This is a genomic window from Streptomyces sp. ICN903 (genome assembly GCF_022015835.1).
Classification (GTDB): domain Bacteria; phylum Actinomycetota; class Actinomycetes; order Streptomycetales; family Streptomycetaceae; genus Streptomyces; species Streptomyces fenghuangensis.
The window spans coordinates 1-43,683 of the sequence record NZ_JAKMAY010000007.1; the positions used below are offsets into that span (position 1 = coordinate 1).

43 protein-coding genes, 2 pseudogenes and 1 riboswitch are annotated in these 43,683 nt (G+C 70.6%); of the genes and pseudogenes, 13 read left to right on the plus strand and 32 right to left on the minus strand.

All coding sequences use genetic code 11. From position 1 onward, the window contains the following. Positions 1 to 231 precede the first annotated feature (231 nt). Together gabT and L7D48_RS01515 are read left to right on the plus strand one after the other, a co-directional pair. Positions 232 to 1,584: a 4-aminobutyrate--2-oxoglutarate transaminase gene (gene gabT / locus L7D48_RS01510; RefSeq protein WP_237876507.1), complete on the plus strand. Its 1,353-nt coding sequence runs from the start codon at positions 232 to 234 to the stop codon at positions 1,582 to 1,584. 332 nt (positions 1,585 to 1,916) lie between these two features. Next, complete coding sequence (locus tag L7D48_RS01515; RefSeq protein WP_237876522.1) at positions 1,917 to 2,576, plus strand: phosphatase PAP2 family protein; 660 nt, start codon at positions 1,917 to 1,919, stop codon at positions 2,574 to 2,576. On the opposite strand, the gene L7D48_RS01520 is transcribed toward L7D48_RS01515, so the two are convergent. Then, positions 2,573 to 3,226 carry a DUF4190 domain-containing protein gene (locus tag L7D48_RS01520; RefSeq protein WP_237876527.1) on the minus strand — a complete coding sequence of 218 codons (654 nt, stop codon included), beginning with the start codon at positions 3,224 to 3,226 and terminating at the stop codon, positions 2,573 to 2,575. The two genes, L7D48_RS01515 and L7D48_RS01520, sit on opposite strands and share 4 nt — an antisense overlap. Positions 3,227 to 3,323: 97 nt before the next feature. Here L7D48_RS01520 and L7D48_RS01525 point away from each other — a divergent pair, with 97 nt between their 5' ends. Then, on the plus strand, positions 3,324 to 4,361 hold the full coding sequence (locus tag L7D48_RS01525; RefSeq protein ID WP_237876533.1) for an adenosine deaminase: 1,038 nt from the start codon (positions 3,324 to 3,326) through the stop codon (positions 4,359 to 4,361). A 58-nt stretch (positions 4,362 to 4,419) separates the two neighbouring features. On the opposite strand, the gene L7D48_RS01530 is transcribed toward L7D48_RS01525, so the two are convergent. Both L7D48_RS01530 and L7D48_RS01535 read right to left on the minus strand, forming a co-directional pair. Beyond that, a complete protein-coding gene (locus tag L7D48_RS01530) occupies positions 4,420 to 4,806 on the minus strand; it encodes a hypothetical protein (RefSeq protein ID WP_237876538.1) in 387 nt (128 codons plus the stop codon). 111 nt (positions 4,807 to 4,917) lie between these two features. Further along, positions 4,918 to 6,366, minus strand: coding sequence for a gamma-aminobutyraldehyde dehydrogenase (locus L7D48_RS01535; RefSeq protein WP_237876543.1), 1,449 nt, complete (start codon positions 6,364 to 6,366; stop codon positions 4,918 to 4,920). A 298-nt stretch (positions 6,367 to 6,664) separates the two neighbouring features. Between L7D48_RS01535 and L7D48_RS01540 the strand changes: the two genes are divergently transcribed. Further along, positions 6,665 to 7,414: an ABC transporter ATP-binding protein gene (locus tag L7D48_RS01540; protein ID WP_237876549.1), complete on the plus strand. Its 750-nt coding sequence runs from the start codon at positions 6,665 to 6,667 to the stop codon at positions 7,412 to 7,414. Next, positions 7,396 to 8,628: a hypothetical protein gene (locus tag L7D48_RS01545; RefSeq protein WP_237876554.1), complete on the plus strand. Its 1,233-nt coding sequence runs from the start codon at positions 7,396 to 7,398 to the stop codon at positions 8,626 to 8,628. Before L7D48_RS01540 ends, L7D48_RS01545 begins: the two co-directional genes overlap by 19 nt. A 63-nt stretch (positions 8,629 to 8,691) precedes the next feature. Here L7D48_RS01545 and L7D48_RS01550 read toward each other — a convergent pair whose 3' ends face one another. The 9 genes from L7D48_RS01550 to rpsB form a co-directional block, all read right to left on the minus strand. Next, positions 8,692 to 9,729: an ABC transporter ATP-binding protein gene (locus tag L7D48_RS01550; protein WP_237876558.1), complete on the minus strand. Its 1,038-nt coding sequence runs from the start codon at positions 9,727 to 9,729 to the stop codon at positions 8,692 to 8,694. Positions 9,730 to 9,731: 2 nt separating this feature from the next. Next, positions 9,732 to 11,405 carry an iron ABC transporter permease gene (locus L7D48_RS01555; protein ID WP_237876563.1) on the minus strand — a complete coding sequence of 558 codons (1,674 nt, stop codon included), beginning with the start codon at positions 11,403 to 11,405 and terminating at the stop codon, positions 9,732 to 9,734. After that, complete coding sequence (locus L7D48_RS01560) at positions 11,402 to 12,496, minus strand: thiamine ABC transporter substrate binding subunit (RefSeq protein ID WP_237876568.1); 1,095 nt, start codon at positions 12,494 to 12,496, stop codon at positions 11,402 to 11,404. Before L7D48_RS01560 ends, L7D48_RS01555 begins: the two co-directional genes overlap by 4 nt. Beyond that, a riboswitch (TPP riboswitch) is annotated at positions 12,488 to 12,623 on the minus strand. Its footprint overlaps the gene before it by 9 nt. An 84-nt stretch (positions 12,624 to 12,707) precedes the next feature. Then, positions 12,708 to 13,814 (minus strand): 23S rRNA (adenine(2503)-C(2))-methyltransferase RlmN, encoded by a 1,107-nt coding sequence (gene rlmN, locus L7D48_RS01565; protein WP_237876578.1) that lies wholly within the window; start codon positions 13,812 to 13,814, stop codon positions 12,708 to 12,710. Between the two features lie 150 nt (positions 13,815 to 13,964). Further along, positions 13,965 to 15,137 (minus strand): phosphatidate cytidylyltransferase, encoded by a 1,173-nt coding sequence (locus L7D48_RS01570; protein WP_237876583.1) that lies wholly within the window; start codon positions 15,135 to 15,137, stop codon positions 13,965 to 13,967. 21 nt (positions 15,138 to 15,158) lie between these two features. Then, complete coding sequence (gene frr / locus L7D48_RS01575) at positions 15,159 to 15,716, minus strand: ribosome recycling factor (RefSeq protein ID WP_237876588.1); 558 nt, start codon at positions 15,714 to 15,716, stop codon at positions 15,159 to 15,161. Between the two features lie 172 nt (positions 15,717 to 15,888). Beyond that, complete coding sequence (pyrH, locus tag L7D48_RS01580; RefSeq protein WP_093850753.1) at positions 15,889 to 16,659, minus strand: UMP kinase; 771 nt, start codon at positions 16,657 to 16,659, stop codon at positions 15,889 to 15,891. A 181-nt stretch (positions 16,660 to 16,840) separates the two neighbouring features. After that, entirely contained in the window at positions 16,841 to 17,677 is an 837-nt protein-coding gene (gene tsf, locus L7D48_RS01585) for a translation elongation factor Ts (RefSeq protein WP_237876593.1), read from the minus strand. Between the two features lie 115 nt (positions 17,678 to 17,792). Continuing rightward, the gene (gene rpsB / locus L7D48_RS01590; RefSeq protein WP_237876599.1) at positions 17,793 to 18,677 is read right to left on the minus strand and encodes a 30S ribosomal protein S2; all 885 of its coding nucleotides are present in this window, start codon (positions 18,675 to 18,677) and stop codon (positions 17,793 to 17,795) included. A 352-nt stretch (positions 18,678 to 19,029) separates the two neighbouring features. Between rpsB and L7D48_RS29515 the strand changes: the two genes are divergently transcribed. Continuing rightward, positions 19,030 to 19,863 carry a murein hydrolase activator EnvC gene (locus L7D48_RS29515; RefSeq protein WP_374490611.1) on the plus strand — a complete coding sequence of 278 codons (834 nt, stop codon included), beginning with the start codon at positions 19,030 to 19,032 and terminating at the stop codon, positions 19,861 to 19,863. On the opposite strand, the gene L7D48_RS01600 is transcribed toward L7D48_RS29515, so the two are convergent. The 4 genes and pseudogenes from L7D48_RS01600 to L7D48_RS01615 form a co-directional block, all read right to left on the minus strand. Then, entirely contained in the window at positions 19,817 to 20,374 is a 558-nt protein-coding gene (locus L7D48_RS01600) for a TetR/AcrR family transcriptional regulator (RefSeq protein WP_237876667.1), read from the minus strand. The genes L7D48_RS29515 and L7D48_RS01600 overlap by 47 nt on opposite strands. Positions 20,375 to 20,428: 54 nt before the next feature. Then, positions 20,429 to 21,271: an RNA polymerase sigma factor WhiG gene (gene whiG / locus L7D48_RS01605; RefSeq protein WP_237876604.1), complete on the minus strand. Its 843-nt coding sequence runs from the start codon at positions 21,269 to 21,271 to the stop codon at positions 20,429 to 20,431. Positions 21,272 to 21,540: 269 nt separating this feature from the next. Further along, positions 21,541 to 22,671: a DNA-processing protein DprA gene (dprA, locus tag L7D48_RS01610; RefSeq protein ID WP_237876610.1), complete on the minus strand. Its 1,131-nt coding sequence runs from the start codon at positions 22,669 to 22,671 to the stop codon at positions 21,541 to 21,543. Beyond that, positions 22,668 to 23,309: pseudogene (locus L7D48_RS01615) on the minus strand (ATP-binding protein); the annotation flags it as partial. The pseudogene L7D48_RS01615 and the gene dprA, both read right to left, overlap by 4 nt. A gap of 60 nt (positions 23,310 to 23,369) precedes the next feature. On the opposite strand from L7D48_RS01615, the gene L7D48_RS01620 reads away from it, so the two are divergent. Next, positions 23,370 to 25,007 carry a recombinase family protein gene (locus L7D48_RS01620; RefSeq protein WP_237876614.1) on the plus strand — a complete coding sequence of 546 codons (1,638 nt, stop codon included), beginning with the start codon at positions 23,370 to 23,372 and terminating at the stop codon, positions 25,005 to 25,007. A gap of 22 nt (positions 25,008 to 25,029) precedes the next feature. Here L7D48_RS01620 and L7D48_RS01625 read toward each other — a convergent pair whose 3' ends face one another. Then, positions 25,030 to 25,272: a winged helix-turn-helix domain-containing protein gene (locus L7D48_RS01625; protein WP_237876619.1), complete on the minus strand. Its 243-nt coding sequence runs from the start codon at positions 25,270 to 25,272 to the stop codon at positions 25,030 to 25,032. A 1,367-nt stretch (positions 25,273 to 26,639) separates the two neighbouring features. On the opposite strand from L7D48_RS01625, the gene L7D48_RS01630 reads away from it, so the two are divergent. Next, positions 26,640 to 26,822, plus strand: a complete 183-nt coding sequence (locus L7D48_RS01630; RefSeq protein WP_237876624.1) for an AlpA family transcriptional regulator — start codon at positions 26,640 to 26,642, stop codon at positions 26,820 to 26,822. A 183-nt stretch (positions 26,823 to 27,005) separates the two neighbouring features. Then, positions 27,006 to 28,151: a hypothetical protein gene (locus tag L7D48_RS01635; protein ID WP_237876629.1), complete on the plus strand. Its 1,146-nt coding sequence runs from the start codon at positions 27,006 to 27,008 to the stop codon at positions 28,149 to 28,151. A 577-nt stretch (positions 28,152 to 28,728) separates the two neighbouring features. On the opposite strand, the gene L7D48_RS01640 is transcribed toward L7D48_RS01635, so the two are convergent. After that, the gene (locus L7D48_RS01640; RefSeq protein ID WP_237876633.1) at positions 28,729 to 28,935 is read right to left on the minus strand and encodes a hypothetical protein; all 207 of its coding nucleotides are present in this window, start codon (positions 28,933 to 28,935) and stop codon (positions 28,729 to 28,731) included. A gap of 332 nt (positions 28,936 to 29,267) precedes the next feature. On the opposite strand from L7D48_RS01640, the gene L7D48_RS01645 reads away from it, so the two are divergent. The 4 genes from L7D48_RS01645 (at position 29,268) to L7D48_RS01660 (ending at position 31,822) form a co-directional block, all read left to right on the plus strand. Then, positions 29,268 to 29,492 carry a hypothetical protein gene (locus L7D48_RS01645; RefSeq protein WP_237876639.1) on the plus strand — a complete coding sequence of 75 codons (225 nt, stop codon included), beginning with the start codon at positions 29,268 to 29,270 and terminating at the stop codon, positions 29,490 to 29,492. Further along, positions 29,489 to 29,944 carry a hypothetical protein gene (locus L7D48_RS01650; protein ID WP_237876644.1) on the plus strand — a complete coding sequence of 152 codons (456 nt, stop codon included), beginning with the start codon at positions 29,489 to 29,491 and terminating at the stop codon, positions 29,942 to 29,944. Before L7D48_RS01645 ends, L7D48_RS01650 begins: the two co-directional genes overlap by 4 nt. 542 nt (positions 29,945 to 30,486) lie before the next feature. Then, positions 30,487 to 30,963 (plus strand): hypothetical protein, encoded by a 477-nt coding sequence (locus L7D48_RS01655; protein WP_237876648.1) that lies wholly within the window; start codon positions 30,487 to 30,489, stop codon positions 30,961 to 30,963. A 154-nt stretch (positions 30,964 to 31,117) separates the two neighbouring features. Continuing rightward, on the plus strand, positions 31,118 to 31,822 hold the full coding sequence (locus L7D48_RS01660) for a hypothetical protein (protein ID WP_237876651.1): 705 nt from the start codon (positions 31,118 to 31,120) through the stop codon (positions 31,820 to 31,822). A gap of 57 nt (positions 31,823 to 31,879) precedes the next feature. On the opposite strand, the gene L7D48_RS01665 is transcribed toward L7D48_RS01660, so the two are convergent. From L7D48_RS01665 to rpsP, 14 genes and pseudogenes are all read right to left on the minus strand, one after another. Further along, positions 31,880 to 32,557 carry an excalibur calcium-binding domain-containing protein gene (locus tag L7D48_RS01665; protein ID WP_237876652.1) on the minus strand — a complete coding sequence of 226 codons (678 nt, stop codon included), beginning with the start codon at positions 32,555 to 32,557 and terminating at the stop codon, positions 31,880 to 31,882. 562 nt (positions 32,558 to 33,119) lie between these two features. After that, positions 33,120 to 34,913 (minus strand): pentapeptide repeat-containing protein, encoded by a 1,794-nt coding sequence (locus tag L7D48_RS01670; RefSeq protein WP_237876654.1) that lies wholly within the window; start codon positions 34,911 to 34,913, stop codon positions 33,120 to 33,122. Between the two features lie 470 nt (positions 34,914 to 35,383). Beyond that, positions 35,384 to 36,370: pseudogene (locus L7D48_RS01675) on the minus strand (YifB family Mg chelatase-like AAA ATPase); the annotation flags it as partial. Position 36,371: 1 nt separating this feature from the next. After that, complete coding sequence (locus L7D48_RS01680; RefSeq protein WP_237876656.1) at positions 36,372 to 36,746, minus strand: YraN family protein; 375 nt, start codon at positions 36,744 to 36,746, stop codon at positions 36,372 to 36,374. A gap of 192 nt (positions 36,747 to 36,938) precedes the next feature. Beyond that, complete coding sequence (locus L7D48_RS01685) at positions 36,939 to 37,262, minus strand: DUF2469 domain-containing protein (RefSeq protein ID WP_237876658.1); 324 nt, start codon at positions 37,260 to 37,262, stop codon at positions 36,939 to 36,941. Positions 37,263 to 37,275: 13 nt separating this feature from the next. Further along, on the minus strand, positions 37,276 to 38,025 hold the full coding sequence (lepB, locus tag L7D48_RS01690; RefSeq protein ID WP_374490619.1) for a signal peptidase I: 750 nt from the start codon (positions 38,023 to 38,025) through the stop codon (positions 37,276 to 37,278). A gap of 71 nt (positions 38,026 to 38,096) precedes the next feature. Continuing rightward, positions 38,097 to 38,975 (minus strand): signal peptidase I, encoded by an 879-nt coding sequence (gene lepB, locus L7D48_RS01695; RefSeq protein WP_374490624.1) that lies wholly within the window; start codon positions 38,973 to 38,975, stop codon positions 38,097 to 38,099. After that, positions 38,962 to 40,029: a signal peptidase I gene (lepB, locus tag L7D48_RS01700; RefSeq protein ID WP_237876659.1), complete on the minus strand. Its 1,068-nt coding sequence runs from the start codon at positions 40,027 to 40,029 to the stop codon at positions 38,962 to 38,964. The genes lepB (L7D48_RS01695) and lepB (L7D48_RS01700) overlap by 14 nt, the downstream gene beginning before the upstream one ends. Beyond that, a complete protein-coding gene (lepB, locus tag L7D48_RS01705; RefSeq protein WP_237876661.1) occupies positions 40,022 to 40,663 on the minus strand; it encodes a signal peptidase I in 642 nt (213 codons plus the stop codon). Before lepB (L7D48_RS01705) ends, lepB (L7D48_RS01700) begins: the two co-directional genes overlap by 8 nt. A 125-nt stretch (positions 40,664 to 40,788) precedes the next feature. Continuing rightward, on the minus strand, positions 40,789 to 41,136 hold the full coding sequence (gene rplS, locus L7D48_RS01710; RefSeq protein ID WP_093850660.1) for a 50S ribosomal protein L19: 348 nt from the start codon (positions 41,134 to 41,136) through the stop codon (positions 40,789 to 40,791). Between the two features lie 129 nt (positions 41,137 to 41,265). Then, positions 41,266 to 42,087 carry a tRNA (guanosine(37)-N1)-methyltransferase TrmD gene (gene trmD, locus L7D48_RS01715; protein ID WP_237876663.1) on the minus strand — a complete coding sequence of 274 codons (822 nt, stop codon included), beginning with the start codon at positions 42,085 to 42,087 and terminating at the stop codon, positions 41,266 to 41,268. After that, positions 42,087 to 42,692: a ribosome maturation factor RimM gene (rimM, locus tag L7D48_RS01720; protein WP_237876665.1), complete on the minus strand. Its 606-nt coding sequence runs from the start codon at positions 42,690 to 42,692 to the stop codon at positions 42,087 to 42,089. Before rimM ends, trmD begins: the two co-directional genes overlap by 1 nt. A gap of 115 nt (positions 42,693 to 42,807) precedes the next feature. Beyond that, positions 42,808 to 43,047 (minus strand): RNA-binding protein, encoded by a 240-nt coding sequence (locus L7D48_RS01725; protein ID WP_093850657.1) that lies wholly within the window; start codon positions 43,045 to 43,047, stop codon positions 42,808 to 42,810. A gap of 2 nt (positions 43,048 to 43,049) precedes the next feature. After that, positions 43,050 to 43,484: a 30S ribosomal protein S16 gene (gene rpsP / locus L7D48_RS01730; protein WP_093662131.1), complete on the minus strand. Its 435-nt coding sequence runs from the start codon at positions 43,482 to 43,484 to the stop codon at positions 43,050 to 43,052. Positions 43,485 to 43,683: the final 199 nt, after the last annotated feature.

The following is a 43,683-nucleotide window of genomic DNA, read 5'->3' on the forward strand; positions in this document are numbered from 1 at the left end:
CCATGCCCCGCCCAGCTCCTCGTCCGGCATGCCCTCGCCCGTCCACCGTCCCAATCTAGTCCCCGGCGAACGCAGTTGGCCGTCGTACGCAACCGGCCATGTCCACCGCGGCCAACACGACACGGACACTTCTCCGCGGCGGTGCATGTCGACGGCCCCTCCCCCGCCCTAGCCTGCGAGAAACCACACCCATGAACACCCCTTCGCACCGATGAGCCCGAGGAGTCTGCCATGACCGAACTGTCCAAAGGTCCCGCTCTCCCCCAGGAGCGCCGCGTCGTCACCGCGATCCCCGGACCGAAGTCGCAGGAGCTGGCGGCCCGCAAGCAGGCGGCCGTGGCGGCGGGCGTGGGGGCGGTCATGCCCGTGTTCGCCGCCCGCGCCGGGGGCGGTGTCCTGGAGGACGTCGACGGCAACTCCTTCATCGACCTGGGCTCCGGCATCGCCGTGACCTCGGTCGGCAACAGCGCCGAGGCCGTGGTGCGCCGCGCCGCCGCCCAGCTGGAGCTGTTCACGCACACCTGCGTGATGGTGACCCCCTACGAGGGCTACGTGGAGGTCTGCGAGGAGCTGGCGAAGCTCACCCCCGGCGACCACGCCAAGCGGTCGGCGCTGTTCAACTCCGGCGCCGAGGCGGTCGAGAACGCCGTGAAGATCGCCCGCTCGTACACCGGGCGCCAGGCCGTCGTCGTCTTCGACCACGGCTACCACGGCCGCACCAACCTCACCATGGCGCTGACCGCGAAGAACATGCCCTACAAGCAGGGCTTCGGCCCGTTCGCGCCCGAGGTCTACCGGGTGCCGGTCGCCTACCCCTTCCGCTGGCCCACCGGCCCGGACAACTGCGCCGAGGAGGCCGCGGCCCAGGCGATCGACCAGATCTCCAAGCAGGTCGGGGCGCAGAACGTGGCCGCGATCGTCATCGAGCCGCTGCTGGGCGAGGGCGGGTTCATCGAGCCCGCCAAGGGCTTCCTGCCGCGCATCGCCGAGTTCGCCCGCGACAACGGCATCGTCTTCGTCGCGGACGAGATCCAGTCCGGCTTCTGCCGCACCGGCCAGTGGTTCGCCTGCGAGGACGAGGGGATCGTCCCGGACCTGATCACCACCGCCAAGGGCATCGCAGGCGGCCTGCCGCTGGCCGCCGTCACCGGCCGTGCCGAGATCATGGACGCCGTGCACTCCGGCGGCCTCGGCGGCACCTACGGCGGCAACCCGGTGGCCTGCGCCGCAGCCCTGGGCGCGATCGAGACGATGCGCGAGCTGGACCTGAACGCGAAGGCCCGCCGCATCGAGGAGATCATGAAGCCCCGGCTGGAGAAGATGGCCCAGCAGCACGGCGTGATCGGCGAGGTCCGCGGCCGGGGTGCGATGATCGCCGTCGAACTGGTGAAGCCCGGCACCAAGGAGCCCGACCCCGAGGCCACCGCCGCCGTGGCCAGGCACTGCCATCAGGCGGGCGTGCTGGTGCTGACCACCGGCACCTACGGCAACGTGGTCCGCTTCCTGCCTCCGCTGGTCATCGGGGAGGATCTGCTGAACGAGGGCCTGGACGTCGTCGAGGAGGCCCTGGCGAGCCTGGGATGACCCCCGGGGCGATCGTCCCGGAATGAGGAGCTGCGTGAAGAACGTGTGCGAGGGCCATGGCCTTGCGGTGACACGCCTGTCCGCCGCCCGCCGCCTGCCGTACGGTCTTCCTCGGAAGAACGCGGTGTCCCGCCTGCGGGCCTCCGCGGACGGTACCGAGCCGGTGATTCCCCTCATCCGGCCCGGCTGTGCCCTCGCGCACACTCCTCACCGATCGGACGGCCGCCCGCCCCACACCCCCCGGGGCGAGCGGTGACCGGTCGCCACGGCGGCCCCGGAACCCTCCCCCCTGTTCCGGGGCCGCCGTTCCCCGGCCGCGTCCGCTCCCGGCCGTGCTCCTGACGGTGCTTTCGGCGGTGGTCCTCCCCCTGCTGCTCTTCGCCGCGGTCACCTGGCAGGTGACCGCCGACGGGCCGCTGGCGGAGGAGGACGAGCGGCTGGCGCGCCGGATGCGCGAGGACGCCCCGCCGGCCGCTCTCGCCGAGTTCCTCGCCGACCTGGGCAACATCGAGGTCGCGCTGCCCGTCCTGGCCGCCGCGCTGGCGTACGTGTGGACGCGCGGGCGCCGGCGCCGCCCGCCGCCGGCGGTCCTGGCGGCCGCCGCGGCGATGGCCGCCGTACCGGCTCTGGTGGCGCCGCTGAAGGCGCTGACCGGCCGGCCCGGCCCGCTCGGCGGCACCGGCTACTTCCCCTCCGGCCACGCGGCGACGGCCGTGGTCGCCTACGGCGCCGCCGCACTGCTGCTGGCCAGCGTCCGCGCGCGGCCGCGGTGGGCCCGGTCGGTCCGGTGGGCGCTGCCCGCGGCGGCCGCGCTGTTGTGCGCCGCCGTGGGCGCGGGGCTGGTGTGGCGCGGGTACCACTGGCCGCTGGACGTGCTGGGCAGCTGGTGTCTGGGCGTGCCGCTGCTGGCGGCCGTCCTCGCCGCCTCCGGCGGGTCCGGGCGGTCCGGGAGGCCCGGACAGGGCCGCCCGGACCCGCCGGGTGGCTGCTAGACCGCCCCGGCCGGCGGGCCGTACCCGCCGGAGGCGGGCGCCCGGTCCACCACCTGGGTGTGGTTGGTGTCCTCGTGCCACTCCTCCTCCGCCGGTTCGAACCGGTCGATGTTGAGGATGAACCAGGCTCCCAGCGCGATGATCGCGGCCGAGGCCGCGAAGGAGACCGCCCCGAGAACGAGCCCGGCCGTCGCCTGTCCGCTGCCGTACGCCTGGCCCCGCTTGACCCTGCGGCGCGCCGCGACGCCCAGGCCGATGGCGACAGGGGCGGTGACGACGGCCAGGACCGCGCCGTAGAAAGTCGTCACCAGCACCATGCTGACGATGCCGAGGACCATCGCCGCGGTGCAGATGCCGCTGGTCTGCGGTGGCGGCGGGGGCGGCACCCAGCCGGGCACCGGGCCCGCCGGCCCGTACCCGTGGCCGGGCTGGGGCGCGGCCCCCGGCCACGGACCGCCGTACGCGTGCCCCTGCCCGGGCCACTGCCCGTACCCCTGTCCGGGCGGCTGCGGCGGCTGCGGCTGCTGCGGCTGTCCGGTCGGCGGCACGAACGCCGTCACGGTCGGCTGGCCGGACGGCGGCGCGCCGGCCTCCTGTCCGCCGGCCTTGCCCAGCGGTACGCCCTCCCCCGGGCCCGGGTTCTCCGGCATGTCCCCTCCTCGTCGGGTGTCGGGCCATCGTAGGCGTGTGTGCGCCGTGCCCGGCTCCCGCCTACCATGGCCGCGCTCTCGTCCATCTGGAGGAATCTTGTCCAGCCCCGGCAGCGGCGGTCTGTCCGCGTTCATCGCAGGCCTTCCCAAGGCCGAACTCCACGTCCACCACGTCGGATCGGCCTCCCCCCGCATCGTGGCCGAGCTGGCCGCCCGGCACCCGAACTCCGCCGTCCCGGCCGACGAGGACGCGCTCGCGGAGTTCTTCACCTTCAGTGACTTCGCCCACTTCATCGAGGTCTACCTGTCCGTGGTGGACCTGGTCCGCGACGCCGAGGACGTCCGGCTGCTGACCTACGAGGTCGCCCGGGACATGTCCCGCCAGAACATCCGTTACGCCGAGCTGACCGTCACCCCCTACAGCTCGACGCGGCGCGGCATACCCGAGCGCGCCTTCATGGAGGCCATCGAGGACGCCCGCCGGGCCGCGGCCGCCGAGCTGGGCGTCACCCTGCGGTGGTGCTTCGACATCCCCGGCGAGGCGGGTCTGGAGGCGGCCGAGGAGACCGCCCGGCTGGCCTGCGAGCTGCGCCCCGAGGGCCTGGTCTCCTTCGGGCTGGGCGGTCCGGAGGTGGGGGTGCCGCGCCCGCAGTTCAAGCCGTACTTCGACCGCGCGATCGCCGAGGGGCTGCACAGCGTCCCGCACGCGGGCGAGACCACCGGGCCGCGGACCGTCTGGGACGCCCTGGACTCCCTGCGCGCCGAGCGCATCGGGCACGGCACCAGCTCCGTGCGCGACCCGGAACTGCTGGCCCACCTGGCCGAGCACCGCATCCCGCTGGAGGTCTGCCCGACCTCCAACATCGCCACCCGCGCCGTGGCGTCGCTGGACGAGCATCCGATCGCGGAGATGGTCAAGGCGGGGGTGCTGGTCACCGTCAACAGCGACGACCCGCCGATGTTCGGCACCGACCTGTGCACCGAGTACGAGATCGCCGCCCGGCTGCTGGGGCTGGACGCGGCCGGGGTGGCCGAGCTGGCGAAGAACGCCGTGGCGGCCTCGTTCGCGCCCGCGCAGGTCAAGTCGTCCCTGTCCGCCGAGATCGACGCGTACCTGGCCTCCTGGCGGGGCTGACCGGCGCCCGGCCCGGACGGGCCCGGCGGCGGCTGCGTCCGGCCGCCGGGCCCGCGCCTCAGCCGATCGGCTCGCGCGCCTCGTCGCGGATGGCGCCGACCCGCTCGGCGAAGGCGTCGAGGTCCACGTCCCCGGGGTCCGTGCCGACGGTGCCGAAACCGCTGTCCACGACGGTGCCCACCGTGCCGCGGTTGCCCCGGGCGCAGGCCGGGAGGGCGGTCCGCGCGCCCTTCCCGGTCTCGGCCGACACCTCGCACATCAGCGGCTCGTCCGAGCCGGCCGGGGTGATCTCCCGGCGCGGCACGGCGAGTTCGGTGGAGGGGTCCTCCTCCACGCCGTCGAGCAGACCGTTCCTCGCCCGCGCTGCCCCGCCGCGGCGGCGGCCCCGCCAGGAGGCCGGACCGCGCGGCCGCACCGTGCCCGCTCCCCCGTTCGGTCGCCCCACGTAACCAGCCGGCTACGCGCGTCCTCCGTGCGGACGAACGCACCGGCCCCCACGCCCGGGAGAGGGCGTGGGGGCCGGGCGGCGTGCTGTGGGGCCGGGCGCGCGGGCGCCTCAGAGGGCCGTCATCACGTGCTTGACGCGGGTGTAGTCCTCCAGGCCGTACGCGGAGAGGTCCTTGCCGTAGCCGGACTTCTTGAAGCCGCCGTGCGGCATCTCGGCGACCAGCGGGATGTGGGTGTTGATCCACACGCAGCCGAAGTCCAGCGCCCTGGACATCCGCATCGCACGGGCGTGGTCCTTGGTCCACACCGAGGACGCCAGGGCGTACTCGACGTCGTTGGCGTGGCGCACGGCCTCGGCCTCGTCGGCGAACTTCTGGACGGTGATGACCGGGCCGAAGACCTCGTTCTGGACGATCTCGTCGTCCTGCCGCAGGCCGGAGACCACCGTCGGGGCGAAGAAGTAGCCCTTGTCGCCGACGCGGTGGCCGCCGGTCTCGACCTTGGCGTGGTCGGGCAGGCGCTCGATGAAGCCGGTGACCTTCTCCAGGTGGGTGGGGTTGTTCAGGGGGCCGTAGAAGCAGTCCTCGTCGCCGAGGTCGCCGGTCCTGACCTCGGCGGCGGCCTTGGTGAGGGCCGCGACGAACTCGTCGTGGACCGACTCGTGGACCAGTACGCGGGTGGCCGCGGTGCAGTCCTGTCCGGCGTTGAAGAAGCCGCCGTCGCGGATGCCCTCGACGGCGGCCGGGATGTCGGCGTCCTCGAAGACCACGCAGGGGGCCTTGCCGCCCAGCTCCAGGTGGACCCGCTTGACGTCCCTGGCCGCGCTGCCGGCCACCTCCATGCCCGCGCGGACCGAGCCGGTGATGGAGGCCATCGCCGGGACGCGGTGCTCGACCATCAGCCGGCCGGTGTCGCGGTCGCCGCAGACGACGTTGAAGATCCCGGCGGGCAGGTCCAGCTCCTTCAGCACCCCGCCGATGATCTCGGCGAGCAGGACGGTGGAGGCCGGGGTGGTGTCCGAGGGCTTGAGGACGACGGTGTTGCCCGCGGCCAGCGCCGGAGCGAACTTCCACACGGCCATCATCATCGGGTAGTTCCACGGCGCGACCTGGGCGCAGACGCCGACCGGCTCGCGCCGCACGAAGGAGGTCATGCCCTCCATGTACTCGCCGGCGGACTTGCCCTCCAGCAGACGGGCGGCCCCGGCGAAGAAGCGGATCTGGTCGAGCATCATCGGCAGTTCCTCCTGCCGGGTCAGCTCCAGCGGCTTGCCGGTGTTCTCGCACTCGGCCGCCAGCAGTTCGTCGGCGCGCCGCTCGATCGCGTCGGCGATCTTGAGTACGGCGGTCTGGCGGGTGCCGGGGGTGGCGTCGCGCCAGGCGGGGAAGGCGGCCTCGGCCGCTGCCATGGCGGCGTCGACGTCGGCGGCGGCGGACAGCGGCGCCGTCGCGTACACCTCACCGGTCGCCGGGTTGACGACCTCGGTGGTGCGCCCGTCGGCGGCGTCCCGGAACTCCCCGTCGATGTGGTTGCGCAGCCGACGCAGTTCGGTGCCCATCTTCGCGCACTCCTGCTCTGTTGTCCGATGAGTAGGACACCCACCCTAACCATCGAAGAACGTGTTGGACACACCCACCTGCCCGGGATTTCTTCCGCTCCGGACACCCGAATGGCGGAAATACTGGAGGAGGGCTTCTCGAAGGACCATTCGGAGGAAACTGGACGGTTCCCGCGCCCGCCGCCGTCCCGGCCGCGGCCGCGGTCCGTACCGTGCCAGTGACCGATCCCCCCTGGCGCTCGTTGTACCCCGTCAGGGAGGAGGCACGACCCGAAGGCGAGGAGCGGAGGCGCCCGTCATGGTGGCTGCACCCGAGGACCTGCTCTGGGCACGTGGGCTGCACCACGAGCACGAGGGCTCGCCCGCGTTGCTGGACGTGTGCGTCGGGGTCCGCGAGGGCGAGGTCCTGTCCGTCACCGGACCGCGCGGCTGCGGCAAGTCCACACTGCTGGGCTGCCTGTCGGGACGGCTGGTGCCGGCGCGGGGCGAGGTGTGGTTCGACGACGTCCCCCTGCACACCCTTCCCGCACCCGCCCGCGAGCGGCTGCGCCGTGACCGCTTCGGCTGGGTCGGCAGCGAACCGCACCTTTTGCCGGAGCTGACGGTGTGGGAGAACGCCGCGCTGCCGCTGCTGCTGTCGGGCGCCGGGCGGCGCCGGGCCCGCCGCACGGCGTGCGAGTGGCTGGAGCGGCTGGACGTCGGGTACTGCGCCCGCAGCCGGCCGGGCGCGCTGATGCAGGCACAGCGGCAGCGGGTGGCCATCGCCCGCGCGCTGGCACACTCCCCCGCGGTGGTCTTCGCCGACGAGCCGACCGCACCGCTGCACCAGGCGGACCGCGCCCAGGTGCTGCGCACCCTGACCACCGCGGCCCGCTCGCACGGGATCACGGTGGTGCTGGCCAGCCACGACGCCAGAGTGGCGGGCGTGGCGGACCGCGCGGTCACACTCGTGGACGGCCGCCGGGTCGGCGCCGACGCCCCGCCGCCCACGGACGCACCCGTGCGGCCCGGTCCGGAGGGCAGGGCAGCGTGCTCGCTCTCCGCCTAGTACGTACCTCCCACCCCTCGGCGCTGGTACGGCGGGCGCTGGTCGCCTGCACCGCCGGAGCCGTGGGGTTCCTGCTGCTGAGCGCGCTGGGCCACGCCGTCGCCCACCCCGAGCGGCCCGGCGCTGCGGCGGCCCGGCTGCTGTGGTGCGCGGTGCCGCTGGCCGCCTGTACGCATCTGGCCGTCACCGCCGTCCGCAGCGACCCGGGCGTACGTCCCCGGGCCGGACTGGACGTGGTCGGGGTGGGGTCCGCGCGGCTGCCGCTGCTGGCGGCGCTCACCACGGGCCTGTACTGCGCGCTGGGGTGCGCGCTGGCCCTGCCGGTCTTCCTCCATCTGCGCGGCGGGCTCGCCGGTGTGCTCGGCGGCACGTCCGGCGGGGCGCTCGAAGGGATGCCGCTGGCCGGGTCGGCGGGCGAACTGCTGGGCGCCGGGCATCCGCTGCCGCGTGCCGCGGCGCTGACCCTGCTGGCCGTGCCGCCGCTGGCCGCCGCCGGGGCGAGCGCGGCGGCCGCGCGGATGCGGGTGGCGCCCCGCGACCACCTGGCGGAGCCACTCGCCGTCCTCCCCCACCGGCCGCCACCGGTCCCCGCCGGGCTGCCCTGGGGCGTGGCGGTCACCGCGGCCGGCCTGGCCCTGGAGGCCTACGCCGCCGAGCGGTTCATCGCCTCCGCCGGCCCCCGGGCACCGCTGCCGGGCCAGCCGGACGCTCTGGGGCCGGGGATCGTGGCCGGCTGGCTGCTGATCGCCGCGGGGCTGGTGCTGGCCGGTCCGGGCCTGGTCCATCTGTGCGGGCTGCTGCTGGCGGTCGGCCGGCCGGGAGTGCTGCGGCTGCTGGCGGGCCGGGTGCTGCGTGAGGAGGCGCCGCGCGTGGGCCACCCGGCGGGGGTGCTGTGCGCTGTGACGGCGGGGGTGCTGACGGCGGTCCGGCTGCACGGGCCGGGTGCGGTCCTCGGCGGCGGGGCGCCGGCCGTGGGGCCGCTGGCCGCGCTGGGCGCGGTGGTGGTCGTGGTGTGCGCGGTGGCGGGCGCGCTGAGCGCGGCGTCGGAGTTCCGTACGGCCCGCGCTCCCGCCAACGACGGGCTGCGGCGGCTGGGCGTGCCGCACCGGCTGCTGCGCGCCGCCGCCGCGCTGCGGGTGGCGGCCCTGCTGGGCGTGCTGGGGTCGGCTGCCTGGCTGGTGGCGGAGCTGGCCTCGATGCCGCTGGTGCGGTGAGGGCGGGCCTCCCGTACCGCACCGTCCGTTCCTCTTCCCCGAACCTCCGTTCCCCGCTCGCGCTCACCGCGCGGGCAGGACGACCACCTCGGCCGCGTCGAAGACGGCGTACACGGCGGTACCCGGGTCGGGCGCCGTGTGCAGTGGGCAGGACGCCTCCAGCGCGGGGCCGTGCTCGGGTGCGAGCAGCAGGGAGATCTCCGAGGAACCGCCGCCGCGCAGGGTGCGGGCGGTGACGGTGCACGGCAGTCCCTCACCGGGGTCAGCGAGCCGTACTCCGGCGGGGCGCACCAGCACGGTGCACGGCCCCTCCGGCGCGCCGGGCGGTACGGGCACCGCGCCCCAGGGGGTGTCCGCGCTCCGCCCCCGCACGACCGCGGCGGCGAGGTTGGTGAAGCCCAGGAATCGGGCGACGGACTCCGAGGCGGGGCGGAGCCACACGTCCACCGGGCTGCCGGTCTGGGCGATCCTCCCGGCCTCCATCACCACCACCCGGTCGGCGAGCGCGAACGCCTCGCCCTGGTCGTGGGTGACGGCCAGCACGGTGGTGCCCAGGCGGCGGAAGAGCTGCCGCAGCTCCACCACGAGCCGCTCGCGCAGGGAACGGTCGAGCTGGCCCAGCGGCTCGTCCAGCATCAGCAGGCCGGGGCGGGGCGCGAGCGCGCGGGCGAGCGCGACGCGCTGCTGCTCGCCGCCGGAGAGGGCGGACACGGGCCGCTCCTGCGCCCCGGGCAGGCCGACCATTTGCAGCAGTTCGGCCACCCGCCCCTGGATCTCTCCGCGCGGTTCGCCGCGCATGCGCGGGCCGAAGGCGACGTTGCCGCCGACATCACGGGTGGGGAAGAGCTGGTGGTCCTGGAACATCAGGCCCACCCCGCGCCGGTGCGGGGCCGTGCCCCGCTGGTCGCGGCCGGCGAGCAGCACCCGTCCGGAGTCCGGCTCCGTCAGTCCGGCGACGGTCCGCAGCAGGGTGGACTTGCCGCTGCCGGAGGGGCCGAGCACGCAGACGATCTCGTGCTCGGCGACGTCGAGGTCGACGGCGTCCAGGGCGGTGCGCTCACCGAAGCGCACGGTGACGCCGTCCAGTCGCAGCGAGGCCATCCCTACAGCTCCCCCGATCGGTCGGTGCGGACGCCCTCCAGCGCCAGCAGGGTCGCCGCGCACAGCAGCATCAGGATCGTGCTGAGCGCCATGGCCTGGCCGTAGCTGGCCTCTCCGGCCCGGCCCAACAGGCGGGCGACGGCGACGGGCAGGGTGGGGGCGTCGGCGCGGGCGATGAAGACGGTGGCGCCGAACTCGCCCAGGGAGACGGCGAAGGCGAAGCCCGCGGCGACCAGCAGCGCCCGCCGCACCAGCGGCAGGTCGACCTCGCGCCACACGCGCGGCGGCGAGGCGCCCAGCACCGCGGCGGCCTCGCGCAGCCGGGTGTCCACGGCCCGCAGGACCGGCAGCAGGGTGCGCACCACGAACGGGATGCCGACCAGGGCCTGGGCGAGCGGGACCAGGATCCACGACGAGCGCAGGTCCAGCGGAGGGGCGTCCAGGGCGATGAGGAACCCGAAGCCGACGGTGACCGCCGAGGTGCCCAGCGGGAGCATCAGCAGCGCGTCCAGGCCGCGCAGCAGCCGCCCGGCCCGGCCTCCCGGGCCGCGCAGGGTGAGGGCTACCGCGGCCGGGACGCCGACGGCCAGGGCGACGGCGGTTGCGGTGGCCGCGTAGGCCAGGGAGTTGCCGACCGCCTCCAGCGGGGCGACGGTGAAGGTGCCGCCGGCCGCTTCGGCCGACCCCAGGGCGCGGTAGTGGTGCAGCCCGTAGCCGTCGGGGCCGCTCAGGGAGCGTTCGGCGAGCACGGCGAGCGGGGCCAGGAGCAGGACGGCGATCTGGATCAGTACCCCGGCCAGCAGCGCCCGCTGTCCGGCCCCGCGGGGGCGGCGGGCGGTGCGGGCGGCGTCGACCAGGCCCAGCGCCGTCCTGCGGCGGCGGACGGTGCGCGAGTGGAAGGCCATCAGGGCGGCGACCGCGGCGAACTGCAGCAGCGTCAGGACCGCTGCGGTGGGCAGGTCCAGCAGCTGGGCGGTCTGCCGGTAGATCTCCACCTCCAGGGTGGCGTAGCGGGGGCCGCCGAGGATCTGGACGACTCCGAAGGAGGTGAAGGTGAACAGGAAGACCATCAGCGCGGCCGCGGCCACCGACGGGACGAGCGCGGGGAGGGTCACGGTGCGCCAGGCGGTCCACCGGCTCGCGCCGAGCACCCGCGCGGCCTCCTCCTGCCGGGGGTCGAGCTGCGCCCACAGACCGCCGACGATCCGCACGACCACCGCGTAGTTGAAGAAGACGTGGGCCAGCAGGATGGCGGTGACGCCGGTGTCCAGCCGCACCCCCCACCACTGGTCCAGCAGTCCGCCCCGGCCGAGCAGGGCCAGGAAGGCGGAACCGACGACGACGGTGGGCAGCACGAACGGCACGGTGACCGCCGCCCGCAGCATCCGCCTGCCGGGGAAGTCCAGGCGCGCGAGCACGTACGCGCCGGGCAGCGCCAGCAGCAGGGTGAGCACGGTGGAGGCCGCCGCCTGCCACAGCGTGAACCACACCACGCCGGTGATGTCGGGGTCGGTGAGGACGGCGGCGATCCGGTCCGGGCGCCACCGCCCGCCGTCGTACAGCCCGCGGGCGGTGATGGCGGCGACGGGGTAGGCGAAGAACAGTGCGAGGAAGACGGCCGGCACCGCCGCCAGCGCGAGGCGCGCCGCCGTCCCCGCGTGTGTGCCCGTCCTCACCTCACGACGGCCGAGGTCCACGCCTTGACCCACGCCTCGCGGTTCTCGGCGATCTTCTCGGGTGCCATGGTGCGGGGTTCGTCGATCGTCTCGCCGTAGCGGGTGAAGACCTCGGGCAGTTCGGCGTCCTCGCGCACGGGGTTGACGAACATCTGCAGCGGCAGGTCCTCCTGGAAGGACCGGCCGGTCATGAAGTCCAGCAGCGCCTTGCCGCCGGCGGGGTTGTCCGCGCCCTTCAGCAGTCCGGCGAACTCGATCTGGCGGAAGCAGGTGCCGGTGGCCACCCCGGTGGGGGCCTGCTCGGGCGCGGGGTCGGCGCCCAGGACCTCGGCGGGCGGGCTGGAGGCGTAGGAGACGACCAGCGGCCGGTCGCCCTTGCCCTTGCCGCCGGAGGAGCCGGAGAAGCGGTCGTAGTACGCCTGCTCCCAGCCGTCGACGACCTCGACGCCGTTGGCCTTCAGCTTCTTCCAGTACTCCTGCCACCCCTCGCCGTACTCGGCGACGGTGGCCAGCAGGAAGCCCAGGCCGGGCGAGGAGGTGGCGGCGTTCTCGGTGACCAGCAGGTCCTTGTAGGCGGGCTCGGCGAGGTCGTCGAGGGTGTTGGGCGGGGCGATGCCGCGCTCCTCGAAGTAGGCGCGGTCGTAGTTGACGCAGACGTCGCCGGAGTCGACGGGGGTGACGCGGTGCTCCTGTGCGTCGAGCTGGTACCGCGCGGGTATCTTCGCCAGGCCCTCCGCCTCGTACGGCGTGAACAGGCCGTTGTCCAGGGCGCGGGAGAGCAGGGTGTTGTCCACGCCGAAGAGGACGTCGCCCTGCGGGTTGTCCTTGGACAGGATCGCCTGGTTGAGGGAGGAGCCGGCGTCGCCGCCGCGCAGCACCTCCACCTCGTAGCCGGTCTTCTCGGTGAACTCCTCCAGCACGGCGTCGGAGGCCGCGAAGGAGTCGTGGGCGACCAGGGTGACCGTCCTGCCGCCCTTCCCCTCCTCCCCGCCGTCCCCGGAGGGCTGCGAGCCGCCGCACGCGGCGAGGGCGGAGAGGGTGAGTGTGCCGAGGACGGCGCCGCCCAGGGCGCGCCGGAGCTTGAGGTGCATCTTCTGACTCCCTACGCCGGTACTAACCGGATCAGGTCCGAGGGTCTGCGGCTCACCGGGCGGCCTGTCGGCTTCCTCCCGGCGACACCGCACTCTCAGCGCTGTACGCGCTCCCCTGTCGGTTTCGCTGTTTCGGTACTGGTGTTCGCTTGTTCCGCTACTGTGTGCGACCGCTGAGGTCACCGCCACCGTACCAGTGACGGGCCGACCCTCAGCGCTCGGTGGCGGCGAGCTGGCCGCAGGCGCCGTCGATCTCCTGCCCGCGGGTGTCGCGGACGGTCACCGGCACGCCGTGCGCCTCCAGCCCGGCGACGAACGCGCGCTCGTCCTCGGGCCGGGACGCGGTCCACTTGGAGCCGGGCGTGGGGTTGAGGGGGATGAGGTTGACGTGCGCCCGCTTGCCCGCCAGCAGCCGGCCCAGCAGGTCGGCGCGCCACGCCTGGTCGTTGATGTCCCGGATGAGCGCGTACTCGATGGAGACGCGGCGGCCGGACTTCTCGGCGTACTCCCAGGCCGCGTCGAGGACCTCGCGGACCTTCCACCGGGTGTTGACCGGCACCAGGGTGTCGCGCAGCTCGTCGTCGGGCGCGTGCAGGGAGACCGCCAGCCGGCACTTGAGACCTTCGTCGGACAGGCGGTGGATCGCCGGTACCAGTCCGACGGTGGAGACGGTGATGCCCCGCTGGGACAGGCCCAGGCCGTCGGGCTCGGGGTCGGTCAGCCGGCGGATGGCGCCGATGACCCTCTTGTAGTTGGCCAGCGGCTCGCCCATACCCATGAAGACGATGTTCGACAGCCGCGCGGGGCCCCCGGGCACCTCGCCGTCGCGCAGGGCGCGCATGCCCTCGACGATCTGGTGGACGATCTCGGCGGTGGACAGGTTGCGGTCCAGCCCGGCCTGGCCGGTGGCGCAGAAGGGGCAGTTCATCCCGCAGCCGGCCTGGGAGCTGACGCACATGGTGACCCGGTCCGGGTAGCGCATCAGCACCGACTCCACCAGCGTCCCGTCGTGCAGCCGCCACAGCGTCTTGCGGGTGGTGTCGTCGTCGCAGCTGACGTGCCGCACCACGGTCATCAGCTCGGGCAGCAGCTCGCCCGCCAGCCTCTCGCGCGCGGCGGCCGGGATGTCGGTCCAGGCGGCGGGGTCGGTGGCGTACCGGGCGAAGTAGTGCCGCGACAGCTGCTGGGCGCGGAACGGCTTCTCGCCGATCGCGGCGACGGCCTCGCGCCGCTCGGCCGGGGCGAGGTCGGCGAGGTGCCGCGGCGGCCTGGCGGCCCCGCGCGGCGCGACAAAGGTGAGTTCTCCGGGTGCAGGCATAACTTCTCCAGTGTCGCAGATCGACTCCGGCACTCCGGGCCGCGGCCGTCGCGAGGTCTGCCCCCCGGGCCCGAGCGAACGCCGCCTCACCATGGTGCGTCGCCCCCGGCCCTCCGTTCCCTGTGACGCGTCACAGGGAACGGAGGGCCGTCAGCCCGCGCCGACGAAGACGACCAGCAGCAGCCAGACCACGGGGGCCGTTGGCAGCAGGGAGTCCAGGCGGTCCATGATGCCGCCGTGGCCGGGCAACAGGGTGCCCATGTCCTTGATGCCCAGATCCCGCTTGATCATGGATTCGCCGAGGTCGCCCAGGGTGGCGCTGACGGCCGCGGCCAGGCCCAGCAGCAGGCCCTGCCACCAGGCGCCGCCGTCGATCAGGAAGTGCATGCACAGTGCACCCGCCGCCATCGCGAAGGCCACCGCCCCCAGCAGGCCCTCGCGGGTCTTGCCGGGGCTGATGCGCGGGGCGAGCTTGTGCGTGCCGAAGCGCCAGCCGACCGCGTACGCCCCGGTGTCGCTGACGACGGTGAGCAGCAGGAAGGTGAGCACCCGCTGCGGGCCGTCGTCGGCGGCGAGCATCATGGCCACGAAGGTGGCCAGGAAGGGGACGTAGAAGACGGCGAAGACACCGGCGGTGACGTCCCGCAGGTACTCCGCCGGATCCTCCGTCATCCGCCACACCAGTACGGCCAGCGCGGTGAGCGCGGTGGCCACCCAGGCGCCCTCCGCGCCGCGGACGTAACCGGCGACGACCATCGCGGCGCCGCCGACGGCCAGCGGCACCAGCGGAGCCCTGATCTGCTTGCGTTCGGCGAGACGGGAGGTCAGTTCCCACAGCCCGACCACGACGGCGGCGACGATCACACCGACGAAGACGTGCTTGTAGACGAAGAGCGAGGCGATGATGACGACGCCCAGCCCCAGGCCGACCCCTATCGCGGCGCGCAGGTCGCGGCCCGCCCGCTTGCGGTCCGAGGAACGGCCCCGGGGCGAGGGCGCGGCAGGCTCCGTTCCGGGACCGGTCCGCGGTCCGGGTCGGCCGTCATCACCGGGAGCGAGGCCGCCGAACGGCCGCCCGGCCGCCCGGCCGTCACGATCGTCCTGGTCACCGCCGGGGGCGTCGGGCACGATGGGCATACGCCGAGTCTGCGACGCCTCGGCGTCCTCGTGCGTGTAACCCGCCGGGGCCTGGGCCACCTCTGCGCGAAGCGGGGAGGAGAAACCCTGTTCGGGGGTGCTCCGGTATCCGAAGTGGCCGGGATGGGCGGGGTGGCCGGAGGGCCCGGCGCCCGACGGTGGTGCTCCCCAGGATGAGTCGTTCACGAAAATCGCAGCCTCGAAACCTCAGACCTCGAGAAGCTCGGCTTCCTTGTGCTTGAGCAGTTCGTCCACCTGCGTGACGTACTTGGAGGTGGTGTCGTCGAGCTCCTTCTCCGCGCGGCGGCCCTCGTCCTCACCGATGTCGCCGTCCTTGACGGCCTTGTCGATGGCCTCCTTGGCCTTGCGGCGGACGCTGCGGATGGAGATCTTGGCGTCCTCGGCCTTGCCCTTGGCGACCTTGATGTACTCCCGGCGGCGCTGCTCGGTCAGCTCCGGGAAGACGACGCGGATGATGTTGCCGTCGTTGGAGGGGTTGACGCCGAGGTCGGAGTCACGGATGGCCTGTTCGATGTTGCGCAGCGCGCTCTTGTCGAACGGGGTGATCACGGCCATGCGCGGCTCGGGCACCGAGAACGACGCGAGCTGGTTGATCGGGGTCATCGCACCGTAGTACTCGGCCACGATCTTGTTGAACATCGCCGGGTGCGCACGGCCGGTGCGGATCGCGGCGAAGTCCTCCTTGGCGACGACGACCGCCTTCTCCATCTTCTCCTCGGCCTCGAGGAGGGTCTCTTCGATCACCACGTGCTCCTGGTTCGATGAATTGAGCCGGAAAGCCCTGATTCCTGCACGGTGTCCGACCGGCAGGCTGTTGTCCATCCCCGTAGCGTGCCCATCGTGCGGCACGGGGTTGCCGTACGGTGCCGTGTGCGGCGACTCCCGTACGGACGTCGTTTCGCCTCCGCCGCGGGCGTCAGGCCCGGGAGCCCTGGTCGCTCACCAGCGTGCCGATCTTCTCACCCCGGACCGCCCTGGCGATATTCCCCTCGGCCAGCAACTCGAAGACGAGGATCGGAAGCTTGTTGTCGCGGCAGAGGGTGATGGCGGTGGCGTCGGCCACCCTCAGCTCGCGGGCGATGACCTCGCCGTACTCCAGGGCGTCGAACTTCACCGCGTCGGGGTTGGTCGCCGGGTCGGAGTCGTAGACGCCGTCCACGCCGTTCTTGCCCATCAGGAGCGCCTCGGCGTCGATCTCCAGGGCGCGCTGGGCGGCGGTGGTGTCGGTGGAGAAGTACGGCATGCCCATGCCGGCACCGAAGATGACCACGCGCCCCTTCTCCAGGTGCCGCACCGCCCTCAGCGGGATGTACGGTTCGGCGACCTGCCCCATGGTGATGGCGGTCTGCACGCGGGAGTCGATGCCCTCCTTCTCCAGGAAGTCCTGGAGGGCGAGGCAGTTCATGACCGTGCCGAGCATGCCCATGTAGTCGGACCGGGCCCGGTCCATGCCGCGCTGCTGGAGCTCGGCACCGCGGAAGAAGTTGCCGCCGCCGATGACGACGGCGATCTCGGCGCCGTCACGGACCACGGCTGCGATCTCGCGGGCGACCTTGTGCACGACGTCGGGGTCGACTCCGAGTCCTCCACCGCCGGCGAACGCCTCGCCGGAGAGCTTCAGCAGGAAGCGGCGGCGGTCGTGGTCCTTGTCGGAGGCTTTGCCTCCGGGGTCGTTGCCCTGTTTCATGCGGATCTCCTCGTGCACACGCGTGAGGAGGCCATTGCCGGTGGTTCCTCTCGGTCCCCGAAAGCGGCAATGGCCTCCTCGTCACAACTGCGGTCGTCCGGTCCGTACACGCCTGCACTCAGTGCGTCACGCACCGGGACGGGCCCCGTAACCCGACCCTAACCGGGAGCGGGCCTACGGATCAGGCGCCGACGCGGAAGCGGGCGAAGCGCTTCAGCGTGACACCGGCCTCGCCCAGGATCTTCTGGACGGACTTCTTGTTGTCCTTGGCGAAGGGCTGGTCCAGGAGGCAGTTCTCCTTGAAGAAGCCGTTCACCCGGCCCTCGACGATCTTGGGCAGGGCCTGCTCGGGCTTGCCCTCCTCGCGCGCGGTGGCCTCGGCGACGCGGCGCTCGTTCGCGACGGTCTCCTCCGGCACGTCCTCGCGGGAGAGGAACTTCGGCGCGAACGCGGCGATGTGCTGCGCGACGTCCTTGGCGACCTCGGCGTTCTCCTGCTCCAGCTCGACCAGGACGCCGACCTGCGGGGGCAGGTCCGGGCTGGTGCGGTGCATGTAGGCGGCCACGTAGCCACCGGAGAACTGCGCGAAGCGGTCCAGGACGATCTTCTCGCCGAGGGTGGCGTTGGCCTCGTCCACGTACACCTGAACGCTCTTGCCGGGCTCGATCTCGGAGGCGAGCAGCGCCTCGATGTCGGCCGGGGAGGTGGCGGCGACGTGGGCGGCGATGGCGTCGGCGACGGCGAGGAACTTGTCGCCCTTGGCGACGAAGTCGGTCTCGCACTTGAGCTCGACCAGCACACCGGACTTCTTGTCGTCGGCGATCAGGGAGACGACGGCGCCGTTCTCGGCGGTGCGGGACTCGCGCTTGGCGACGCCCTTCTGGCCCTTGACGCGGAGGATCTCGACGGCCTTGTCGACGTTGCCCTCGGCCTCGTCCAGCGCCTTCTTGCAGTCCATCATGCCGGCGCCGGTGAGCTCGCGGAGCTTCTTGACGTCAGCGGCGGTGTAGTTCGCCATGGTCGGTGAATCTCTTCTCGAAAGGTCGATGAGGATGGATCGATCTACGGGACGGGCATGCGGCCGGGGGCGGCGCTCATGGCACTGCCCCCGGCCGTACCACCTGCGGCGTCGGTCAGGCCTGCTCGGCCGGCTTCTCGCCCTCGGCGGGGGCGGCCTGCTCCTCGGCGGCCGGAGTCTCGGCGGCGGCCGGGGCCTCGCCCTCCTTGGACTCGGCGGCCTTCTGGGCGTCGCCCTCGAGCAGCTCGCGCTCCCACTCGGCGAGCGGCTCGCCCGCGGCCTTCTCGCCCTTGCCCTCGCCGGCGGCGCCGGAGCGGGCGATGAGGCCCTCGGCGACGGCGTCGGCGATCACGCGGGTGAGCAGGGTGACGGAGCGGATCGCGTCGTCGTTGCCCGGGATCTTGTAGTCGACCTCGTCCGGGTCGCAGTTGGTGTCGAGGATCGCGACGACCGGGATGTTGAGCTTGCGCGCCTCACCGACGGCGATGTGCTCCTTCTTGGTGTCCACGATCCAGACGGCGCTGGGCACCTTCTGCATGTCGCGGATACCGCCCAGGGTCTTCTCCAGCTTGGCCTTCTCGCGGGAGAGGACCAGGAGCTCCTTCTTGGTGAGGCCGGAGGCGGCCACATCCTCGAAGTCGATCTGCTCGAGCTCCTTCAGGCGCTGCAGGCGCTTGTGGACGGTCGAGAAGTTGGTCAGCATGCCGCCGAGCCAGCGCTGGTTGACGTAGGGCATGCCCACGCGCGTGGCCTGCTCGGCGATGGCCTCCTGGGCCTGCTTCTTGGTGCCGACGAACATGATGGAGCCGCCGTGGGCGACGGTCTCCTTGACGAACTCGTAGGCGCGGTCGATGTACGACAGCGACTGGAGCAGGTCGATGATGTAGATGCCGTTGCGCTCGGTGAAGATGAAGCGCTTCATCTTCGGGTTCCAGCGGCGGGTCTGGTGCCCGAAGTGGACGCCGCTCTCCAGCAGCTCCCGCATCGTGACGACGGCCATGGCCGTATCTCCTTGGATCACTCGGTTGTACACGGCGGCCGGACGGCCGCCGCTCCTGACGCCCCGATGCGCCTGCCTGCGAAGTCGACGGCCCGGGGGCCGTCTTCGAGGACCGAGGTGCGCTGCCGCCTGTGGAGGTCGGCGGGGCGTGCGATGTCGATCCGGTGACCCGGATCGCACCAGAAGTGTACGGGACCGGGGAAGCGACGGGCGACACGCATGGGGGCGGGTGCCGCCGCGGCGGGAGCTGCCGTCCCCGGACCGGGTGACGTGGTTGTCCACAACCGGCCGGTGTTCCACAGCCCTCGCCCGGGGCCGCCTCCGTCCCGTGCTTTCGCGCCACGCTGTGCTCATGGGACGCCGACTCCGCGCCGCGCTGCCGCGCCGCACGCCCTTCCGTATGCCGCTCCGCCTGCCTCTTCTCCTGTCTCTCTGCCTGCTGCTGCCGCTCCTCACCGCGGGGGCGGCCGCGGCCCGCGCCGCTCCCGGGGACGGCCCGTCCGGCTCCGGTCGGGTCAGACCGGTGCCGGGGGCGGTCGGACGCGGCTGGGAGCCGCCGCCCGAACGGTGGTCGGCCGGCCACCGCGGTGTGGACCTGGCGGCCCGCCCCGGGGAGCCGGTGCGCGCGGTGGCCGCGGGCCGGGTCTCGTTCGCGGGGGAGGTCGCCGGACGCGGGGTGGTCTCGGTCGAACTCGCGGGCACGGGCTCCCCTCCGCTGCGCACCACGTACGAGCCGGTCGGCGCACGGGTGCGCGAGGGCGACCGGGTCGCGGCGGGGGATGTGGTGGGAGTGCTGGAGACGGACGGCTTCCACTGCCCGGTGGGATGTCTGCACTGGGGGCTGCGCCGCGGTGACGCCTACCTGGATCCGCTCTCCCTGCTCGACCGCGGCCCCTCCCGGCTCCTTCCGGTACTGGGGGTTCCGCTTCCAGGGGAAACGGAGAGCGGACGGGGCGATGCGATGCGGACGGCGGCCTCCCAGGGCTCCTCGTCCGCCGGTTCGCCCGGGGCGGGGACGGCGCTGACCCTGGTGGTGGCCGCGTTCTGGGCCCGGCACCGCCACATCCGGCTTCGCACGGAAACCCTCCCGGGCGGAACGAGGCGTCCGGCGACCGGGCGGGGCGGGCGGAGGAAAGGGCTCAGCCCGCGACTCCGTGGAGCGCCATCGACACGGCGGCCTGCGTGATCCGGTCCGGGTCCTCGGCGGCGCCCAGCTCGATACGGCGGACCGCGGCGTCCACGACGCCCTGCAGCAGGGTGGCCGTCAGCCGCGGCTCGTCGTGACCGAGGGCCGCGAGGGCGTCCACCACCATGGTGATCAGTCCGCCGTGGGCCGCGCGGATCTTCTCCCGGGCGCCGGGGTCCAGTTCGCCGGCCGAGATGGCCACGACGGCCCGGTGGCGCCGGTCGCCGGCCAGTGCGAGCTGCCGCCGCACATAGGCCTCCACCTTCGCCTGGGGGGTGTCGGCCCGCTCCATCGCGTCCTCCACCTCCGCTGCCCAGACGGGGAAGTCGACGGCGCACAGCTCCTCGACGACGGCGGCGCGGGAACGGAAGTACTCGTAGACGGAGGAGCGCGCCAGTCCCGTGCGGGCCGCCAGCGCGGGGAAGGTCAGCGCCTCGGTGCCGCCCTCGGAGAGCAGGGATCGTGCTGCCTCCAGAAGGGCGTCGCGCTGCATCGTCCGGTGCTCGGCCACGGAGGCCGCTCGAATCCTGGGCACGGGTCCCACTGTAGGGAGGACGGTGCCGGTTCAGCGACCGACATCGGCAAGCTTGGCCCGAAGCTGCAGTACGGACTTGGTGTGGATCTGGCTGACCCGGCTCTCCGTGACTCCGAGCACCTGCCCGATCTCGGCGAGGGTGAGCCCTTCGTAGTAGTAGAGGGTCACCACGGTCTTCTCGCGTTCGGGCAGGGTGTTGACCGCCCGGGCCAGCAACTGCCGCAGCTCGCGGTCCTCGGCGATCTCGACGGGGTTGTCGGCGGCCGTGTCCTCCAGGGTGTCCATGAGGCTCAGCCGGTCGCCGCCCTCCGCACCGCTGTGGAGCACCTCCTCCAGGGCGACCACGTTGGCCAGCGGCAGCCGGCTGAAGATCCCGTGGAGTTCCTCCAGCGGGATCCCCATCTCGTCCGCGATCTCGGCCTCGGACGGCGTACGCCGCAGCGTCGCCTCCAGCGCGGCATGGGCGCGCTCGAACGCGCGGGCCTTCTGCCGCACCGAGCGGGGGATCCAGTCGAGCGCCCGCAGTTCGTCGATCATGGCCCCGCGGATGCGGGTGATGGCGTAGGTCTCGAACTTGACCGAGCGGCTCGGGTCGAACTTCTCGATGGCGTCGATCAGTCCGAAGACCCCTGAGGAGACGAAGTCGGCCTGCTCCACGTTGGCGGGCAGGCCGACACTGACGCGCCCGGCCACGTACTTGACCAGGGGCGAGTAGTGGAGGATCAGCTGTTCCCGCAGCCGCTCGTCGCCCGTGCACTTGTACGACCGCCACAGTTCGTCGAGCGATCTGGGCGGGGCAGGGCGTGCAGCGCCGTCGGCTGCAGTCGGTTCTGCCGTGGCCGTGCGGTCGGGCCCGGGGATGTGATGGGGCATGCGTCGTCTTGAGCCGTTCTGCCGTGATCTGTGCGCTGACGCCGGTGAGGGGCGTACGAGGAGGCCGGGAACCTTGGGAGCGTAGCGTGACTGCGGCGTCGCTCAGTGCGAGTGGCGGCGGGCAGGGCATGCGCAGATACGTTCCGCTGCCCGCACCCCGGAGTTACCCCGGTGGCCGGAGCGGCGCGGCCGGGCCATGCGGAATGAAGCCTTCAGCGATCATGTCTCTCACCCTTTCACTCGATCGCCCCAGGTCAAGGACCGCCTCGTCACCTGTTGGTGTGTTGGTTGGCCGATCTGGCCAACTGCCAGTGATCACCGATGCGTTCGAGGAACCCGAGCGACCGCAGTTCCTGAAGGCGGACGAGCGCGCGGTCCTCCGCGAGAGCGGCGGCGCGCGCCACCGCCTCGATGCCGAGCGCACCCCGGGCGGGCAGCGCCTCCAGAACGCGCGCCGCCTCCGGGGACAGCAGGTCGCGCGGCACCATGGGCCCGCGCCGTTCGGGGGCCAGTTCGCCGATCGCGCCGACCAGCTCGACGATTTCGGCTGCGTCGGTGACGACGATGCCCTCACCTCGCAGGAGCTGGTGGACGCCCGCCGACAGTCCGCTGGTCACCGGACCGGGCACGCCCATGGTGAGCCTGCCCAGTCCGAGGGCCCGCCGCGCGGTGACCAGCGAGCCGCTGCGCAGTTCCGCCTCCACCACCACGGTGCCGCGGGTGAGGGCCGCGATCACGCGGTTGCGCAGGACGAAACGGCTGCGGGTGGGGTGGTCGCCGGGCGGCAGTTCGGCGACCAGCAGTCCCTGTTCCCCGATGCGCCGGATCAGCTCGCCGTTGCCCGGCGGGTAGGCCACGTCCACTCCGCAGGCCAGGACGGCGACGGTCGCTCCCCCCACCGCCAGAGCCCCGCTGTGCGCGGCGCCGTCCACTCCGTACGCCGCGCCGGAGACCACCGTCCAGCCGCGGGAGGCCAGACTGGAGCCGAGCGTCGCGGCCATGTGGGCACCGTAGTCCGTGCATGCCCGGGAGCCGACGACGGCGACCGAACGCAACGCCCACATCCGCAGCGAGGCCCTGCCGCGCACCCACAGGCCCACGGGACGCCCGTCGCCCAGGTCGTCCAGCTGGCTCGGCCACTCGGTGTCATCGGGGCACACGAAGCGCCCGCCCAGTGCGCCGATCGCGGCGAGGTCGGCCTCGGGGTCGAGCCCTCGCGCGCGCTGCCGCAGCCCGGCCCAGCGGGTCCGGGACGCGCCGGGCAGCGGGGAGTCGGATCCGAACGCCTTGAGTGTCCCCACCGCCCCGTACCGGTCGAGCCACCGGTTCATCGTCTCGTCCCCGGGCTCCCCGATCCTGGTGAGCGCCGCCCGGGCCACGCGCTCCTCGCGGCCGGTCACGCCCGGCCTCCGGCGAGTGCCGTGCCGCGCCGTACCCCGGTGCGCAGCTCCAGCGCGCCGTCCACGTCCTCGGCGGTGGGCCGGTCACGGCCGGAGAGGTCGGCCAGAGTCCAGGCGACCCGCAGGACGCGGTCCAGACCCCGTGCGGTGAGCAGGCCGCGTTCCATGTCCTCCTCGGCCCGGCCGAGCGCTCCCGGGCTCCCGGGCCATCTGGTCCGCAGTTCGTGGCCGGGGACCTCGCTGTTGGTGTGCCAGGGCGTGCCGTCGTAGCGGGCGGCGGCGCGCTCACGTGCGGCGAGCACGCGGGCGGCCACGGTCTCGGTGGACTCCGGCCGGGTGCCGGGGGCCGTCAGCTCGGAGCGGGTGACGGGCTCGACGGTGACCCGGAGGTCGACGCGGTCCAGCAGGGGTCCCGAGAGCCGTGCCCGGTAGCGTCTGACCGACGAGGGCCTGCACTCGCAGCCGCCGCCCCGGGAGCCGTGTCTGCCGCAGGGGCACGGGTTGGCGGCGAGGGCGAGCAGGAAGCGGGCGGGCATGCGCATCATGCCCTGGGCCCGGGCCACGACGACCTGCCCGGACTCCAGCGGCTGGCGCAGTGCGTCGAGCACCCGCGCGCTGCACTCCGCCGCTTCATCGAGTGAGACGGACTTACTCCACCTGTCCGTATGCTTGACCTGCACTTCAGGAGTGATCAACGCATGGCAAGAGTCTTGGGAGTCCTCCGCCTGTCGAGGGCATCCGACGAGAGTACGTCCGTCGTCCGGCAGCGCGAGACCATCGAGCGATGGGCGAACAGCAAGGGACACGTCATCGTCGGGTGGGTCGAGGACGTCGACGTATCCGGCGGCATCGAGCCGTGGAAGCGCCCGGCCTTCGGCGAGTGGCTCCCGTCCACCATCGGTAAGAGCGTGAGCGAGGCAGAGGAACGCCTCGCGTGGGAGGCTTCCCGAGCCTCCGAGTACGACATCCTCTGCGCATGGAAGCTCGACCGGCTCTCGCGTCGAGTGATCCACATCAGCCAGCTTGCCGAGTGGTGCGAGAAGCACGGCAAGCAGATCGCAACCGTCGAGGGGGACATCGACCTCACGTCTCCGATGGGGCGCCTCCTCTTCCAGCTCATCGCCTCCCTCGCGGAGGGGGAACTCGAAGCGATCAAAGCTCGGGCCAAGTCCTCGTACGTCCACCTCATGAAGGAGGGGCGCTGGCGAGGAGGCTTCGTGCCCTACGGCTACCGGCCGGAGAAGCAGGAAGCCGGCGAGGGCTGGCGCCTGGTCCCGGATGACTACGGCCTCGGCACGGCCGAGATTCTCCGGGACATCGTCCGGCGCACCATCGAGGGCGAGTCGACCACCAGCCTGTGCCGCTGGCTCAACGACAAGGGAATACCTACTTCCCTGGACGCTCAGCGCATCCGCAACGGCCAGGAGCCTAAAGGCGCTAAGTGGCGCGTAGGCAACCTCTTGAAGATGCTCCGCTCCCACACTCTCCTCGGCCACGCCGAGATGACCGAGGAAGTGACCGGCTCAGACGGCCGGAAGGTCAAGCGCACCCGTCTCGTACGGGATGCGGACGGCCTCCCACTTCAGCGGGCCGAGCCTTTGATCTCCCAGGAGCAGTGGGAGCAGCTTCAAGCGAAGCTTGACGAGAACAAAGCCCCGAAGGCAGGCAACCGCTACGACAGGAGCCCCCTCCTTCGAGTGGCGTTCTGCACGTGCGGCAAGCCGCTGTACCGCAACATGGGGCGTACTCGCTACTACTACCGCTGCGCGGCGTACACCGAGAGCGGAAAGCTCTGCTCTGAGAACAAGGCCATAGACGCCGAACTCTTGGAGGACACCATCGAAGACGCTTTCCTCCGGGCAGTCGGGCACGCCGAGATCGTGCGTCGAGTCTTCAAGCCAGGGACGGACTACTCGGCGGACATCGAGGCCGTGACCCGCGCTCTCGCCGAGCTGCGCGAGGACCGCGAAGCAGGGCTCTACTCCTCGGAGGCAGGCAAGAAGGAGTACCGGGAGGCGTACCTCCGGATGGAAGCGAAGCGCGAGGCGCTCCTCGCACTGCCTTCCGAACCGGACAGGTGGGAGGAGACTCCCACGGGGGAGACGTACCGCGAGCGATGGGCGCAGCTCACCTCGTCGGCGGATAGGAACAAGCAACTCCGCGAGGCAGGCGTGAAGGCGATCGTTCACGCCGAGGAACTCCCGAAGGCACTCCCCTTGGCGGAGGTCGGCGAGACCGAAGGCACGGTCCGCCACACGCTTGGAAGAGTCGAACTCCTACTCCCGCGGAACCTCTACGACCGAGTGCGCGGCTTCGCCGCTGAGCACACCGCCTGAGTTCCCCTCGGCCCTGGCCCCGTCAGTCGCTCCCGGCTGGCGGGGCTTCCTCATGCTCCGGCACGAAGGTGCCGAGGTGGGGCAGCGTCTCGACCAACCCGCGCTCGCGCAGCTCCCGCACGGCACGACGGACGGTACCGGCGCTCACCTGGTAGACCTCGGCCAACTCCAGCTCGCCCGGCAGCTTCCCTCCAGGTGGGATCTTCCCTGACTTGATCTGTTCTTCGAGGTCAGAAGCGATCCGGCGGTAGGCGTACTCGACCATGCTCTGAAACTACGTGCGCACCGTGCAGCATGCGCGTCGACCAGCACATTGTGCGGACTGTGCACAGCGTGCACATAGGCGTACTCTCAGACGCGAAGCGACCCCCGGACGGAGTCAGCCGCCCGAGGGTCTACGCCGCATCGACTGCAAGGAGTCGAGGACGTTGCTCAGGACTGTACTGCGCGCACCTTGCCGAGGGACCGACAGGCACCGAGCTAAGGAGCGTGCTGCATGAGCGAGGCCGAGGGCACGCCCCTGCTGACCATCCGAGTCAGCCGTGACGGTGGGAAGACCTACGAGACAACAGCCGTAGTCCACTCGGGCGACAAGCTCTCCCCTCTCGAAGTGAGCACCTGGCCACCCTGTCGATGCCCTCTCCATCGAACCGAGCGGGAACGCGAGGAGGCGAAGGCTGCTGAGATGCTCGCCGCAGTGAGAGCCCGCAACCGGTGGAGTCGCACCCGCCCCGCCTGACCCTGCATGACGAGAGCCCCTGCCCTCAGCTTCGAGGTGCGGGGGCTCTATCGTGTCCGGCTCTCACTCGGGAGGCGAGAGCGGTCGGCCTTCGATCGCCGCCCGCACCCGCTCAGGAATCAGGTTCTCCGAGCCGTGGACCTCACCTCATGCGATGCTCCGGCCGAGGAGCGACTCCACAGGAGGTGGCTCCTCACTCACCGTGCCGCCGGGCATCGTCACCCCCGAAGGCCGCACCTACGTCTTGCAGGTCGCCCGTGTCCGTACATGCCCGGCAGGCCGGGGAGGCGACAGATGCGTGACCGAGGTCGTGATGTGCATCTCAACCTCGGTAAGCCCCACAAAAAACCAAGATCGACTCCCGTATGCATAAGTGGAGGCCCAACGGCGGAGCAGTGGCAGACATCACGCAAGGCTGTCTATATAAAAAGCAAGATCAACTGCATCCTTACTTATAGAGAGGCTGTCCCTCAGACGGCTTGGCAGGCTGGCGCCCCTTCGGGCGCCCCTGAACGTAGCCACGCTGACGGTCAGATCGGACAGTCTCCATGCGAGCCGAAGGCTCGCCCTTGCTCCTCCCAGCCTGAGCAGGTTCTGACCTCCTTCCCTGCTCAGCTCTCCTCGCGTCGAGCCTCGGTTCCCTCCTGTCCCGAGCCGCTCCGCAACCTCGCCAGTCCCGACCTGCTGCGCTTCCTCCTGGCACCCGGCAGGTCGGGACTGGCTACTTCCGAGAGCTTCCGTGTGCCCCTGAACATGTCGGCGCACGGAGGGACTCCAGTCCAGTCGAGTCCCTGGGGCGCACCACCTGATCTTTGCGAGTCAAGGACAGGTGATGCGCCTCCCCCTTTTACGTACTCACTCACGGCGTCGCAGCCGTAGAAAGGAGCTGGCCCGTGCAGCTTGAAGCAGGAACGTACATCGGCACACGCGAAGCAGCGGCGATCCTCGGAGTCAGTCCAGCGCTCCTCCGTCTCTGGCGGAGCGAGGGCCGAGGCCCCGAGTCCGTCAAGCTCGGCGGAACAGTCGTCTACCGCGAGGAGATGGTCAAGGCGTACGCGAAGCGACGTCACGACTGAGTCTTTCCCTACCTCCCCTGAGCTGCTCAGCGGCTCTCTGGCAGCCTCTCTCCCGCGCCCTGACCTTTCTGGTCACGGGCGCTTTTCCATGCCGCCATACAGGCGCACACCGTCTCTGAGCAGGCGCAACCCCACAGCCGGCCGAACCGGCGAACCACTCAACCGAACCAAGGAGGTTCCCCCGTGGCTACCGCTACGAAGAAGACCAACCCCACCTCTCTCGCCGAGCAGATCAGAGCGAAGGAGTCGGAGACTCTCGCCAGCATCAACGCCGCACGTGAAGCGGCAGAGCAGGCCGAGGAGCGTGCCGAGGAGACGCAGACCGAGGCTCACCAGGCCGAAGCGAAGGCCGACAACCTGCGTGCTGCGTTCGGCCGAGGAGAGGCCGAGGCCAGTGCTGAGGAGTTCGCCGCCGCGCTGGCCAACGTCGAGCGCACTTCCCTGCTGGCCGAGGGTACGAAGCGGAAGGCCGACCAGTTGAAGAGGGCCGTCCCTCACGTTGGTAAGCGACTGGCCGAGGTGGTAGCCCCGATCGTCGGCCGGACCCTTCCGGGCGTCCCTGTTGTTGCCACCTTCACCAAGCCCGACGCCCCGTCGAGTGTCGAAGGACTGCCGCTCCTCGCCGTTGTCGAGCAGGTGTGCACCGCCAACAAGAGCGGTGCCCTCTCCGGCACCGTCGAGCTGCACTACTTCCGCACAGCCGTCCACGTGCAGCCCGACCCCCGCAACGTCGAGACCGCCTTCATGGAGCAGGGCTTCGGACTCCGCTCCATCACCGGCCTGGGTCACCGGAGCATCGGCGATGTCCGCGTGGATATCCTCCGGCTGGACGTCGCGTACGCCTACGAAGCGGCACCGGTCATCGCTGCCAGAGTGGACGAGAAGGCAGCCGAATTCATCGCCCGCGGAGTGGCCTCCACGTTCATCATGAACGCCCCGATCCCCGCCGCCGCCGATGCGATGATCCAGCGCAGTGACGACGGCCGAGAGCTGTACGGCAAGGGCCTGGCCGTCCGCATCCTCGGTGGACGGGTCGAGAAGGTCCCTGCCGCCTCTGACGGCGTCCGCCGTCATGTGGTCGACGTGGCGTTCGAGTGGCGCTTCACTCGTATCGGCAACGTCGGCCGGCTCAACCACTCGGACATCACCAAGACCCTCCAGGCTGTCGAGGAGAGTTACGCCGGGCAGCTCATCCCGAACGCTGGCGTGATCGAGAAGGTCGAGCGCTTCGTGCCCGAGGCGGACGACAAGGCCACTCAGACCCGAGCCCACACCGAGGGCGTCACGGCGCACGGCTTCCGCTTCGTCGTCGCCTCTCGGGAGCAGTGAGCGAGCAGCGCCAGGGGCGCCCTTCGGGGCGCCTCTGCTCGGACCCGGACTGCACTCAGCCATCCGAGACACGCGACCTCTGCGGCCGCCACTACCAACGCTGGCGGCGTACGGGAGGCACGTCTCTCCGCATCGGTCAGGAAGTCCGTGAGCAGCTCGCCCCATGCGCGCAGTGCGGCGGTGAGATCGTCCCCGCCTCGCAGCGGCAAGCGCCCCGGTACTGCTCGACCGCCTGCTACAACCGCTCGGCCTACCTGAGACGCCGAGCACGTATGACAGCTCTCCACCGCCGGTCCAACGGCTACGCCTGAGTGTTGAACGTCGCCCCCGAGCGCTCTGCCTCGGGAGCGGCGTTGGGCTGCTCAGCCCTTGTCCAACGGACCAAGGAGGTCAAGTGAACATGTCCAACATCCTTGCCGCCGCCTCGCTCGGCGCGATCAACGGAGGTGCCCTGCTCGCCCTGCTCGCGTTGTACGCCGCTCCCCCCACGTCCAACAGAAGGCGCAACCGCTACCGCAACGCGCACGGGCAGCGCGCGGCTGTTGAACGGTACGTGAGCGACCTCCGCCGCCGACGATCACCAGGGGACGTGATCCCACGTCACCTTGATGGAGTACGCATCCCGCTGCATGAGTTGGTAGAAGTCATAACCCTGATCGATGTCGTTGAAGTCCCTGACGTGCTCCTCGCCGGTGTCGATGCTCTTCCACGTCACCCTGTACGTGATCGGGACTCCGTCGATCTCCCACCTGCCGGTCGTGGCGTTCCACTTCTTCTCACCCATCAGTCCCCCTCGGCTGGTCGACGGATCGAGTAATAGGGCCGTCTTCCGCTCAACAGTAGGGTCCTCCGGGCGTCGTAGTCCGGCCAGTGCCATGGAGTTGACGTCGGACGCTCCGACCAGGTAAGAACTCTCTTCCGCCTCTCCGAGGCGCACCGTAGCTCCCACCGTTCAGCGGCGGTCGAGCTGGCCAGCAGGTAGCAGGCCGGGACTCCGAGGGACTCCCAGAGACGCCGAGGGCTCTCGAAGCGCAGGACGGTACTGCGCGACTTCCACTCGCCACGCCGAGACGTAGCCACGCGCTGCCTTCGGCTCTCCAAAGGAGGTCGCCCACCGTGCACGACAACAACCCCGCATCCCTCCCCCTGTGGCTCGCACAGCGCATCATCGGCGCCGAGGCCATCGGCTCCGTGCGCGACATCCTCACCGGCACCGAGGTCGACCCCGAGGATGTCGAGACCCCGATACGTCGAGCCCTGGCCGAGTACATGAGCAACCCCGAGGGGGCTGCCGAGGTCATCGACTTCCTGCGCGCAGTCGGCATCGAGGTGAGCGCATGACGTACGGCATCGAGCAGCCCTTCACACAGCTCTACCAAGAGGCGTTTGTGTCCCGTGCACTCGACCCTGAGCTGAAGCTGCCGAAGTGGCAGCGCCTCGCCTTCCTGGCGCTGGGGCGCCATGAGCGCAACGGACACGCAGTGTTCGAACCAGGCGAGCTGGCCAGGTACCTGGGAACTTCCGACTCGGAGACCGGCGAGGTCATCCCTGCGAGCGCAAAGGTCGTAGACAACGCCATCCGGGATGCGATCAAGAACGACATGCTCGACCCGTCCTCGGTCGCCGGTTGCCTGATCCCTCCGATCGACATGGTCCGGGCAAACAGCGGTGCCGGTCACTACAAGACGGAGTACAAGCCGTGCCCGGTGCATGACGTCGTCAGCAAGGCAGCGAAGCGCGCCCGGAAGGCATCCGTCGTTGCGGCTCGTAGGAGGCGGAGCGGCGCAGCGTAGGAGGTCGCGAGTCCACGGAATACGTGGACTCGTTCCACGGAATTCGTGGACTGCGATGCTCAGAGTCCTTGCGCCCCAAGGGGTGCGGAAGCCAACTCTTCTCCCTCTGGTAAGCGTGCAAGCCCTGAGCGTCAAGCAGGCAGGCGGTTGCAAGGCTCGGGCCACCCCGTACCGGGGCCCCGGCCCTCACATGCCACAAGACCGTTGAGGCAACGGCAGGTAAGTGCCAAGCCTGGAAGCGGAAGACGGCCCCGAAGGGGCCACAGTCCACAGCCGGCCAACAGCTCACCCGATGGGCGCCGAAGGCGCCCCTGTCCTCTGCTGGCTTCTCCTCTGCGGGGCGCTCCCGCGCCCCCTTGTCTCTTCCGCCGTCGACTTCCTACCTGGCTCCTCGCCGGATCTGCCGTCGCGCGGGAGCCAAGCTCCCGGCTCCTCGCAGAGCCAACCACTTCTCACCGCTGGCTCAGTCGGGCGGTGGCGTCTGCGCGCCCCGGTAGGGGCGCCAGCACTCAGTCACTCTCACTGCTCAGGAGGCATCTTCCTTGTCCGTTGTGCTCGCGCACCATCACCTGTCCGCTCGACGCCTCGGCATCGACTTCTGCGACGCCCTCTCTCTGTGGCTGATCGACCGAGACGTACGGCTCATCGAGTCCGAGGCCGAGCGTCTGCCGGACGCCGACCGGCGGACAGTGACCGTCAAGGTTCATGCGGACTGTTCGTCCGCCGACCTTCGCGAGGCTCTCACCTCTCTTCCGCTCCCTTTCGTCGGCAGGGTCGTCCACAAACTCGGCACCGTCACTCACGTCACGGTCGAGCGACTGTGGACGGTCACAGACGGGAGCGGACTCATCGCCCGCTTCGAACTGTCCGGCGGTCCCGAGACAGAGCGAGGCGAGGGACAGGCCGACCGAGGCACGCGGGCGATGTGCCGACCGAAGGTGCGCACCACGCCCGTCCGTCATCGCCCGCTCTTTGCTGGGCTCGACTGCCTCGGGACTGAGCTGGACACCGCAGCCTGACAGGTTGACCGGCTCGGGCCAGCACCCTCTGAGCTGGCCTGTAGCGCACCGAGAGGCCGCGGAAGCCTCACCCATCACCCAAGTCCTGCGGGGCGCCCTGCGTCCCCTCTGCGTCTTCTGACGCACCCCTCACACGAAGGAGATCAAACAGACCGTGAGCACGAACGAAAAGCGCACCTGCGAGACCTGCCCTACCGTCCTGCCTCCTCGATCAGAAGGAGCCCGAGGACCAGCCCCGAGGTTCTGCGAGGGCTGCAAGCGCGAGCGGCACAACGAGCGAAGCAGGACGCGGTATCTCCGCAAGGGCTACCCGAAGACTCGACCGGGATCGCACAAGCACAAGCCGGGCGACGCCTTCGGGAGCCTGACGCTCGTTGAGCGCCTCGGTAAGCGCAACGGCTCTCAGTGGGTCACGGCCGAGTGCGACTGCGGAAGCGCGCGGGAGTACGCCCTTCAAAACCTACTCAACGGCGTCACGGTCGACTGCGCCGACCGCGAGCACCACCCCGATCCGAGAGCCGGCCGTTTCCAGGGGGACGAAGCGGCGTACTCCACCGTCCATCACTGGGTGGCCAAGGAGAAGGGCAGGGCGAAGGATCACCCCTGCCTCTTCTGCGGTGCTCCGGCCGCGCACTGGGCCTACATGCATGGTGCTCAGGATCAGCGGCTCGGCGCCGAAGGCACCCGTGAGGAAGGTATGCCGTACGCGGTCGACGTCGAGCAGTACGAGCCCATGTGTCGCCCCTGCCACCGGAGGTGGGACAACGCTCGGGCAAGCCTCCCTGCTCACTGCCTCTCGCTCGCTCACGTGGCGTTCTTCCTGGCAACTCACGAAGCCGCGGGGGCCGAGACTGCATAAACAGCTATCCGCTCGCCGAAGCCTCGCCCATCGGCGAGCGGGACTCAGTAGATGCGGTCACCCCCACTCACACCCGATTCCATCACCATCGGCGTCAAGGTGTGAGCCGTAGCCGGGCTCCCCTTCACGTATAGGAGTCGAGCCAGCAGCCCGAGCCTCAGCACAGTTGTCGAACTCCTCCCTAGACTTGCCTCCTGGGCTCAAATCCACCTCGATGGAGTGTGTACCTTCAACAACCTCGGGTCGCCCCTTCAGCTTGAGCGAGTACCGGAACTCGTCCGTCCCTCTGAAGCCTTCCCTTGGCGTATACGTGGCAGTGCCATCAGCCGTATTGAGCTTGACGGAACCATGCCTAGGTTTCGAGAGCAGCTTTATTTCTACGTCCGTCGGTGTGAGACCTTCGTCGTCGTCCAAGTCGTCAAGGGCAGAGCTATTCAAATCCTCGGCAACGACGTACCTCAAGAGCTTGAGCTTCTCTGACTTCTCCATATCGACCCACAGCAACGTCCGGCCGCTGGGAGAGTCATCACCGAGTCGCCACTCCGGCGGCTCGGCTGGCTTAGCGGCCGCAGTAGCAGTCGTCGACTTTTCTGCCTTGCGCTGCTCAGAGCTATATTCGTTAAGGTCGCAGTATGCGAAAACCACCGAACCGATGAGAACAAGACTGAGGCAACCGGCGCAGCCGCCTCCATCACTCTTGGCCATGCCGAGAGCCCCCACTCCGTAGAGATCCACCCCAGGTAACGGCAGGATCGTACACCCTTGCGACCGACGAGAATTCGGCAACCTCGGCTCCGACCTGCTGCTCAACTAGGCGCACCATCTCAGGGCGATCTGATCGACCCTGAAACCGTGGCAGCCAGCCTCCTGCTATCACCAGGCGATCGGGAAGCCCGCACCGAAGGGGTCACCCCCCACCCCCTTCCGTCACCCAAACGAGTGAAGAAGTTCGTCCTCTTGGACGAGAAGCGCGCAGCGAAGTGAGACTTGCGCGCATGCCGCAAAGACCAGAACGCGAAGCGTCCGAAGCCAGGAGCAACGAGGCCGGCGGGCGACTCACACGGGAGATCGTAGACGGCTCGCCTGCTCTGGTGAGCAGGAACGGGCCGGTGACTGCGGTTTGGCGAGAGGTTGAGTGGTCGAAGGAGAAGCGGGTTCGCTTTGCACGGCTCATCCTCAAGATGACCGAGGCAGAAGAAGACGAGGGCGAGGAAGGTAAGCGGGCGACGTGAGGATGACGCCCACTTATCTATAGCCAACGGCCGCAGTCGGATCGTGCGACTGTGGCCGTTACTCGTCATCGTTTGACTCGGCCGCGGACAGCCAAGATAGCCAGACCTAGGAGCACCGGCTCAGTGAAGCGAGAAGCCATCTCCGTATAGGTGCCGGCCGTGGTCAGGTCTTGTCCGGAAGAACGGAATACGACCGAGTTGATTACCACTCTCAGGGACTTCTCGAATCGCTCGGTCGATAGGCGCTCGCTCCACGGCCCAGTGGGATTAACCGGATCGGGCGTGTCCGTGGTCATCGTGATGTTGCGGCCGTTGAGCGTTCCGGTGCTGATCGGCTTCGAGGAGTCCTGCGGCAAACCCCACAGCATCATCGCTAGCACGGTGGCGGTCATAGCCGCGAGCAACCAACCCACGGCGCGGGAAGCGCGCAGCCCGTAGCCGGACAGCGCCCAGTAGGCCGTGAGCAGGGCACGCTCAGCCCACGGGATGTCGTCGGCGTGACGGCGCATCTCCATCTCGCCGTAGTAGAAATCAGCAGCCCCAGGCTCGTGCTTGCTGTCTTCAAAGCTCTTGCGCAACTGCCGATACACAGGCGCCAGCGCAGCGGGCTCCAACGCCTCCTCCTCCTCCGGCGCAGGCGTCCAGCCGTCTGCGGAGCGGGTGGCACGCCAGTGATGCTCCTCGGCCAGCGTCCGGCGCGGCGTCCAACGCACTGGCCGCACACCACGCCACCGCAGCCCAGAAGGTGCAACAGCCAGGGTGTAGCGCCCTTCCAGCCGTAGCTGGTCGAGGTGGATGGTTCCGGCAAACCGGCAGTCAGCGAGGTCGATGTCGGTGAGCACCAAGTGGGCTGCGTCCACCCCTCGCAGCGACATAACCCGCACTCGGGGGTCCACAAATCCCGGTTCTGCTATGTCTCCAGCGTCTCCGATGAAAGGCCGAGAGCGGGCCGAGATGCTTACCGGGTACTCCACAACAGCATCACTCAGGTCTACAGCGGAATATCGCAGCCGCAAGGCAGCTGTGGAAAACCATCGCGTTCTTCTACAGAGCAGGCCCGCCGATACCGCTTCAATAGTTACGGCGGCACCGAATACCGCCTCTGAAAAGTTCAGCGTCCCCGCGCATACCAGCGGACCCAACGCTCCCGCACTTTCAAATTTTGCCCGCTTGAACGTAACACTACTATCGAACCTTGCCTCGCCAAAAATAATTTCATCACTGAACGTCGCGCCCCCGAACATGGAATAACCAGCGATCACCACACCATCGAAACGAGCAGGACCATCGAACCTCGCCCCGACAAACATGGCGTCGTTACCGATTTCCGCCCCTGAGAACCAAGCGTCGCTACCAAACTTGACTCCACTGAACATGGCAGCATCTTCAATATTTACATCAAGAAACCAGGCAGGGCCATCGAACACCGCATCAACGAACCGGGCTCCGGCACAAAACTTCGCCTTCTCGAATCGAGCTTCACCACCGAACGTGACGTCACTAAATCGACCCTCCCCTTCGAATCTCGAATAGTCGAATTGGGCATCTCGTTCGAACATCGCCTCGTTAAATACGGCATCGCGAGAGAACTTTGCATCGAAGAATTGAATTTTGCCGCTGAATCTAGCCCTGCTGAACCAGGCGTCACCATTAAAAACCACCCCGTTAAATTGAGCGTCATCATCGAAAAAGGCCTCAGCGAACCAAGCCTTTCCCAACACCGGCTGCTCTGCGGCAGGCCCTGCAAGCGCGGCGAGCAGTTCGCGCAGTAGTCCCGAAGTGAAGGGAGTGCCGCGATGATCGACGTCAGCGCCAGGGGTCAAAGTTCCAAGGTAAATAGCACGGTCAGTTTCACCCATATGCGCCAGACAGGTGCTGTGCCCGAGGACACGGACACCACGGCATCCAACACGGTCGGTCCTGGAGTCGGGACTGTGGCTGCCGCAGTGCGGCCAGTCCGGCGGGGTTCGAAACGGATCGAGGTCTGTGGAGGTCATGCCTCAGAGACGCCCAAACGTGTCCGGGTAGTTTCCGCCCCCTGGAGCCTCATCAGGTGACCAGTCACGACCGTCCGACGGGTGTCGCCGCCTCATCGCACGACCCTGCATCGCATACCGTTACTGCGGCCAACCGCCAGCACTGCTCGAACCCCGCGCCCTCCTACCGTTACACGGCCATAGACGGGACCGTGAGAGCCGGTCTCGCCCTGGGCGCCAAGGGCCGTACGCGGCGGGTCGCTGGGCCGCTGTGTGCCCTTCTAGACCGGCCAGAGCCCCGACTGCCTGCAACTCCCCTGCTGATGCTGTACTCTCGCCCGGCGTAAGTCTGCCTCCTTCGCCTCGTCCAGGAAGAGCACACCGTGGTGGGCGAGGGAGACGGCCCCGGGTCTGGGCAGACCGCTGCCGCCGCCCACCAGGGAGGCGGTGGTGGCCGAGTGGTGCGGGGCGCAGTAGGGGGGTCGCTCGACCAGCGGCTGGCCGGGCGGCAGCGCCCCGGCGACGGAGTGGACGGCCGTGACCTCCAGTGCCTCCTTCGGGGTGAGCGGCGGCAGCAGTCCGGGGAGCCGTTCGGCGAGCATGGTCTTGCCCGCGCCCGGCGGTCCCTTGAAGAAGATGTGGTGGCGCCCCGCCGCGGCCACCTCCAGGGCCCTGCGGGCGGCTTTCTGCCCGGCGACCTCGGCGAGGTCCACCCGTCGTTCGCCACCCAGTCCCGCGATCCCTCCCCCGGCGCCGGGCACGGTGAGACCGGCGAGCATGGTGGCGTCGGTGCCGTGCCCGTCCGGGCACTCCTCCTCGGGTACGGGCTCGTCGGTGAGGACGGCGACGAGCTGGCGCAGGGAGCGGACGCCGAGGACGGAGACGCCGGGGACCAGGGCGGCCTCGGACGCGGTCTGCTCGGCGACGACGACCTGGCGGTATCCGGCGTCCGCGGCGGCCAGGACCGCCGGCAGGACGCCGCGGACGGGCCGGACGCGCCCGTCCAGGCCCAGCTCGCCGATCATCACGAGTCCGGTGAGTTCGCGGGGGTCGATCCGCTCGGCGGCTCCGAGCACCGCACAGGCGACCGCGAGGTCGAACCCACTGCCGCTCTTGGGCACCGAGGCGGGACTGAGCCCGACGGTGAGTTTCTTCTGGGGCCAGTCGACACCGGAGTTGACGACCGCGGCCCTGACCCGGTCGCGGCTCTCCACCAGGCTCTTGTCGGGCAGGCCGACGAGGGTGAAGGTGGCCAGCCCCGGTTCGAGGTCGGCCTGGACCTCGACGACCACGCCCTCGACGCCCACGAGGGCGACCGAGCAGGTGCGGGCGAAGCCCATGTCAGGCCACCCCCCTGACGTGCTGCACCCGGGGGGCGCCGCGCTCGGGCAGGACGACGCCGACGAGGTCGATGCGCACGCCTCCGGTCGGCGGGCGGCCGTAGCGGGCGATCCAGCGTTCGCTGAGCCACTGGGAGGCGAGTCTGCGCAGCCGCTCGGCCTTGCGCGGGGTCACGGCCGACATCGGGTGCCCGTACGGGCCGGCCCGGCGCGTCTTGACCTCGCAGACGACGAGTGCGTCGGCGTCCCGGGCGACGATGTCGATCTCGCCGTCGCGGCAGCGCCAGTTCCGTTCGAGGACGGCCATGCCCGTCTCGCGCAGCCGGCGGGCGGCAAGGTCCTCGCCGTAGCGCCCGAGTGCGTTCCTGCTGTTCATCGGTACCACCTCCGGCGCCGACTGTGGCGGCTGGGGAGGCGATTTGGGTGATCATGGTCCGATCCGGTGGACTACCGGCCGGTTGTGGATATCTCGCTCACCCGTACGAGGTACCCCGTAGTCGCGGCGTTGACGGGAACGACGGAACGACGGGAACGGCAGGAGCGACAGAAACGGTGGCCGGCTCCGGGCTCACCTCTTGAAGCCGGAGTCCTCGGGCAGGTCCAGGTCGCTCTTGTTCAGCTCCTCGATGTTCACGTCCTTGAAGGTGAGCACCCTCACCTGTTTGACGAAGCGGGCCGGCCGGTACATGTCCCACACCCAGGCGTCGGCCATCGAGACTTCGAAGAAGACCTCACCCTGAACCGAGTGCACCTGCATCTCGTAGTCGTTGGTGAGGTAGAAACGGCGTTCGGTCTCGATCACGTACCTGAACAAGCCGACGACGTCCCGGTACTCCCGGTAGAGCTTCAGCTCCATCTCGGTCTCGTATTTCTCGAGGTCCTCGGCGCTCATGGCGTGTTCCCCTTCAGCCGTGCGTTCCCCCATTGTGCGTCAGTTCCGCGCGCTTGCCGCGGACCGAGCCGATCGCCCCGTACCCGGCGCCGCCGAGGATCAGCAGAGCGCCGGCCCCGATCGCGGTCAGGGCGGGGCCCAGCGGCCCCGGCCGGGAGGTCCCGCCGGGCAGGTCCGCGAAACCGGCCGGGCGCTCGACCATGCCCGCGTGGCCCAGCGGCCAGACGGTGGCGTCGACCCGGCCCGTCACCGCCTCCCGGGGCACGGAGCCGTTGTTGGCGTCCTCCAGGTGCGTGCGCGAGTCCAGTGACCCTTCCCGGTGGTCGCCGAGGAGGAAGAGCTGCCCCTCGGGCACGGAGGCCTCGAAGGCGGAGAAGGATGCCCGTTCCTCCTCCAGCCGGTACGGCTCGTCGACGGGATCGCCGTTGACGGTCAGCTTCCCCTGCTCGTCACAGCACTCCACGGTGTCGCCGCCGACGCCGACGACGCGTTTGATCATCGGCATGTTGCCCCACAGCGGATCGAGGAAGACGACGACGTCGCCGCGCCGGACCTCGTCGCCGTCGATGCGCTCGGCCAGCACCCGGTCCCCGGCCTCGACGGTGGGCGACATGGAGTCGGTGGGCACGGCGTAGGGCTGGTACAGCACCGCGGCCCAGACGAAACCGCCCAGGAAGAGGACGCAGCCGATCGCCACGGCCGCCGACGACAGCACCTGGCCCATACGGCCGCGGCCCTTCCCGGTACGTTCGGCTCTGCTCACTCGCGCTCCCGGAAAAGATCTGGGTCCACCGGCGGTCTGCGCCGCACCCTACCCCCGGGTACGCTTCCGGGTCAGCCCTCGGCCCGCCCGTCCGTCCCGCTCACGGCGCCAAACGCCGTCCCGGACGCCGCGGCGGCCCCTTCCGCGCTCCCCTTCACGGCCCTCGCCCTCAGGCGCCGCCGCCACATCACCAGCGGCACCGCGCCCGCCAGGCCCAGTGCCGCGGGAGCCGCGGCCAGGCCCTGCTCGGCGAAGGTGTCGGGCACCGGGAGGGTGCCCCAGCGGTCGATCGGCCACGCCTTGACCACGGCCCGTCCCACGACCTCGTCCACGGGCACCGTCCCCTGTCCGGGGAGCTGCTGGTGGAAACGGGAGTCCAGCGAGTTGGAGCGGTGGTCGCCCATCACCCAGATCCGGCCCTCGGGGACCTTGACCGGGCCGAAGCCCTCACTGCCGCAGGGAGCGTCCCCGGGGTAGATGTAGGACCCCTCCTCCAGAGCCTTGCCGTTGACCGTGACGGGGCCGTTCTTCTCGCAGGCCACGGTGTCGCCGCCGACCGCGATGACCCGCTTGATCAGGTCCTGCTCCTCGGCGGAGGGCATCAGGCCGATGAAGCTCATGAAGTCCTGGAAGACGTTGGTGTCCTGCTGGACCGACGGGTCGAGCCAGCCGCCCGGGTCGTGGAAGACGACGACCTCGCCGCGCTCGGGTTCGGCCCCGAACCAGGGGGTCAGCTTGTCCACCAGCACCCGGTCGCCCCGCTGGAGGGTGTTCTGCATCGAGTCGGAGGGGATGGAGAACGCCTGCAGCAGGAACGTCTTGATCCCCAGGGCCAGCAGCAGCGCGATGCCGATGAGGATGGGCAGTTCCTTCAGGAAGGAGCGTTGCTTCTTTTCCGTCACTCTCTCTCCGCTGTCCGGGCCCGCGGCCGTTTCCTCACCGCGCTCCACGGGCTCGCCTTCGGCCCGCCGCTCGGGCCCGTCCGCGTCGGAGCGCGCTCCGACCGCCACGTCCCCCACATCCACTCCTCACACCGATACCGCTCTTACCGCGCTGCAGCCCGCGCCTCAGCCGGTGCAGACCCACGCCTGCCACTCCCATAACGAGCGGGAGTTCCACAGGGCTCGGTATGTGCACCATGTCTTCGCCTCCGTCATTGTCGGCGCCCGCGGCCGCGGAGGCGGTCTCGCCGCGCGGGTCCGGCACCGACGCGTAGGTCTCGGGCTCCTCCAGCCGTCGCCAGTGGGAGTAGGGCCAGGCGATCACCACGGCCTTGCCCACCACCAGGCTCTCGGGGATGGTCCCCTTGCCCGGGTCCTGCAGGTGGTACCGGGAGTCGGCGGAGTTCGAGCGGTGGTCGCCCATCACGAAGATGCGGTTCTCGGGCACCTTCACCTCGAAGTCCATCTGCGAGGGCGCGTTGCCCGGGTGGAGGTACGGCTCGTTCAGGGGCGTGCCGTTGACCGTCACCCGGCCGTCCTCGTCGCAGCACACGACGGTGTCCCCGCCGATGCCGATGACCCGCTTGATCAGGTCCTGCTCCTCGGCGGAGGGCAGCAGACCGATGAAGGTCAGGAACTGCCTGCCCTGCTTGATGCCCACGGGGTCGTCCCGCTCCGGCTCCTCCCCCGGAGGCAGCCAGCCCCCGGGGTCCTTGAAGACCACCACGTCGCCGCGTTCGGGGCGCGAGCCGAACCAGGGGGTGAGCTTGTCCACCAGCACCCGGTCGTCGATCCTGATCGTCTGTTCCATCGAGCCGGAGGGGATGACGAACGCCTGTACCAGGAACGTCTTGAGCACCAACGCGATCAGCAGCGCGACGCCCACCAGGACGGGGATCTCCTTGGTCACCGACAGCCGCCGGCGCCGCCTGATCCGCTTGGCGGCGCGCCGCCGGTCGGCCCGGCCCTCGCCGGGGCCGCGCAGCGTGGTCCCGGGCTCCGGCGGGGTGCCGCCGCGGGCGGCCTCCCGCCGGCTGCCGCGCGGCCGTCCGCGCCTACCCATCCCGGCCCCGCAGAGAGGTCCAGCGGCCGGCCGGCCAGACGATCCAGTCGGCCCGGCCGATCACCCTGTCCACCGGTACGGTGCCGCCGCCGGGGGATCCGAGGTGGTCCCGGGAGTCGCTCGACCGGGAGCGGTGGTCGCCCATCACCCACAGCCGCCCCTCGGGAACCGCGATGTCGAACGGGACGGCCGAGGGCCGGTCGCCGGGATGCAGATAGGTCTCGTCCACCGGTTCGCCGTTCACCTCGATCCTCCCCCGTTCGTCGCAGCACCTGACCCTGTCGCCGCCGACTCCGACGACCCGCTTGACGTAGTCGGTCCCCCGCGACGGCTCCCGGTCGAACGAACCGGTCCCGTCGAACACCACAACGTCTCCGCGCGCCGGAAGGTTGCCGAAACGGTACGCCAGCTTGTTCACCAGGACGCGGTCGCCCGCTTCGAGGGTGTTCCCCATCGAGCCGCTCGGGATGCGGAAGGGTTCCGCCACGAACGTGTGGACCAGCAGGAGCAGCACGGCGACCGCGGCCACCGCGGCCCCCGGACGCACGAAACGCGACCGCCGCCTCCCGCCCCGTACGGGGTGGGAGGAGCGGTCGCGTTCCATGGGTCGCGTGTGCTGTTCGTCGGTGTTCATCGAGCCGAGAGCCTAACCCGGCGGCGCGGCGGACACCGGTGCGGACAGCGGCGCGGGGACCGTGCCCCGCGGGCGGCGCCGGACGCCGGGGCGTCCGGCGCTCCACCGCGCGGACCGGCCGTGGATCAGCGCTCGCGCTTCTCCTTGATCTTGGCGGCCTTGCCGCGCAGCTCGCGCAGGTAGTACAGCTTGGCGCGGCGGACGTCACCGCGGGTGACGACCTCGATCTTCTCGACGACCGGGGTGTGCACCGGGAAGGTGCGCTCCACGCCGACGCTGAAGCTGACCTTGCGGACGGTGAAGGTCTCGCGGACGCCGGAGCCCTGGCGGCGGATGACGACACCCTTGAACTGCTGCACACGGGAGCGGTTGCCCTCGATGACGCGCACGTGGACGTTGACGGTGTCGCCGGGGCGGAAGGTGGGGATGTCGCTGCGCAGCGAGGCGGAGTCGACGCTGTCGAGAAGGTGCATGACCGTCTGCTTTCCTCGCCGATGCCACAGGTCATCGGCGGAATCGTTCGTTGGGTTCGGTGAGCCGTCGTACCGGTCGGGCGTTGTTCCCCCTGTGGCAGGGTCGCGCGCCGGACGCGAGGCAGCGGCCTATTCTTCCACGCCCCGGGCCGCGGGCCCAAATCGGCCGTCGGGGCGCTCGGTCCAGCCCAGCTCCGCCAGGAGCCTGCGGTCGTCGGCGTCCAGCGCGGCGGGGTCGCACCTCTCGATCAGGTCCGGGCGGTGGCGCACTGTGCGGCGGAACGCCTGGTCGCGGCGCCAGCGGGCGATCCTGCCGTGGTGGCCGCTGAGCAGCACCTCGGGGATGTCCCGGCCGCGCCACACCGGGGGCTTGGTGTAGACGGGGCCTTCCAGCAGGTCGGCCATGGCGCCGGGCGCGAAGGAGTCGTCGCGGTGGGACTCGGCGTTGCCCAGGACCCCGGGCAGCAGCCGGGCGACGGCCTCCACCATGACCAGCACGGGCGCCTCGCCGCCGGCCAGCACGTAGTCGCCGATGGACAGCTCGCGCACCCGCAGGCGCTCGCCGTACTCCTCGACGACGCGGCGGTCGATGCCCTCGTAGCGGGCGGGGGTGAAGACCAGCCACGGCTCGGCGGCCAGTTCGACGGCCGTCCGCTGGGTGAACGGGCTGCCGCTGGGGGTGGGGACGACCAGGACCGGACCCTCGCCCCGCCCGTCCCCGCCCGAGGCGATGACCGAGTCCAGCGCCTCGCCCCACGGCTCGGGCTTCATCACCATGCCGGGGCCGCCGCCGTAGGGGGTGTCGTCGACGGTGTTGTGCCGGTCGTGGGTCCACTGCCGCAGGTCGTGGACGCGTACGTCGAGCAGGCCGCGGGCGCGCGCCTTGCCCACCAGGGAGACGTTCAGCGGCTCCAGGTACTCGGGGAAGATCGTGACGACGTCGATCCGCATCAGACGCCGTCCTCCGCGTCCCCGCCGCCTTCTCCGTCCCCGCCCGCCGCACCGTCCCGAGCGCCGTTCCCGGTGCGGGATCCGGCGATCTCGGCGCGGTCGTCGATGAGCCCCGGCGGCGGGTCGATGACGGCCCGCTGCCCCTCCAGGTCGATCTCGGGGACGATCTCACCGACGAAGGGGACGAGCACCTCGCCGCCGTCGGGCCCGCGCACCACGAGCAGGTCCTGGTGGGGCAGGTGGGCGATCTCCTCGATGCGGCCGACGGGCGTTCCGTCGCGGGTGACGACGTCGAGGTCGATCAGCTGGTGGTCGTAGTACTCGTCGGGGTCCTCGGGGGTCTCCTCCGGATCGACCTCGGCGATCAGCAGGGTGCCCCGCAGCGCCTCGGCGGCGGTGCGGTCCCTCACGCCCTCGAAGCGCAGCAGCAGCCGGCCGCTGTGGACGCGCCCGGACTCGATGGTCAGGGGGCCCGCGGAGGCGGGGTCGGTGGCCAGGACGGCGCCGGGGGCGAGGCGCACCTCGGGTTCATCGGTGCGCACCTCCACCGTGACCTCGCCCTTGATCCCGTGGGCACGGCCGATGCGCGCGACTACCAACTGCACTGCTCGTCACTCCAGGTTCTCGCCGGTTCCCGTACGCCGGCGGTCACGGCACGGGCCGGGAGCGGCGGTGCCGCTCCCGGCCCGTGCCGGTGCTCTGCGTTGTCTGCCGCGGCCCTCAGCGGACCTGGTCCACGTCGACGAGGTCGACGCGGACGCCCCGCCCGCCGAGAGCGCCCACGACGGTGCGCAGCGCGCGTGCGGTGCGGCCGTTGCGGCCGATCACCTTGCCGAGGTCGTCGGGGTGGACCCGGACCTCCAGCACGCGCCCGCGACGCAGGTTGCGGGCGGCGACCTGCACCTCGTCGGGGTGGTCGACGATGCCCTTCACCAGATGGTCGAGGGCCTCTTCCAGCATGGTCACGCCTCGGTCGACTCGGCGGCGGCCTCGGCCTCGTCCGCCTTCTTGTCGGCCTTCTTCGCCTTCTGGGTGATGGCCTCACCCTTGGGCTCGTCCGCCGACTCCTTGGCGGCGGCCTCGAAGAGGGCGCGCTTGTCGGCCTTGGGCTCGGCGACCTTCATCGGCTCCGGGGCCGGCAGACCCTTGAACTTCTGCCAGTCGCCGGTGACCTTCAGGATGGCCAGGACCGGCTCGGTCGGCTGCGCGCCGACGCCCAGCCAGTACTGGACGCGCTCCGAGTCGACCTCGATGCGGGAGGGGTTCTGCACCGGGTGGTACAGACCGATCTCCTCGATGGCCCGGCCGTCGCGACGGGTACGGGAGTCGGCGACGATGATGCGGTAGTGAGGCGAACGGATCTTGCCCAGTCGCTTCAGCTTGATCTTGACTGCCACGGCTGTGGTGTCTCCTGGTCTTTGGCGTGGTTGGACACGGCGGGATGCCACGTGGGGTTGTGGTACCCGAGTGTCCGAGTGGACGCGTCAGCCGGAGGAGAGAGGGGTCCTGTGCGGCTGTCGAGTACAGCCGCCCATTGTGCCACACCTCTTGTGCCGCACCCCGCGGGGGCAGCCGGTGCCCCGGCCTCCCCCGGCC

Excerpts from the sequence above, each read along its gene's own strand:
- gabT (WP_237876507.1), top strand. The coding sequence starts at position 232 with ATGACCGAACTGTCCAAAGGTCCCGCTCTCCCCCAGGAGCGCCGCGTC.
- L7D48_RS01520 (WP_237876527.1), bottom strand. The coding sequence starts at position 3,226 with ATGCCGGAGAACCCGGGCCCGGGGGAGGGCGTACCGCTGGGCAAGGCC.
- L7D48_RS01535 (WP_237876543.1), bottom strand. The coding sequence starts at position 6,366 with ATGGGCACCGAACTGCGTCGGCTGCGCAACCACATCGACGGGGAGTTC.
- L7D48_RS01540 (WP_237876549.1), top strand. The coding sequence starts at position 6,665 with ATGGTGGCTGCACCCGAGGACCTGCTCTGGGCACGTGGGCTGCACCAC.
- L7D48_RS01550 (WP_237876558.1), bottom strand. The coding sequence starts at position 9,729 with ATGGCCTCGCTGCGACTGGACGGCGTCACCGTGCGCTTCGGTGAGCGC.
- L7D48_RS01560 (WP_237876568.1), bottom strand. The coding sequence starts at position 12,496 with ATGCACCTCAAGCTCCGGCGCGCCCTGGGCGGCGCCGTCCTCGGCACA.
- rlmN (WP_237876578.1), bottom strand. The coding sequence starts at position 13,814 with ATGCCTGCACCCGGAGAACTCACCTTTGTCGCGCCGCGCGGGGCCGCC.
- pyrH (WP_093850753.1), bottom strand. The coding sequence starts at position 16,659 with ATGAAACAGGGCAACGACCCCGGAGGCAAAGCCTCCGACAAGGACCAC.
- tsf (WP_237876593.1), bottom strand. The coding sequence starts at position 17,677 with ATGGCGAACTACACCGCCGCTGACGTCAAGAAGCTCCGCGAGCTCACC.
- rpsB (WP_237876599.1), bottom strand. The coding sequence starts at position 18,677 with ATGGCCGTCGTCACGATGCGGGAGCTGCTGGAGAGCGGCGTCCACTTC.
- L7D48_RS29515 (WP_374490611.1), top strand. The coding sequence starts at position 19,030 with ATGGGACGCCGACTCCGCGCCGCGCTGCCGCGCCGCACGCCCTTCCGT.
- whiG (WP_237876604.1), bottom strand. The coding sequence starts at position 21,271 with ATGCCCCATCACATCCCCGGGCCCGACCGCACGGCCACGGCAGAACCG.
- L7D48_RS01620 (WP_237876614.1), top strand. The coding sequence starts at position 23,370 with ATGGCAAGAGTCTTGGGAGTCCTCCGCCTGTCGAGGGCATCCGACGAG.
- L7D48_RS01625 (WP_237876619.1), bottom strand. The coding sequence starts at position 25,272 with ATGGTCGAGTACGCCTACCGCCGGATCGCTTCTGACCTCGAAGAACAG.
- L7D48_RS01640 (WP_237876633.1), bottom strand. The coding sequence starts at position 28,935 with ATGGGTGAGAAGAAGTGGAACGCCACGACCGGCAGGTGGGAGATCGAC.
- L7D48_RS01650 (WP_237876644.1), top strand. The coding sequence starts at position 29,489 with ATGACGTACGGCATCGAGCAGCCCTTCACACAGCTCTACCAAGAGGCG.
- L7D48_RS01670 (WP_237876654.1), bottom strand. The coding sequence starts at position 34,913 with ATGGGTGAAACTGACCGTGCTATTTACCTTGGAACTTTGACCCCTGGC.
- L7D48_RS01680 (WP_237876656.1), bottom strand. The coding sequence starts at position 36,746 with ATGAACAGCAGGAACGCACTCGGGCGCTACGGCGAGGACCTTGCCGCC.
- L7D48_RS01685 (WP_237876658.1), bottom strand. The coding sequence starts at position 37,262 with ATGAGCGCCGAGGACCTCGAGAAATACGAGACCGAGATGGAGCTGAAG.
- lepB (WP_237876659.1), bottom strand. The coding sequence starts at position 40,029 with ATGGGTAGGCGCGGACGGCCGCGCGGCAGCCGGCGGGAGGCCGCCCGC.
- lepB (WP_237876661.1), bottom strand. The coding sequence starts at position 40,663 with ATGAACACCGACGAACAGCACACGCGACCCATGGAACGCGACCGCTCC.
- rplS (WP_093850660.1), bottom strand. The coding sequence starts at position 41,136 with ATGCACCTTCTCGACAGCGTCGACTCCGCCTCGCTGCGCAGCGACATC.
- trmD (WP_237876663.1), bottom strand. The coding sequence starts at position 42,087 with ATGCGGATCGACGTCGTCACGATCTTCCCCGAGTACCTGGAGCCGCTG.
- L7D48_RS01725 (WP_093850657.1), bottom strand. The coding sequence starts at position 43,047 with ATGCTGGAAGAGGCCCTCGACCATCTGGTGAAGGGCATCGTCGACCAC.